We start from the raw sequence: 50276 nt of genomic DNA, 5'->3' as shown, positions 1-50276 counted from the left end.
GGTGCGCGCGAAGGGCCCCGGCGGGTTGGCGTCGGGGCACTACCTCCCACCCGCCCGCCCGCTGGGCTTCGCGATTCGTGCGCTGGATCCGCAGGTCGATGTGCGGATCCAGCGCACGAATCGCGAAACATCGACCTCACGGATCTCGCAGGTCACGCATCCGCCCGACCGCGCAGTTCCGAGAACGGAAGCGCGTGTCCGGCATGCCGACGGCTCCGAGTCGAGCATTGCCAACGATATGGTTGCACATCGAAGGGTGTGCACGTAAAGTCACTTAGTGACAGCGAGTCGCCGGCCGTCGGCGAGTCCACGCATGGCAGTGGGCGGGCCCGGCATCATCATGGTGCCGGGCCCCTCGTGACGGAGAATTCACGCGACCGAAAAGCCCTCGCGGCCGCAGCCCCCCGTGGCGACGCTCACGAGCCGAGGATTCGGGACTTCTGGGCCTGGAACTCGCTTTCGGTGAGTACGCCTTGGCTCTTGAGTTCGCCGAGTTCCCTGAGTTGGGCGAGTTTGCCGCTCATCTCGTCGTCCGACGACGGCTGGGCCGGCGCGGGGGCGGGCTGCTCCTTCGTGACGCAGACCGGATCAAGGATCCGGATGATGCCCCGGTCGACCGGATCGACCAGGGGGAGCCCTTCGCCGGTCGAGCATGCGTCGGGCCGCGTTTCCGCGAAGGTGCGCCGGGCGACGGCCTTCTCATCCGGACGGCGCACCCCGATCGCAGTGGGGACGGTGACGGCCTAACGTCGAGGAGGCCGGACCCGGCTCCGGCCGTCGGCCAGGGCCTCCCGCCCGCGCGTGCCCGATACGGATCCCACTTCGGTGGCAGGGCTCCGTGGTCGCGGCGGACCGCACAGCCGCACACACATCACCGTGCTCGCGCCGGTGGTGGGACGGAGACCGAGATGGCGCAGTCGTCGTGGAGCGAGTATCGGACGGGGCAGCGGTTCCCGGGGGTGATCGGGCGCACGACGGAGGAGTCCCGTCCGGCGTGGCCGCAACCGGTGCGGGCGGCGGCGGGCGCGCCGAACGTGTTGTTCATCGTGTTCGACGACACGGGGTTCGGGCAATTGGGCTGCTACGGCAGTCCGATCGAGACGCCGAATCTGGACGCGCTGGCCGCGGGCGGGCTGCTCTACAGCAACATGCACACCACCGCGCTGTGCTCGCCGTCGCGCTCGTGCATCATCACAGGCCGCAATCACCACGCCAACGGCATGGCGGCGATCACGGAATTGGCCACCGGGTATCCGGGCTACGACGGGCAGATCCCGTTCGAGAACGGATTCCTGTCGGAGATGCTGCTGCAGCAGGGCTACAACACGTACATGGTCGGCAAGTGGCATCTGATGCCCTCGGAGCAGGAGTCTGCGGCGGGCCCCTACGATCGTTGGCCGCTGGGGCGGGGCTTCGAGCGGTTCTACGGGTTCCTGGGAGGGGACACGAGCCAGTGGTATCCGGACCTGGTGTACGACAACCACCAGGTCGAGCCGCCGGCCACGCCGGAGGAGGGCTACCACCTGACGGAGGACCTCGTCGAGCGGGCGATGGCGTTCATCGCCGACGCGAAACAGGTCGCCCCGGACAAGCCGTTCTTTCTGAACCTGTGCCCGGGCGCCACCCACGCCCCGCACCATGTGCCGGCCGCGTGGGCGGACCGCTACCGGGGACGGTTCGACGACGGTTGGGACGCCTACCGCGAGCGGACCTTCGCCCGGCAGAAGGAACTCGGTGTGGTGCCCGCGGACGCGAAGCTGTCCCCGCACGATCCGGACGTGCCGGAGTGGGAGTCGTTGTCCCCGGACGCGCGGCGTCTGGCCGCGCGGATGATGGAGGTCTACGCCGGGTTCCTCTCCCACACCGATCACCACATCGGGCGGCTCGTGGACTTCCTGAAGGAGACCGGCGCGTTCGACAACACGCTGATCATGATGGTCTCCGACAACGGTGCGAGCGCCGAGGGCGGGGTCACCGGCACCACCAACGAGCTGCAGTTCTTCAACAACGCGCCCGAGACGCTGGAGGCGAGCCTGGCGCGGATCGAGGAGATCGGCAGTCCTGCCACGTTCAACCACTATCCGTGGGGTTGGACATGGGCGGGCAACACGCCGTTCCGGCGGTGGAAGCGGGAGACCTACCGAGGGGGTGTCAGCGACCCGTTCCTCGTCCACTGGCCCGACGGTATCCGGGCCCGCGGCGAGGTGCGCGACCAGTTCGCGCACATCATCGACATGGTGCCCACGGTCCTCGACGTGCTCGGGATCGAACCGCCCGCGACCATCCGAGGGGTCACCCAGTCACCGCTGCACGGGGTCAGCTTCGCGCACACCTTCGACGACGCCTCTGCGGCGAGCCGCCACCGCACCCAGTACTACGAGATGTTCGGGCATCGGGCGATCGACCACGACGGATGGCGGGCGGTCTGCCCCTGGCCCGGCCCCTCCTTCGCCGAGGCCGAGCGGCCGTTCGGTACTCCGATCACCATGGCGGACCTCGACGACCTCGACGCCCACCACTGGGAGCTGTACCACGTCGACGAGGACGTCGCCGAGACGCGGAACCTCGCCCGGGAGCACCGCGGCAAGCTGATCGAGATGATCGCCCTGTGGTACGTGGAGGCCGGCAGGTACAACGTGCTGCCGATCGACGGCAGCGCCCTGGAACGGTTGATGACCCGGCGCCCACAGATCACCGAGGACCGGACCAGCTACACGTTTCGTCCCGGTACCCAGACCCTGCCCGCCGCGGTCGCGCCCCGCGTCCTCAACCGCCCGCACAGCGTCGTCGCCGACGTCGAGATCCCGCCCGGCGGTGCCCAGGGCGTCCTGCTCTGCCAGGGCACCAACTCCGGCGGCTGGTCCCTCTACGTCAAGGACGGCCGGCTGCACTACGCCCACAACTACCTCCAGCGGGCCCTGCACCACGTGGTCTCCGGCGAGAACGTGCCCGAGGGGCGACACGCGCTGCGTTTCGAATTCGAGCCCACCGGCCTCCCGGACATGGCCCAGGGCAAGGGCGCACCCGGCCGGGCGCAGCTGTACATCGACGGCCGTCTGGTCGGCTGGAGCGACATGCCGGTGACCACCCCGATCGCGTTCAATCCGGGTGGCATGGCCTGCGGCCTCAACCCCGGTTCTGCCGTCACCCCCGACTACCGGGCGCCGTTCCGCTTCACCGGCACCCTGCACAGCGTCACCGTCGACTTGTCCGGCGACCTCATCGTCGACGCCGAGAGCGAGATGCGCATGCACATGGCCCGCCAGTAGGCGGGCCGCCCCCGTGGATCCGCCGGTCGTCGGCGGGCCCATGCGTGGCAGGGGGCGGGCCCGGCATCACCTGGTGCCGGGCCCCTTGCCCTTGCCACCCAGCCGGGCCCCTTGCCCTTGCCACCCAAAAGACCCCGCGACCGGAGAGGTCTCGCGGCCGAAGTCCCGTGACGGTGCTCACGAGCCGAGGATTCGGGACTTCTGGGCCTGGAACTCGCTTTCGGTGAGTACGCCTTGGCTCTTGAGTTCGCCGAGTTCCCTGAGTTGGGCGAGTTTGCCGCTCATCTCGTCGTCCGACGACGGCTGGGCCGGCGCGGGGGCGGGCTCGGCCGCGGCCGGTGGTGCGTCCTGCTCCGCCCAGCGGCCCGCCTGTCGCCGGGAGACCCGGTTGGAGACCGCGGTGGCGGTCCCGGCGACCACGGCGGTGCGGGCGATACCGCGCAATAGACCAGGCATGGTGTTTCTCCTTGACTCACGCAATTCGGTCGGGAGCGAACTCAGGCGTTGGACTCGGCAGCCTCCAGCGACGCCAGGACGTCCTCGACCGGGATGCGTCCGTTGGCGACGAGCCGGCCCCCGCCGCGCCGCAGGGCGGCGGCCAACGGGCCGGCCCACGCGTTCTCGTAGACCAGGACACCCGCGGAGCTGCCGGGTTCGAGGACCCCGCTCACCTCGTCGATCTCGTCCTCGCCGAGCAGACCCGAGGAGACGCCCTCGAAAACGGTGAGGTCGAGCTCGCTGTCGCCGGTCAGGTCGGTGAGTTCGACGCCGCGGATCGACCCGTCCTGTTCCTTCATGACGAAGACCAGATCCAGGATCCGGATGATGCCGCGGTCGACCAGATCGACCAGGAGGGGGAGCCCTTCGCCGGTCATCCGACTTCCGGGGAACTCCACCACCAGGTAGTCGATCGGTCCGGGCTCGTACGGTGCGTCGCTCATGTCAACTCCTGTACTCGGGCCACCGGCGGCGCATCCGCCGGCGTCTGCCCGTACCCGAGAGTGCTGCGTGTTCACGCCGGGTCGGGTCACGCGAGCAGCTTGCGCTTGGCCACTTCGAACTCTTCGGCGGAGATGTCGCCGTTGCTCTTGAGCTGCGCCAGCCTGGAGAGCTCCTCGACGCCGGTGGCCTGCCTGTTGGTGCCTGCGGCTTCACGGACGTACGCCTGGAAGGCCTCGTTCTGTTGCTTGGCCTGGGCGGCGTCACGCCTGCCCATGCCGCTGCCGCGGGCGATCACGTAGACGAACACACCCAGGAACGGCAGGGCGATCACGAAGACCATCCATCCGGTCTTGGCCCAGCCGCCGAGGCTGTCGTCACGCAGCAGATCCGTGATGATCCGGAACAGCAGGAAGAACCACAGGATCCACAGGAACAGCCACAACATGGTGAGGAAGGCGTTGAGGAGCGGATAGTCGTCCACGAGGATGGCTCCTGTCGTGCGTGGCGCCGACCGGCGGTCCATGGACGGGCTCGACAACACAGCCCTGGTGACACGCGGCCCGCGCGCTCTTGACCCCTTCTCCCAGTCGAACCCCGCCCACCCCGGCCCGCAACCGGTGGGGGAGGCACCGCTTCCCCCGCCCGAGCCGAACGGCCCCGATCACCGGACGCCCGTGCCCTGTCCGGTCTGCGAGAAGGCCTGGGACTTCCCTCGGTCCCGTGGCTGCTCTGACGCGGTCGACCGAGGGGGCAACCGTCGAGTGGGTGGGCGGTGCTGCCGAGTCACGCCCCCGGGGCGCGTGATCGTGGCGGTGTCGGAGCGGTGCGGCGCCGAAGTTCGACGGTGATGCGCATACGTGCCTCACCGGGCACCGCCTGCCGACTGCCCCTGCCGTCTGCCGGCAGACTCGGCGTCTGGTCCCGGGGTGTTCCGCTCCGGTGCCCTCCGCACGGATGCGGTCACGTGTGGCGTCCGGCGGCCGGGTGGCAACTGGCCGGTCGATTCGGTGAACCTGCTCAGTGCCTCGTGCGCCACCTGGGAAGCGATCCTTGCAACGGTCCGGTCGGCGACGATGATCGCACCGCGCTCCCGCGAGGATGGCCCGGACGCAGATCGGCTTCACCCGTCACCGCAGCCCGTCTCCTCGACCCCGTCGCCGGTCATCGCGGGTCCCCTCCTGCCGGTCCCGGCGGCGGACGAAGTCGCCCAGTTCGAGGTCACCTTCCATGAACCGCCCGAGCGCGAGGCCGACGACGCCCAGCCCCAGCACCAGCAGGAAAGCCCAGAAGCCACCGAAATACGCGGCGAAACCCAGCGCCATTCCGACCATCAAGCCCACCACAGCCCTGCTCATCACGCGCTCCTTCACTCAAGCGAGCTGCTCCGCCCCGGCCGGCGGATGCGCTGCCGCTCTTCCCCTTCGTCCTCCTCGTCGGGCAGCTTCACGTCGCTGACCAGGATGTTGACTTCCACGGCCGCGAGAACCGGGCGCACCGCCAGGCTCTGCGCCGGGGTTCTCAGTCATCGGGACATTCCTCTCTCACAGAAGCCCAATTTGCAACCTTTATTAAGAGTACAGACTATTTATGGTGTTTTGACGGGCATGTGGACTGTGAGGCGGAGTGCTCCAACGAGTGGCCCGAGCGTCCCTGCCCGGGCCCCTCGCGGACACTCCGGGCGCAACGCGGCACGGCGAGAACCGCAGCCATGGAAGAAAAGGGGGTGGGGGTCGGTGAGAACCGAGACGTGGACGCAGGCAGTACGGCACCAGCTCGACCTGGGCCGGCTGCTCCCGCTCGGCGGGCCCGACGACGGGACATGGATTACCGAGCAAGCGGCCGGCCGGGCCTTGGGGCGCGCTGCCACCGAGGTTCCCGGTGTTTGGCTGCAGTCGCTGCGCATCGGGCCGGCACCACTCGAGCCCGTCTCCGAGCCGGCCGTCCGTCCGCCGGTCAGCGCGCTACCGCCCGGCCCGCTCCGGATCGAGGCCGCGTTCGCAGCATCCCTCCGGCAGCCACTGCCTCACACCGCCGACCAGTTGAGGAACACACTGCTCAAGGCGGCCACCGAACGGCTCGGCCTGTCCACCGTGACAGCCGACTTGCGCGTCACCGATCTCCATGAGGGCCCGGAGACAGGCGGGAATTCTCAGACCGTACCGAGGGCCCCGCAGAAAGCCGCAGCGGCGCGGGGCTTGCCCCCTGCGACAAAAACAGGATCCATGCGGGGGCTCGCCGGAGAGCTGGCCGACGTCGCGGCGGCCGTTCCGGGCGTCGCCCACCTCACCACCCTGCTGGGAAGCCGCCCGGTCAAGGTGGAGCAACATGACGATCCACCCGGCCGGCACATCGAAGTTCGGCTCGCGGTCGCCCCCGGATACCTTCCGGTGGAAGTCGCCCGCGCCGTCCGGGCAGCGGTGGCCGGCTCGGCCACCGGTGGCACCCCGGGCCCGGTCACCACTGCCGTCCTCATCACGGAAACCGCGGCCCAGCCAGACGTCAACGGCGGCTTGACGCGCTGGGCCTGATGCCGATCGCGCTTCTCCAGCCTCACCCGCGGCGGCCCGAACACGCGGACACCAGCCTCGGTGTCGCCGTTGCCGTTTTCCAGGTGGGATCCGGCTCCTCCGAGCGAGGTTGTCCGGCTTGGAGTCCTGCTGGTGGGCGGCCGGAGGTTCGCGATCGAACTCGCGGTGGGCCGCCGAATCCGAAACCAGGGCGACACCGATGTCCTGCTGCTGCGGCGTGACCAGCTCGTGGTCCAGCAGGCTCTGTCGGGCCGGCCATGGTGGGCCGCCGATCCGCCCGGGCAGCCTGCGTCCGTGGGAGCCCGACGAGGTCCCGTCGCCGGAGGTTCACGACATCTGGCGCCGACCCGGGCCCGACGGTCCCTGGTACATCCGGAACATGATCGACGAGTCTCGGGGTCGGGAATGGGTATCACGGCGTGATCCCCGGGTGCACGGACCGATCAGTACGCTCGGCGTCGCGCGTTTGCGCACGGTGGCGGGGCATGATGGGGCGACGGCGGTGGCGGTATGCCCCGAGGGAAGCCCCAACTCCCCGTTCCGCAAGGCCCGTTCGCGGCAGGCGTGGCAGATGGGTCCGTCCGGCCGGTTCCCGGATTCGGCTGCCCGGCGGCCGCTGCGTGCGAGGTGCGTATGTGGGTCTGTGCCACCGCTGGTACTGCTCGCGGCTGTCACTCCCACGGGCCCGCCTTGCGTGTTGGGCAGCCCTTTGTGTATGACGCCTTGTATTCGTAATGCCACGCTTCGTTGTCGTATGGGCGGCACCAGCCGTACGCGGAGCCCTTGCGGTCGAGCCAGGTCTGCGCGGCGCGCGGCGCGATGTCGATCGCCAGGCCGTGTACGTGCAGCGACATCTCCGGGGGCAACACCCGCCGCATCGCCGCCTGGCGCGAACCCTTCGCCTTCAACTCCTCCTCCCACAGCTCTTGTTGGTGCGTCCACGAACGTTTGCCCGAGGTGAGGGAGAGGGTGATGCCCTCCTTCGCCATGTCCGCCTTGATGCGGTTGTACGCGGTGTACGCGGGTCGCGTCAGTGCGCTCGGGTCGGTCGGCGCGTCCACGTCGTTCTTCGGCGGTCCGGACGCAGAGGCCGAGGCGGAGGCCGAAGCGGATTCGGCGATCGGGGTGGCGGTATCGGCCTTCCCGCCGTCGCCGCCGAGCAGTTCGACCCCGATGGCGCCCGTCGCGCCGAGCGCCAGCAGACCGCCCAGTACCCACGCGACCCTCACCCCCCGCCGGCGGCCGGTCGGCTCGCGCGCCGGCGCCGCGGGAGGCGTGGCGGGCTGCGCCGGTATGGTGATCGTGTGGGCGTCGGGCGGCACGACGTACGGCTCCGGCTGCGGTGATGTGGTGTGGTCCATGCCTTCACTGAAGACGAAGGACCGTTGCGGGGGCGTATCCCGTTTTCGATACGGCCGCGATACGCGTAGTCCCCGGCATCCCCGAACCGGCACAGGCCGACTGTGCGACGGTATCGCCGATGGTCACCTCACCCGCCACCCGGCCGAGCCCGCCCCCGGGTCGGCCGACAGCGCGTCACCTGCCGGGCTCGACACCTTCGTCGGGAATCGGTGGCCGGTGAACGTGACCGCGATCCGCAGCCCCTGCATTCCCGGTGTGGCGGAGGACACGACGCAGGGCATCCTCGACATCTTCATCCTCCGGGAGCCGGCCACGACCGGAACAAGTGCATGGTGGTCGTTACCCACTCCCAGCGGCTCGCCGCATGGTCCGACCGTACTCTGACCCTGACCCTGACCCTGTGCAAGGGCAAGGTCGGCGCTGCTTCGCGCCGAGGCCGATGTACGAGGGCGAGCCGTCGGGGTACGGGTCCGCGTTGCTTCGGCAAGGCCTTGCCGGGCACGGATCACGTGGCACGATCCGGCGTGCGGGCTCGGGCGACGCGCGGATCGGTGGGATCGGTCGGCTCGGTGGGATCGCTCGGATCAGGGTCGCCGTGGTGGTCGGTACGTTGAGTACGGCCTCCATGTGTTGAGATCATTCGTCCATGAGCAGCGACCTGGAAGTGAGTGCTCTCGCGATCAATGTCACGATCCCGCAGGCGCTCCGCTGGACGGACACTCGTCGCGGTGAAGCGTTCACGCTGACCACACTCAACGTCCGGCTTCTCCCGGACGGTCACCTCGCCGTGAAGGCCTACGGCCGGCCGGTCGGCGGCGGTCGGGGCGCGTATGTCTCCTTCCCTGTCCCCGACAAGCCCGAACTGGCGGCCCTGGTCGCCGGCGCTGCCGGCCGTGCCGGGGAGTTGTGGGCCGCTCATCGGGGTCTCGGCTGAGCTCGGTTCGACTCGAAAGGCGGACGGACCCGCCCTCGGCCTCGGATCGCGGGACCGCACCGCGTCGAGGATGTGGACTCGGTCAAGCGTCGGTTAGGCTGTGCCCGCGTGTTCATATCGTGTGACGCGCAGTCAATTGCCGGTTATCCGTGGGGGATTCGCATGACAGAGCGCTCGATCGACGCGCAGGACGATGCCCGGGATCGGGCGAAGGACAACCCGCCGGGCGGGTTCGATATCGGCGTTCCCAGCGTGGCACGAATGTACGACTACTATCTCGGCGGCAAGGACAACTACCGAGCCGACCGCGAGGCCTCCGAGGAGTTGTCCAAAGCGGCGCCGGGCACGCGCGCGCTCGCGATCAACAACCGGCGTTTCCTCCAGCGCGCGGTCCGGGTGCTGGCGAGCGAGTACGGCGTGCGGCAGTTCCTCGACCACGGATCGGGCCTGCCCACCCAGGACAACGTGCACCAGATAGCGCAGCGCATCGATCCGGCGTCGCGCGTCGTCTACATCGATCACGACCCGATCGTGTTGGCGCACGGGCGCGCGATTCTCGCGGACAACGACCGAACGACCGTGATCACCGCGGACTTTCGGGACACCGACGCGATCATGAACAACGCCGACGTGACCAAGCTGATCGACTTCACCGAGCCGACGGCGGCGCTGTTCGTCTCGGTCCTGCACTGCCTGCCGGACAGCGACGAACCGGCGGCTCTGGTCGAACGCGTCATGGACCGGCTCGCCCCGGGCAGCTTCGTCGTCATCTCGCACCTGGTCTCGGCGGACTCCGAAGTACGCAAGCGGCTCAGCGACTTCATGCTCACCGCCACCCAGGGCAACTGGGGCCGCGTCCGCGAGGCGGCGGACGTCGAGACGTACTTCAGCGGCCTGGAACTGCTCGCCCCCGGCCTCGTCGAGGTCTCCACCTGGCGCCCGGACGCGACGCCCGGGCCGACCCAGGAGACCGCCGAATGGATCGAGTTCGGCGGCGTCGCCCGCAAGCTCTGATCGCGCCCGTACCGACACCGGTCGGCCGCCGCATGCCGGGCCGACCGGTCCCGCCCGGGCCGTTGCCTCCGAGGCGCCCGAGTCCGCGCTACGCGCGTTCCTCGATCGGGCCGCCCCCGGCGGTCCGCGTGAACACCCGGACTCCCGTCGGCGACGAGGACCAACGGCGGGCGGTCCGGGCAGGGTGGGATCAGGGAACGAGCACGACCGTCTTGCCGGGCAGCCGGCCGGCGCCGGCTTCCTCGTGCATGGCGGACAGCTCGGCCACCGGGCGGCGGGCGGCGACGTGGATCCGGAGCTTGCCGGCATCCACCTTGGCGACCAGCTCGGTCAGCTGGGCTCCGTCGCTGCGGACCCACAGGCTCGCGCTGCGCACCCCGCGCGCGGGGTCCTCGGGAATCGGGCCGGCGGTGCTGGCGGCGATCCCGCTGTCGGCGACGTAGTGGGTCAGTTGCGCGAGTTCCTCCGGGGAGACGCGCACGTGGTTGACCACGACCTGGAACGGACCGCCCACGGCGGCCGGGCCCGCGGCGAGGTCGAGGGGGCCGACGACCCGGTCGGCGCCGTAGCCGCGAAGGCGGTCGGCGTGCTGCGGCGCGTCCACCGCGGTCACGTGCGCTCCCGCGTCGACGGCGAGTTGCACCACGAGGCTGCCCACCGCGCCCCCGGCCCCGTTGACCAGGACCGTCCGACCGGGCTTCAACTCGGCGAGTTCGAACGCCGTCTGCCAGGCCGCCAGGCCGGTCAGCGGCAGCGCCGCGGCGTCGATCAGCTCGATGGTCCGGGGCGCCGGGGCCAGGGATTCGGCCGGGGCGAGCACGTACTCGGCGGCGGCGCCGGCGGTGTCGAGGGGCAGCATCGCCACGACCCGGTCGCCCACCTCCAGGCCCGTCACGTCCGCGCCGAGTTCGGCGACGGTGCCCGCCAGGTCGATCCCCGGCACGTACGGGAGAGCGATCGGGATCATCTCGGCCAGGACGCCGGCGCGGATGTGGTCGTCGACGGGGTTGAACGAGGTGGCCGCCACCCGCACCAGCACCTGGCCGGCACCGGGGACCGGACGGTCGACGTCCTCGTAGCGCAGGACCTCGGTGCCGCCGAACTCGTGGAAACGTATTGCCTTCATGGGATTTTCCTCCAGGGTGTGTCGGTGTCGTCGCCGACGGACGAGGCGATCGGGGGGAAGGTGAAGCACGTCGAGGTGCTCAGGTCAGCTGTACCGACCGGGTGGAGTTGCCCATCACCATGCGGTCGATGGCACTCACGGCGCTGCCGGGGTCGTCGGCGGCGCCGACGGTGAGCAGCAGCGGGACGAAGTGTTCGGCCGTCGGATGGGCGACCGCGGCGCCGGGTGCCTTGACGCGGTAGTCGGCGAGGGCGTCGGCGTCGCCCCGGGCGAGGGCGTCGACGGCCCATTCGTCGAAGGCCGTGGTGTCGGCGGCGAGTTCCGGCCGGCGGAAGACGGCGAAGCTGTGCGTCATGAAGCCCGACCCGAGCACGAGGACGCCTTCCTCGCGCAACGGCCGCAGGCGGGCCCCGAGCCCGAGCAGGGCGCCGGGATCGAGGCTGGGCATGGACAGCTGCACGACCGGGACGTCGGCCGCGGGATACATGGCCATGAGCGGGATGAAGGCGCCGTGGTCGAGGCCGCGGCCGGCGAACTCGTGCACCGGTGTCCGGCCCAGCAGGCCCGTGAGCCGCCGAGCCAGGTCGCCGGCGTCCGGAGTCGGGTAGGGGAGGGTCTTGTAGCGGGGGTGGAAGCCGCTGAAGTCATAGTGGAGCGGGGTGCCGGCCGCGGTTCCGGAGATCGCGACCGGTGCTCGTTCCCAGTGCGCCGAGACGACGACGACGGCCCGGGGCTTGGGCATCGACCGGGCCCAGTCGAAGAGGTCGGCGAGCCACTGCGGATCGTCCAGGGTGAACGGCGCGCCGTGGCTGACGAAGAGGCTGGGCAGGGGCCCGTCGGAGGGACTCCACACCCGTTGCTGGCGTGCTTGCGGCAGGACCCGGGCAAGGAGGTCGTCGTATGCCGCGGCCGGTGTGTGCGACGGGACGTGGGAGGTCAAGCCGTTCGGGGAGGTCAAGCCGTTCGGGAAGGCCGGGCCGTTCGGTGCGGCCAGGCTGCTCGTGGTGGGCATCGAAATCAGCTCCTTCACTTGCCTGGGCAAGTACGGTCACTTGCCCAGGCAAGTGAAAACCTAGCCCCTGAAGGCTTGCCCAGGCAAGTGATGTCGGTTTCCCGGGCAAGTATGATGGGGCTCATGGACACCCAGTCACCCTGGCTCGACGACGACCAGCAGGACCTGTGGCAGGCGCTGCTCACGGTCGTCATCGCCCTCCCGGCGGCCCTCGACCGACAACTGCAGCGAGACGCAGGCATCTCCAACTTCGAGTACGGGGTCCTGGCCCGGCTGTCCATGGCGGACGAGGCCACGATGCGGCTCAGCGACCTGGCCCGGGTCTGCGACAGCACCCAACCCCGCCTGTCGAAGGCGATGGACCGCTTCGAAGCCCGCGACTGGGTCACCCGCCGACCCGACCCCGGCGACGGTCGATACACCCTCGCCACCCTGACCGACGCCGGCCGGCAGAAGCTCGTGCAGAGCGCACCGGAGCACGTCGCACAGGTGAAGCGGCTCGTGTTCGACCCGCTCACCGCCGCGCAGCGCCGTCACCTCGGGATCGCACTCACCCGCATCGCCGCCACCGTGCGCCGCGAACTCGAAGGAGGCTGAGCGCCGTTCCGGGCAGCCGTTTCCGTCGGCTTCGCGATGGCGGTGACATGGCGCACGGCGCAGAGATCAGCGCCCGAGCAACGAAGACGCTCTCACCGTCGAAGGTGACGGCAGGGCCTTCGTGGGACGATCCCCCGGTGCACCGGCCCGCCATCCGATCACCCCGACTCTCCGGCCATCCCGCCGGACCGTGCCCCCGCAGAGGAACCGTCATGGCCCTGCACCGCCTGATCTCCGTCACCATCGGCGTCCCCGCCGTCGCGCGAACGGCCGAGTACTACACCGAGTTCGGTCTGTGCCCCGACACCGACGGCTGGTTCACCACCCGCGACGCGGGCCGCCAACTGCGGATCGTCCCCGCCGCCTCGCGCCGCCTGGTCGAAATACGCGTCGGAGTCGACACCCCCGACGACCTGGCCGCCGCCTCCGCGCGCCTGGAGCGCCTGGGCGCAGCCGGTGAAATGGCCGGCGCGACGCTGACCGCGTACGACCGGCCCACCGGTGTGCGCGCCGTCGTGGAGGTCGCACCCAGGCTCGGTCAGGACCCGGCGCCGCCCACCCCGTACAACGGCCCCGGGCGCGTGGAGCGTGCGGGCCGGGCGCCCGGCGTCCTGCGCACCGGCCCGGTACGGCCGCGCAAGCTCGGGCACGTGGTCCTCGGCAGCCCCGACCTCGACGTCTCCACCGCCTTCTTCACCGACGGGCTCGGATTCAAGACCAGCGACATCATCAAGGGCGCCGGCGCGTTCCTGCGCTGTTCGACCGACCACCACAACCTGCTCGTGCTCGCGGCCCCCGTCCCCTACCTGCACCACACCTCGTGGCAGGTCGACGACATCGACGAGGTCGGCCGAGGCGCCGCCGCGATGCTCGAGGACCACCCGGAACGCCACGTGTGGGGTCTGGGCCGCCATCACGCCGGCTCGAACTTCTTCTGGTACCTCAAGGACCCCGCGGGCAACTTCAGCGAGTACTACTCCGATCTCGACTGCATCCCCGAGGACAGCCTGTGGACGCCCGAGGTCCTCGAAGGTGCCAAGGGCCTGTTCAACTGGGGCCCGCCGCCCCCGCCGTCCTTCCTCGCCCCCGAGGATCTCGCCGCGCTGATGACCGGCGCCCACACCGAGTCGAGGTAGAACACGGCGCGGTGGACAGCGGGCGATCGGCGGGGCGCCAGGTCATGGACGCGGGGCCGCGGCTCGGGCTCGATCGGGTGGCCCCACCTCACCGTGGTGCGGTCGCCGTCGCCAGGAACATCGGCATGGCCAGGAAGAGGCGGTCGGCCTCGGCCCGCGCACGCTGCTCGGCGATCCAGCCGTCCGTCCGCTCGCGCGTGACGGCGCCGGTGGAGCAGGCTCCCTCGGCCAGTCCGGTGAGCAAGGGCAACAGGGTCGGCCCCGTGAAAACGCCCGTGTGCACCTCGACCGTCACGTCGCCGAACCAGGCGTCCAGCAGCAGGTTGCGGTACCGACGAGCAGCACGAGGGCTGGTGGTCATCTCGGCGCGGGCGTGCACGATGGTGCGGGTGAGGGCCGGATCGTCGGAGTCGATCACGAAGGTGTCCCAGTCCTGGCCGAACAGCACGATGCGCCCGCCGGGCGTGAGAACCCTGCGGGCCTCGGCCAGTGCCCGCTCCGGCTCGGTCAGTTCATGGAACACCTTGTCGGCGCGGTAGCCGTCCATCGAGGCGTCCGGCAGCGGGAGTTCGTACGCTCCTGCGATCCGGAAGTCCGCTTCGGGCCACCGGCCGCGGGCGACCGCGATCATGCGCTCGTTCGGGTCCACTCCGACGGCCCGCACGTCCCGCTCGGCCAGTTCCGCCACGGCTCGTCCGGCGCCGCAGCCCACGTCCACGACGGATTTTCCGGGTCCGGCGCCGAGCAAGTCGTAGGAGAGGGAGCGCAGTTCCTTTGCGCCCGGCAGGCGATCGGCGGCGTCGAGCCGGGCGATGAGGTGGTCCGTCGGCGGGGGTGTCTGTTCCGTTTCCCTGGTCATGAGCATCAGGTTGGGACTTAATGTCGGGATGAAGTCAAGCGAATCCAAGACGCTCGTCGGCGGTGAGCGTGGCCTGATGAGCATCGGCGCCCTTGCCGAACGCTTCGGTCTGGCCACACACGTCCTGCGTCACTGGGAGGCGATGGGGCTGCTGGCCCCCGCCCGCGACGCCGCCGGCCGCCGCCGCTACCGCACTGCCGACCTCACCCGTGTCGCCGTCATCCTGCGAGGCAAGGAGGCAGGGCTCTCCCTCGACACCATCCGCGCGCTGGTCGCCACCGCCGATGCCGGGCAGCGACGGAACATCCTGTGCGAAGAGGCCGATGCGCTCCGCTCTCGTATCGCGGCTGCGCAGGCATCACTCGAACTCGTCGAATGTGCCCTCGACTGCGCTCAGGAGGACTTCACCCGGTGCGCCCATTTCCGGCAGGTGGTGCGGGATCGGGTCGGCACGGAGGCGGTCGTGCACACTCCCCTCTGAGGCCCGTCCGACCTACGCCCGGTGCCAGGCGGACCAGTGGCCGCCGGTGCTACGCGTCTTGACCCATTGCTCGACGTCTTCCACGCGCGGTCCCGCCCTGCGTGTGTCGCGGATCAGGGCGCGGGGATGGAGTGGCCGGTCGCGGTGGCCGCGGTGTCGACGAGTTCGAGGAGGGTGCCGGTGAACTCGGGCAGCAGGCGCACCGCGACCACCCACGCGTCGGCGTGGTCGAGTCGGGTACGGACGCGGCGGATCAGCTCGCGGGCCGCGGGGGAGCGGAGGAAACCGGGCGTCCGTGCCGCGTGTTCCGTCGCGACATCCGCCGTCAGCGCGGTCTCGCGCGCGAGCGTGTCGCGGGCGAGAGCCGCGTGGGCCTCGGGGCCGGCGCTCGCCGGCAGGCGCCGGACGAGCTCCGGCGGCAGATGCGGTGCCCGGGCGAGGGCGTCCAGGAGCGGCTCGCGCAACCGCGCCGCGAGGTCCGGCACCCAAGCCGGATCACACAGCGTCAAGGCGACGGCCGCCCCGGCACTCCCATCGGACAGGTTCACGCGCACCATCGTCCGCCACGCCCCAGCCCGTGAGAATCGACGTGGACACGACGGCCGAGGCGCCCGGCGGAACCGACGCCCGGCCGATGAGTACCCGTCCTAGCCCTGGCCCAACACCAGTCGCTGGGCGGGGCGTACCGGTCGGCCGAAGTGGGCGCAGCGCTCCTCGAAACCCGGAGGGAGCCACGCGCCGCCCAGCAGCCGTGGGTGGGCCGGAAACGCCGCGAGGGCCGCCAGCGCGAACATCAGGGATGCCCACGGGGTGTTGACGCGCACGCACATGTAGCCCTTGCCGTACATGTCGTGGTAGCGGGCCTCGAAGACGCCGGGCTCGGGCAGGTCGATCTGGTCGAGACCGGTGAAGCCGAGGCTCAGCGGGTTGCGCGGATGCGCGAGGTACGCGGACATCTGCGTGATGGTCAGTTCGCCGCCGCCGTCGTGCACCCAGCGCGGGACGGTGTCCTGCTGCGCACGCTTGCGGCGCGCCGCGTTGCCCAAAGCGTTCAGGGCCAGCGCGCCCACCACGAACCCCGGCTTCCCGATCGCGGCCACGCCGGTGCTGCGGTAACTGCCGTTGCCCACCGCGCGCAGTCGGAAATGCTCCCCCGCTCCGGTCGCGAGTACGCGCTCACCCGGCTCGATCCGGGCCGTGCTCGCGACGAGCGGGCGGCGGTCCGCCTGGCCGGTGACGACATCGGCCACGATGTCGCAGGTGTGCCAGAGGTATTCGTCGTACTGCGTCCACCCGTCGGCCGAGTGGGAGTCCGTTCGATTCCGCACGCTTGTCCCCTTGCCCGGCGAGCCCCGTGCCACGCCGCAACTCCGAGTCTAAGACCGCGTCCCGCGTGGTGGTTCCTGGCAGCGTCGGTCCTGGCGGATCGGTGCGACGGCGAGGGTTAGGGGCCGGGCAGAGGTCGAATGTCGGCCTGTCCTCCACGACTTGGGCTCCGGTGGTGTCGGTGGTCGGGTGACATGGCTCGTGTCGGTGGTTGTTTCGGGCGCTCACGGCCCTCGGGTGCCGGCAACGCCCTTCACGGAAGCGCATACCCGATCCGGGCCAAGTCCTCGGCGAGTTCGCCCACGCTCGCCTCCGGGTTGAGCGACGAGACGAGGGCCTGTGACAGGGGGCGCAGGGCATAGACGTGGCGTACGACCTCGAGGTCGACGGCGACCTCGTAGTAGTCGGCGGCGAACCGCCGGTATGCCTCGGGCCGGCCGTCGGCCAGAACATCGAACAGCTGCTCGGCGCCGTCCGCGTCCCCTCCGTCTCGCGAGAAGACGATCTCGCGTTTCCCGCGTTCCCCGAACGCACGCCTGTGAACGCACCCCGTGTTCTCGCGATGGCCGTCGGAGTCCTCCGCACTTGCCGGGGGAGTGAAGGTCAGTGGCTCGTCGGATGTCTCGCGACGGGCTTGATGTAGCGGTGGCAGGGGACGAGGACGGAGCCCGTGACGCTGTCCGCCGGATAGTCGAACAAGCCTTCGTCGGTCCAGCCGTTGCGTGCGTAGAATCTGCGGGCCCGGGTGTTGCCGCCCACGACGGCCAACCAGGCCCGATCATGGCCGCCGGCGCCGACGAGGCGCTCGGCTTCCGCGAGCAGTAAGTCCCCCACCCCGATGCCGCGGCGCTCTTTCGACACGTAGATCTGTTCCACCTCGTCGTCGATCACCGTTACGAAACCCGCCACCGCTTGATCGGTGTCGACGACGACCGTGGCGTTGATACGTTCGAGCGCCCGTGTCCTGAACGACGTCGCGCCGCGTACGGCGACGAGAGTATCGGGAACGTGCCCCAGATGGCTTTCACGCCACCCTCGTTGCCAGATCTCCGCGATCGTTCCCACATCGTCCGGATTTGCGGGCCGAAGCATCAAGAACCCCCTGTCAAGCGTCATCGTTCGAACATCCGGCGAGTCCGGCGAGTCCGGCGAGCATCCGGCCGCCGGCGCCTTGCGGCCTCATTGAGGTCATGCCGATTTCGACCGCCTCCGTCAGACGCGGGTGACTTCTTCCAGGTGGCCGAGGGCTCGGCTGCCCGTCCCGGCTGTGCGGTCACCCTCGGGACAATCCTGGCAGCGGAGCACTCGCGGACCGAAACCCTTTCGGCCGTCGCCGAAACGCCTGTCGCAAAACCGCCTTGGCGCGGTCCGAGGCATCCGGAGAAGATGACCTTCACGCCACCTCAGAAGGACATCTCGTGCTGCGCATCACGTTCACGTCGGAAGACCTGGTCAGGACTCGGATCGCCGCGACGTGGGGCCCGCTCGGCGAGACGTTCTTCTCCCTGACGACCCTGCAACAGCCCCAGGGGGAAGCTCTGTTCGGTGCTTGGCGTCAGAGGGTCCAGGCCGAGTCGGCCGCTCGAACGCATCCGGCTTCGGCTCTCTTCCACGAGGCCTTCATGGATCTGTTCACCGTGACGGGAGCGTCAACCTCGATAGAGGAAGGCCTCGAGGCTGTGCGCGCGGCCCGAGCGGACCACCTGCACGCCGAACTCGCCGGAGCGGCCCACGCCCGCGTCCGCTACTCGCGTTGCACGGGACCGTGGGCGGGTACCGCATGGGGAGACATTGCGCACCACCGCGCGGACCGCGAGGAACTGGTGGCCTATCTCCAGGACTCTCACCGCGCTGCCGTAGCCCCTTATTGGCCGCGCATCCTGTCACGCTTACAGGCCGAGCAGGCCGGTCATGCCCGCACACTCGCGGAGCACGGAGTGGAAGCGATGCTCGCGGGGCTGCCGCCCGGATTCCGCTGGCAGGCCCCGACTCTGGAGATCGGCCGAGGAGCACTCACCGGTACCGTCGAACTGGCCGGCCGAGGTCTGTTGCTGGTTCCCTCCGCCTTCTGCCAGACCAGGCCCATCACCTACACCAGCCCCACGGACGATCAGGCGCCCGTCCTGCTGTTCATACCCGTCATCCGCAACGTCACCGACGCCGCCGGCCTGCTGACGACACCGGAAAGTGGACTGGACAAAGCGCTGTCCGCCCTCCTGGGCCGCACGCGCGCCCGCACCCTCGACGCCATCGGCGACGGCCCCTGCACCACCGGACAACTGGCCGAGCGAATCTGCGCATCCCCGCCCAGCGCCAGCGAGCACGCCACCATCCTCCGCCAGGCCGGCCTCGTCACCACCACCCGGCACGGCAACGCCGTACTACACACGCTCACTCCCCTCGGGAACGCGCTCCTCAACGGCCACCACTTCCAGGGGCCGATCCCGAAACCACCGCACGGACGTGCCACCGCATAGCCGGACGTCAAACTGAAGGCCCCACGTCCTCCGGACGCCTTGGGTTCCGGCCTTTACGCCGAGCGAGGGTGGCATCCCGCTCGCCCCCGCCGGCAATGGTTCCGCCGATTGCGGATCCGATGGAAGTCCGCGACCACATCCGCACGGCATCCGTCGGACGGCGAAGCGCTCCCGGCCCGCGAGGAGGTCGCGCCGCGTCGTGTCGTTAGCGCGGATCGTGAGGTGGCGCGGGGAAGGTGGGGAGACGGCCGGGGGGCTCGGTCGGTGGGTGGTCGGTGGCAGGTCTGCCGTACCAGTCCAGGCAGACGACCAGGGCGTCGTCGTCGGGGACGGGCCGTCCGCGGTGGCTGGTGAGTTCGCGCAGGACCGCGCGCGGCATCTCGGCGGGCGGCAACAGCCGGGTGGCGTTGATCGCCCGGGCCAACGCGCGGTCGCCGTAGGCTTCGCCGGCCGGTGAGGCGACCGCGTGGACGCCGTCGCTGACGAACACGAGACGGTCGCCGGGCCTGACGTAAAACTCCTGCGCCGTGTAGTCGGTCTCCTCGAACATGCCCAGGGGCAGTTGCGCGTCGAAGTCGACCGGTGCCACGGCCCCGTCGCGCAGGAGCAGCAGGCGCGGGGAGCCGGCGTCGACCACCTGGACCCGTCCGGTGGCCAGTTCGAAGTCCAGCAGCAGGACCGACAGGTAGGCGTCGCCGCGGTGCCGGGCGAAGACGGCCTGATCGGCCAGGGCGGCCTGGTCGGCGATGGGGATGCCGGCGCGCCGGGCGTTGCGCAGGGCGTTGATCGTGAGGTTGCTGAGCAGGGCGGCGTCGATGCCCTCGCCCATGCCGTTGGTCACCGTCAGGACGAGGTGGTCGGCGGTGGCGGACCAGTCGAAGTTGTCGCCGTGCACGGCGTAGGCGGGTTCGAGTTGGGCGCCGATGGCGTACTCGTCGCGGCTGCAGGCTCGTCCCGGCAGGAGTTGCCACTGCATCTCGGCCGCCAGGGTCAGGCGATCCTTGCGCCGGGCCCGGAGGTAGACGTCCGTGTCGCGCTCGGCGACGATCACCGCGTGGGCGAGCATCTCGGCGATGTCGGCGAGCTCGGCCACGATCGTCGGCGGGCAGGCGTCGGTGGGCAGGGCGACGGTGAGTACACCGAGGCGGTCGCCACGTACGGTCACCGGGAGGTGGACGACGGTGGCGTCTTCCTGAGCGTCGTGTACGGGCTCCTGCGCGCCGAAGGCTCGGCCCTGGGGGCTGTTGTCGACGGAGAGGGGTTCGGTGGCGTGCGGGAGCGCGGACACCGATTGCAGGACGGTCAGGCTGTAGTCGGCCATCAGCAGGTCGACGGATTCTGCCCGATAGTGCCTCGTCAGCACGCTTCGGATGGCGTCCGGCAGCCCATGCGGAGGTGCGGCGCGCAGCGCGCGCTCGGCTTCCTCGGATGCGTTCACGGTATGTCTTCAGCCGTTCTCTGCGGGGTGCGGCGGTGGCACCCTCGTGCGTGTCCGTGGAACGGCCCGGGCCGCCTGTCGGATCAACCGCTTTTTCAGCGTCTATTGTGGTCACGGCGCGGCCGTGGGGCCGGGGCCGTTTCGGGCGTCAGAGTAAGGCGGTGAGCGGGGTTAGCTCCTCTCGATACGACCATTCGGACGAGACCGCGCGCGTGGCGACCGCAGCGGCCGAGTTGCTCGAAATGCTGCTGGGGCGGGCGTCCACCGCACCCGTTTCCACCTCACAGCTGCGCGCGCTGTTTCTGCTCGAGCAGCACGAGGGGATCAACCTGCGCACGTTGGCCGACGGCCTGCGGTCGACGCCCTCCTCGACGAGTCGCCTGTGTGACCGCCTGCAGGCGGTGGGTTTCGTCGAGCGCCTGCCCAGCGCCAGCAGTCGTCGCGAACTGCAATTGCGGCTGAGCCGGCGGGGCTGCGCCTTCCTGGCGGATCTGCGGGCCCGCCGTGAGCGGGAGCTGGCGGTCGTCACCGCGCGCATGTCGGGCGAATCCCGGGCGATGCTGCTCAAGGGGCTCGAATCCCTGCAAAACGCCGCCATTCCGGTTCTGGACGAGATGCCGGACGCCTCGCTCGCCCCGCACGCGCAGACCGCTTGAGGGGACCGGACGCCACGTGCAGGCGGCACGGTGCGCCCGCTTCATCGTGTGCCGGGAGCGCCGAGCACGTCGACTACGTCCGGCGGATGCGTCGCGACCGGACGCCGGCCGATGCCGATGTCCCATGGCGACTCCTTTCGTCGGACGAGCGGCGACACCCGACCGCAGGCGAGCGGACCGAGCAACGCGACCAATGTCGTTGTCTTCGACGCCGGTTGCCCTGCCCCGCCGTCCGAAGCGAAGCGTATCGAATGATTGACCGATGACAAATGTTGCGGGTGGACATGTGTCACGGGCTCGGTCCGCGTGAGCCCGGGCGCGCTCCTCGGGGACGACCTCGTGACGCGACCCGGACAACGCGCGGGCGCGTGCGACGGGCGGGCGCCGCGCGGGTGGGCAGGGTCCGTCGCGCGGCCCGCCGCGTGGACGCGAGGCGCCGGCCGGCCGCCGTCGGGCGCCGGCCCTCAGGGAACGGGGGCGGATTCGGCGTCGCCGCCCGCGTCCGCTGCGGCCCGACCGCCGGCGTCGGTGTGCCCGGTGAGGTACCCGTCGACGCCGGTGATCTCGAGCAAGCGGGTCAGGTGGACGGGTTGCCGGTGCAGGTGCACGGTGACTCCGGCGGAATGTGTGCGGCGACCCACGCCGATCAGAGCGGACAGTCCGCCGGAGTCGATGGCGGTCAGGCCTTCCCAATCCAGGTGCACATGACGCAGGGCCGGCCCGTGCTGCTCCGCGTGTGCGTCCAGCGCCGAATTCACCGTGTGGGTGAACGCATCGATGGAGTCGTAGTCGAGGTCTCCCCGGATGGCCAGGTGCAGCGAGTGGGCGTCGTCGGCCTGGACGCGGACGGAGAGCTCGACCGGCACGTACGAGGTCATGCGGTGAGTCCCGGACCGGAGTGGGCGGGGGCCATGGGCAGGGTGTCGGCGGCGATGTCGAGAAAAGTGCGGGCGCGGGGGAAGTCGTGCAGTTGCCCGGCCAGGACGTCCAACCCCATGCGCAAGCCGGCGACGGGCACGTGACGGGCGGCGAGGATGTCCGCGGTCCACGTGACGAACGAGGTGAACAGCGCGACGTCGTCGACGTAGAGGGCCGTGGCGAGGAAGTCCACGATGTGGGCGAGGTCTTCGGCGGTTCGTTCGCGCTGGGCGGCGCTGTACGAAGGCATGGCGGGCAGACGCTCGTCCAGGCCGGCCAGACACTGCCGCACCAGGGTGGTGCGGCGGGTCTTGACGAGGGTGTACTCCTGGTCGCCGAGGTGGGGCAGGTCGTCGATCTGATGCCGCTGAACCGCCCGATGGCTGGTGAGACCCCGGGCCAAGAGGTCGGCGGCGCGTCGCGCGTCGGGGGCCCAGGCGTCGGCCCGCAGCAGACGGGCGTAGCGGCCGTCGACTCCGAAGGCGGCGCCGCCGACCATGACCGGGATACCGAGTGACTGCACGGCGGTCACCGCCTGGTGCGCCGTGGGCAGGTGGGTGGGCAACGAGGCCGACAGCAGCACGGCGGCCGGGTTGGTCTGGTGCACGTGTGCGATCAGGTGCGGGGTGGGGGTATGGGCGCCGAGGAAGTCCACCCGCCAGCCGCGCCGAGTGAGCACCTCGGCCAGCAGCCGGGCGGGCAGGGAGTGCCATTCGCCGTCGACGCAGGCCACCGTGATCCGCCCCCGACTCCGCGGGAGGGGCGGGGCGGGTCGGTGGTGGGCGAGGGCGGCGATGACCCGGTCGGTGATCGCGGTGGCCGCGTGTTCCTCGGCCACACTGATCCGGTCGGCGGCCCATTCCACCCCGATGCGGTGCTGCACGCCGGCCACGACGTCCAGCAACAACGACTCACGATCGGCTCCCGCATCGGCCGCCGCGGCGACCAGCCGCATCGCGGCCGGCTCGTCCCTGCCGATCACCGCCGCCCACAGTCGCTCCGAAAGCTCCGGGGCCGTGTCGTGGTTCGTGGCGTCGGTCATCACGGTTCCTCGCGTTGCAGGTGGGAGTCCCCGTGCCCGCCCACGACATCGAGCGCGTCGTGGCCGTCCGTCGGGCTGGTGATCGCCAGGGTGGCCATGTCGTCGTGACGGCCGCCGCCCAGCCACTGCGCCGCCAGCATCTGTACGCGTTCCACCACCGCCTCCGCCGGCATCCGCGCGCACTCGCGCAGGGCCTCTTGCAGTCTCGCCTCACCGTAGAGCTGGTTGCCCAGTGGCCCGCCGCGGGCCTCGGTGATGCCGTCCGTGTAGAGCAGGCACGTTTCCCCCGGCGCCAGAACCACATCCACGCTCCGCGCCCGGACCTCGGGCAGAGCCCCGATGAGGGTGCCGCCGGTGGCGGCTTCCTCCACCCGCCCGCCGGCCCGGACGATCAGCGGCGGGAGATGTCCGGCGCTCGTCAGCCGCAGCCGCACCTGCCCCGCACTGCGTCGAACGGAGGCCAGCACCAGGGTTGCGAACCGGGTGTGGTGGGAGTTGATCAGGGCGTCGTTGAGGAGGGCAAGGACCTGCTGGTGATCACCGGACAGCGGCAACAGCGCGTGCAGCACGCTGCGGATCTTGCCCGTCAGCACGGCGGCCTCCAGGCCTTTGCCCGCCACGTCCCCCAGCACGACGAACGTCTCCCCGGAGGGATCCACCCCGGGATGGACGTCGTAGAAGTCACCGCCGACACGCTCGTGGTCCTGTGCGGCCCGGTAGACACCGGCGTACTCCACGCCGTGCACCCGCTCCAGCCGCGGCGGCAACAATTCCCGCAGAAGTGTGGCCGTGATCGACGCCTGCTCCGCATACAGCCGCGCCGCCGACAGGGCGGTGCCCGCGCGTGCGGCGAAGAGCCGCGCGAAGACTTCCTCACCGTCCGTGAACGCCCGTTGTGTACTGGGACGCATCAGGATCAGCACTCCGGCGGGAACCCCGTGCCCGGGCAACGGGGTGACGATCACCGACCCGATCACACCGGCGAAGCCCGGTGGCACCACCCAGTCGGGGACCTCGCCCGGGTCGATCCACCGCGTCGGTACCGGCGGAAATCCTTGCAACGCCTCCGCCAGCCCGGGAAGCGTTCCCGTGTCGATTGACATCACTGCCTTCGTGACCTCGCCGCCGACCTGCGCATACGTCAGCGCATGACGGCGACCCTGGCCCGGGGCGATGATGACCGCCGCATCCGCGAGGTGATCCGCAGCCATCCGCGCGGTCACCTCCGCGCAGCGCTCCACGTTCAGCGACGACAACAACGCACTGGAGATCTCCGCCAGCAACGCGGCGCGCTCACGTTCACCGCGCAACGCCCGCTCGGCCAGACGCAGATCGGTATCCTCCACCAGCCACCACACCACATCCCCGCCCTCGCCCGGCGAAGGATGCGCTTCGAACGTACGGCCGGCGACCGCGCCCGAGACGGCCTCCCGAGGCGCCCCGACCGACGGCAGGCGATGGTGCGCCTCTGCGAGCCAGTGCGGCAGGCCGCCTGCCGCCAGACTCTCACCGGCCTCTGCGGCGTGCGCGAACAGGCAGTGCGCGACTTCATTCGTTTCGACGATGTCCCCGGCCCGGTCGGCGACGAGGACGGGATAGGGAGCGTTACTCCACGCGGTGCCGACGCGAACGCCACCATCGCGCGGAATGTCGGGGGTACCCGAAGAACGGATCACAAGCCGGGGAACGCATCGCGCGCACCCCACCACCTCTCTGTCGTTCGACAACAGTTGTCTTCCTGCAACCGTGTCGCATGCGCCGGCCGTATGCAACACCCGGCTCACAATCCGACAATTGACCCATTACGTCACATGAGGACCATTTCGTCGCGCGCGACGCCTCCACTCGACCGCCGCTTCCCGAGCGCGGCGGGACATGCCTGGGGCGGATGGCGCCACACCCGGACGGTCGACCGCCTTCTCGCCGGGGCGTCGCGAAGCGCGGTTTCCGGGCCGGCGGGGGACGGGTCCTGCGACCCCGGCGACCACGATGCCTCGGACGCGGTCGGCCCGGCCACCGAATTCGGTGGCCGGGCCGACCGCGTCCGAGGCATCGTGGTCGCCGGGGTCGCAGGACCCGTCCCCCGCCGGCCCGGAAACCGCGCTTCGCGACGCCCCGGCGAGAAGGCGGTCGACCGTCCGGGTGTGGCGCCATCCGCCCCAGGCATGTCCCGCCGCGCTCGGGAAGCGGCGGTCGAGTGGAGGCGTCGCGCGCGACGAAATGGTCCTCATGTGACGTAATGGGTCAATTGTCGGATTGTGAGCCGGGTGTTGCATACGGCCGGCGCATGCGACACGGTTGCAGGAAGACAACTGTTGTCGAACGACAGAGAGGTGGTGGGGTGCGCGCGATGCGTTCCCCGGCTTGTGATCCGTTCTTCGGGTACCCCCGACATTCCGCGCGATGGTGGCGTTCGCGTCGGCACCGCGTGGAGTAACGCTCCCTATCCCGTCCTCGTCGCCGACCGGGCCGGGGACATCGTCGAAACGAATGAAGTCGCGCACTGCCTGTTCGCGCACGCCGCAGAGGCCGGTGAGAGTCTGGCGGCAGGCGGCCTGCCGCACTGGCTCGCAGAGGCGCACCATCGCCTGCCGTCGGTCGGGGCGCCTCGGGAGGCCGTCTCGGGCGCGGTCGCCGGCCGTACGTTCGAAGCGCATCCTTCGCCGGGCGAGGGCGGGGATGTGGTGTGGTGGCTGGTGGAGGATACCGATCTGCGTCTGGCCGAGCGGGCGTTGCGCGGTGAACGTGAGCGCGCCGCGTTGCTGGCGGAGATCTCCAGTGCGTTGTTGTCGTCGCTGAACGTGGAGCGCTGCGCGGAGGTGACCGCGCGGATGGCTGCGGATCACCTCGCGGATGCGGCGGTCATCATCGCCCCGGGCCAGGGTCGCCGTCATGCGCTGACGTATGCGCAGGTCGGCGGCGAGGTCACGAAGGCAGTGATGTCAATCGACACGGGAACGCTTCCCGGGCTGGCGGAGGCGTTGCAAGGATTTCCGCCGGTACCGACGCGGTGGATCGACCCGGGCGAGGTCCCCGACTGGGTGGTGCCACCGGGCTTCGCCGGTGTGATCGGGTCGGTGATCGTCACCCCGTTGCCCGGGCACGGGGTTCCCGCCGGAGTGCTGATCCTGATGCGTCCCAGTACACAACGGGCGTTCACGGACGGTGAGGAAGTCTTCGCGCGGCTCTTCGCCGCACGCGCGGGCACCGCCCTGTCGGCGGCGCGGCTGTATGCGGAGCAGGCGTCGATCACGGCCACACTTCTGCGGGAATTGTTGCCGCCGCGGCTGGAGCGGGTGCACGGCGTGGAGTACGCCGGTGTCTACCGGGCCGCACAGGACCACGAGCGTGTCGGCGGTGACTTCTACGACGTCCATCCCGGGGTGGATCCCTCCGGGGAGACGTTCGTCGTGCTGGGGGACGTGGCGGGCAAAGGCCTGGAGGCCGCCGTGCTGACGGGCAAGATCCGCAGCGTGCTGCACGCGCTGTTGCCGCTGTCCGGTGATCACCAGCAGGTCCTTGCCCTCCTCAACGACGCCCTGATCAACTCCCACCACACCCGGTTCGCAACCCTGGTGCTGGCCTCCGTTCGACGCAGTGCGGGGCAGGTGCGGCTGCGGCTGACGAGCGCCGGACATCTCCCGCCGCTGATCGTCCGGGCCGGCGGGCGGGTGGAGGAAGCCGCCACCGGCGGCACCCTCATCGGGGCTCTGCCCGAGGTCCGGGCGCGGAGCGTGGATGTGGTTCTGGCGCCGGGGGAAACGTGCCTGCTCTACACGGACGGCATCACCGAGGCCCGCGGCGGGCCACTGGGCAACCAGCTCTACGGTGAGGCGAGACTGCAAGAGGCCCTGCGCGAGTGCGCGCGGATGCCGGCGGAGGCGGTGGTGGAACGCGTACAGATGCTGGCGGCGCAGTGGCTGGGCGGCGGCCGTCACGACGACATGGCCACCCTGGCGATCACCAGCCCGACGGACGGCCACGACGCGCTCGATGTCGTGGGCGGGCACGGGGACTCCCACCTGCAACGCGAGGAACCGTGATGACCGACGCCACGAACCACGACACGGCCCCGGAGCTTTCGGAGCGACTGTGGGCGGCGGTGATCGGCAGGGACGAGCCGGCCGCGATGCGGCTGGTCGCCGCGGCGGCCGATGCGGGAGCCGATCGTGAGTCGTTGTTGCTGGACGTCGTGGCCGGCGTGCAGCACCGCATCGGGGTGGAATGGGCCGCCGACCGGATCAGTGTGGCCGAGGAACACGCGGCCACCGCGATCACCGACCGGGTCATCGCCGCCCTCGCCCACCACCGACCCGCCCCGCCCCTCCCGCGGAGTCGGGGGCGGATCACGGTGGCCTGCGTCGACGGCGAATGGCACTCCCTGCCCGCCCGGCTGCTGGCCGAGGTGCTCACTCGGCGCGGCTGGCGGGTGGACTTCCTCGGCGCCCATACCCCCACCCCGCACCTGATCGCACACGTGCACCAGACCAACCCGGCCGCCGTGCTGCTGTCGGCCTCGTTGCCCACCCACCTGCCCACGGCGCACCAGGCGGTGACCGCCGTGCAGTCACTCGGTATCCCGGTCATGGTCGGCGGCGCCGCCTTCGGAGTCGACGGCCGCTACGCCCGTCTGCTGCGGGCCGACGCCTGGGCCCCCGACGCGCGACGCGCCGCCGACCTCTTGGCCCGGGGTCTCACCAGCCATCGGGCGGTTCAGCGGCATCAGATCGACGACCTGCCCCACCTCGGCGACCAGGAGTACACCCTCGTCAAGACCCGCCGCACCACCCTGGTGCGGCAGTGTCTGGCCGGCCTGGACGAGCGTCTGCCCGCCATGCCTTCGTACAGCGCCGCCCAGCGCGAACGAACCGCCGAAGACCTCGCCCACATCGTGGACTTCCTCGCCACGGCCCTCTACGTCGACGACGTCGCGCTGTTCACCTCGTTCGTCACGTGGACCGCGGACATCCTCGCCGCCCGTCACGTGCCCGTCGCCGGCTTGCGCATGGGGTTGGACGTCCTGGCCGGGCAACTGCACGACTTCCCCCGCGCCCGCACTTTTCTCGACATCGCCGCCGACACCCTGCCCATGGCCCCCGCCCACTCCGGTCCGGGACTCACCGCATGACCTCGTACGTGCCGGTCGAGCTCTCCGTCCGCGTCCAGGCCGACGACGCCCACTCGCTGCACCTGGCCATCCGGGGAGACCTCGACTACGACTCCATCGATGCGTTCACCCACACGGTGAATTCGGCGCTGGACGCACACGCGGAGCAGCACGGGCCGGCCCTGCGTCATGTGCACCTGGATTGGGAAGGCCTGACCGCCATCGACTCCGGCGGACTGTCCGCTCTGATCGGCGTGGGTCGCCGCACACATTCCGCCGGAGTCACCGTGCACCTGCACCGGCAACCCGTCCACCTGACCCGCTTGCTCGAGATCACCGGCGTCGACGGGTACCTCACCGGGCACACCGACGCCGGCGGTCGGGCCGCAGCGGACGCGGGCGGCGACGCCGAATCCGCCCCCGTTCCCTGAGGGCCGGCGCCCGACGGCGGCCGGCCGGCGCCTCGCGTCCACGCGGCGGGCCGCGCGACGGACCCTGCCCACCCGCGCGGCGCCCGCCCGTCGCACGCGCCCGCGCGTTGTCCGGGTCGCGTCACGAGGTCGTCCCCGAGGAGCGCGCCCGGGCTCACGCGGACCGAGCCCGTGACACATGTCCACCCGCAACATTTGTCATCGGTCAATCATTCGATACGCTTCGCTTCGGACGGCGGGGCAGGGCAACCGGCGTCGAAGACAACGACATTGGTCGCGTTGCTCGGTCCGCTCGCCTGCGGTCGGGTGTCGCCGCTCGTCCGACGAAAGGAGTCGCCATGGGACATCGGCATCGGCCGGCGTCCGGTCGCGACGCATCCGCCGGACGTAGTCGACGTGCTCGGCGCTCCCGGCACACGATGAAGCGGGCGCACCGTGCCGCCTGCACGTGGCGTCCGGTCCCCTCAAGCGGTCTGCGCGTGCGGGGCGAGCGAGGCGTCCGGCATCTCGTCCAGAACCGGAATGGCGGCGTTTTGCAGGGATTCGAGCCCCTTGAGCAGCATCGCCCGGGATTCGCCCGACATGCGCGCGGTGACGACCGCCAGCTCCCGCTCACGGCGGGCCCGCAGATCCGCCAGGAAGGCGCAGCCCCGCCGGCTCAGCCGCAATTGCAGTTCGCGACGACTGCTGGCGCTGGGCAGGCGCTCGACGAAACCCACCGCCTGCAGGCGGTCACACAGGCGACTCGTCGAGGAGGGCGTCGACCGCAGGCCGTCGGCCAACGTGCGCAGGTTGATCCCCTCGTGCTGCTCGAGCAGAAACAGCGCGCGCAGCTGTGAGGTGGAAACGGGTGCGGTGGACGCCCGCCCCAGCAGCATTTCGAGCAACTCGGCCGCTGCGGTCGCCACGCGCGCGGTCTCGTCCGAATGGTCGTATCGAGAGGAGCTAACCCCGCTCACCGCCTTACTCTGACGCCCGAAACGGCCCCGGCCCCACGGCCGCGCCGTGACCACAATAGACGCTGAAAAAGCGGTTGATCCGACAGGCGGCCCGGGCCGTTCCACGGACACGCACGAGGGTGCCACCGCCGCACCCCGCAGAGAACGGCTGAAGACATACCGTGAACGCATCCGAGGAAGCCGAGCGCGCGCTGCGCGCCGCACCTCCGCATGGGCTGCCGGACGCCATCCGAAGCGTGCTGACGAGGCACTATCGGGCAGAATCCGTCGACCTGCTGATGGCCGACTACAGCCTGACCGTCCTGCAATCGGTGTCCGCGCTCCCGCACGCCACCGAACCCCTCTCCGTCGACAACAGCCCCCAGGGCCGAGCCTTCGGCGCGCAGGAGCCCGTACACGACGCTCAGGAAGACGCCACCGTCGTCCACCTCCCGGTGACCGTACGTGGCGACCGCCTCGGTGTACTCACCGTCGCCCTGCCCACCGACGCCTGCCCGCCGACGATCGTGGCCGAGCTCGCCGACATCGCCGAGATGCTCGCCCACGCGGTGATCGTCGCCGAGCGCGACACGGACGTCTACCTCCGGGCCCGGCGCAAGGATCGCCTGACCCTGGCGGCCGAGATGCAGTGGCAACTCCTGCCGGGACGAGCCTGCAGCCGCGACGAGTACGCCATCGGCGCCCAACTCGAACCCGCCTACGCCGTGCACGGCGACAACTTCGACTGGTCCGCCACCGCCGACCACCTCGTCCTGACGGTGACCAACGGCATGGGCGAGGGCATCGACGCCGCCCTGCTCAGCAACCTCACGATCAACGCCCTGCGCAACGCCCGGCGCGCCGGCATCCCCATCGCCGACCAGGCCGCCCTGGCCGATCAGGCCGTCTTCGCCCGGCACCGCGGCGACGCCTACCTGTCGGTCCTGCTGCTGGACTTCGAACTGGCCACCGGACGGGTCCAGGTGGTCGACGCCGGCTCCCCGCGCCTGCTGCTCCTGCGCGACGGGGCCGTGGCACCGGTCGACTTCGACGCGCAACTGCCCCTGGGCATGTTCGAGGAGACCGACTACACGGCGCAGGAGTTTTACGTCAGGCCCGGCGACCGTCTCGTGTTCGTCAGCGACGGCGTCCACGCGGTCGCCTCACCGGCCGGCGAAGCCTACGGCGACCGCGCGTTGGCCCGGGCGATCAACGCCACCCGGCTGTTGCCGCCCGCCGAGATGCCGCGCGCGGTCCTGCGCGAACTCACCAGCCACCGCGGACGGCCCGTCCCCGACGACGACGCCCTGGTCGTCTGCCTGGACTGGTACGGCAGACCTGCCACCGACCACCCACCGACCGAGCCCCCCGGCCGTCTCCCCACCTTCCCCGCGCCACCTCACGATCCGCGCTAACGACACGACGCGGCGCGACCTCCTCGCGGGCCGGGAGCGCTTCGCCGTCCGACGGATGCCGTGCGGATGTGGTCGCGGACTTCCATCGGATCCGCAATCGGCGGAACCATTGCCGGCGGGGGCGAGCGGGATGCCACCCTCGCTCGGCGTAAAGGCCGGAACCCAAGGCGTCCGGAGGACGTGGGGCCTTCAGTTTGACGTCCGGCTATGCGGTGGCACGTCCGTGCGGTGGTTTCGGGATCGGCCCCTGGAAGTGGTGGCCGTTGAGGAGCGCGTTCCCGAGGGGAGTGAGCGTGTGTAGTACGGCGTTGCCGTGCCGGGTGGTGGTGACGAGGCCGGCCTGGCGGAGGATGGTGGCGTGCTCGCTGGCGCTGGGCGGGGATGCGCAGATTCGCTCGGCCAGTTGTCCGGTGGTGCAGGGGCCGTCGCCGATGGCGTCGAGGGTGCGGGCGCGCGTGCGGCCCAGGAGGGCGGACAGCGCTTTGTCCAGTCCACTTTCCGGTGTCGTCAGCAGGCCGGCGGCGTCGGTGACGTTGCGGATGACGGGTATGAACAGCAGGACGGGCGCCTGATCGTCCGTGGGGCTGGTGTAGGTGATGGGCCTGGTCTGGCAGAAGGCGGAGGGAACCAGCAACAGACCTCGGCCGGCCAGTTCGACGGTACCGGTGAGTGCTCCTCGGCCGATCTCCAGAGTCGGGGCCTGCCAGCGGAATCCGGGCGGCAGCCCCGCGAGCATCGCTTCCACTCCGTGCTCCGCGAGTGTGCGGGCATGACCGGCCTGCTCGGCCTGTAAGCGTGACAGGATGCGCGGCCAATAAGGGGCTACGGCAGCGCGGTGAGAGTCCTGGAGATAGGCCACCAGTTCCTCGCGGTCCGCGCGGTGGTGCGCAATGTCTCCCCATGCGGTACCCGCCCACGGTCCCGTGCAACGCGAGTAGCGGACGCGGGCGTGGGCCGCTCCGGCGAGTTCGGCGTGCAGGTGGTCCGCTCGGGCCGCGCGCACAGCCTCGAGGCCTTCCTCTATCGAGGTTGACGCTCCCGTCACGGTGAACAGATCCATGAAGGCCTCGTGGAAGAGAGCCGAAGCCGGATGCGTTCGAGCGGCCGACTCGGCCTGGACCCTCTGACGCCAAGCACCGAACAGAGCTTCCCCCTGGGGCTGTTGCAGGGTCGTCAGGGAGAAGAACGTCTCGCCGAGCGGGCCCCACGTCGCGGCGATCCGAGTCCTGACCAGGTCTTCCGACGTGAACGTGATGCGCAGCACGAGATGTCCTTCTGAGGTGGCGTGAAGGTCATCTTCTCCGGATGCCTCGGACCGCGCCAAGGCGGTTTTGCGACAGGCGTTTCGGCGACGGCCGAAAGGGTTTCGGTCCGCGAGTGCTCCGCTGCCAGGATTGTCCCGAGGGTGACCGCACAGCCGGGACGGGCAGCCGAGCCCTCGGCCACCTGGAAGAAGTCACCCGCGTCTGACGGAGGCGGTCGAAATCGGCATGACCTCAATGAGGCCGCAAGGCGCCGGCGGCCGGATGCTCGCCGGACTCGCCGGACTCGCCGGATGTTCGAACGATGACGCTTGACAGGGGGTTCTTGATGCTTCGGCCCGCAAATCCGGACGATGTGGGAACGATCGCGGAGATCTGGCAACGAGGGTGGCGTGAAAGCCATCTGGGGCACGTTCCCGATACTCTCGTCGCCGTACGCGGCGCGACGTCGTTCAGGACACGGGCGCTCGAACGTATCAACGCCACGGTCGTCGTCGACACCGATCAAGCGGTGGCGGGTTTCGTAACGGTGATCGACGACGAGGTGGAACAGATCTACGTGTCGAAAGAGCGCCGCGGCATCGGGGTGGGGGACTTACTGCTCGCGGAAGCCGAGCGCCTCGTCGGCGCCGGCGGCCATGATCGGGCCTGGTTGGCCGTCGTGGGCGGCAACACCCGGGCCCGCAGATTCTACGCACGCAACGGCTGGACCGACGAAGGCTTGTTCGACTATCCGGCGGACAGCGTCACGGGCTCCGTCCTCGTCCCCTGCCACCGCTACATCAAGCCCGTCGCGAGACATCCGACGAGCCACTGACCTTCACTCCCCCGGCAAGTGCGGAGGACTCCGACGGCCATCGCGAGAACACGGGGTGCGTTCACAGGCGTGCGTTCGGGGAACGCGGGAAACGCGAGATCGTCTTCTCGCGAGACGGAGGGGACGCGGACGGCGCCGAGCAGCTGTTCGATGTTCTGGCCGACGGCCGGCCCGAGGCATACCGGCGGTTCGCCGCCGACTACTACGAGGTCGCCGTCGACCTCGAGGTCGTACGCCACGTCTATGCCCTGCGCCCCCTGTCACAGGCCCTCGTCTCGTCGCTCAACCCGGAGGCGAGCGTGGGCGAACTCGCCGAGGACTTGGCCCGGATCGGGTATGCGCTTCCGTGAAGGGCGTTGCCGGCACCCGAGGGCCGTGAGCGCCCGAAACAACCACCGACACGAGCCATGTCACCCGACCACCGACACCACCGGAGCCCAAGTCGTGGAGGACAGGCCGACATTCGACCTCTGCCCGGCCCCTAACCCTCGCCGTCGCACCGATCCGCCAGGACCGACGCTGCCAGGAACCACCACGCGGGACGCGGTCTTAGACTCGGAGTTGCGGCGTGGCACGGGGCTCGCCGGGCAAGGGGACAAGCGTGCGGAATCGAACGGACTCCCACTCGGCCGACGGGTGGACGCAGTACGACGAATACCTCTGGCACACCTGCGACATCGTGGCCGATGTCGTCACCGGCCAGGCGGACCGCCGCCCGCTCGTCGCGAGCACGGCCCGGATCGAGCCGGGTGAGCGCGTACTCGCGACCGGAGCGGGGGAGCATTTCCGACTGCGCGCGGTGGGCAACGGCAGTTACCGCAGCACCGGCGTGGCCGCGATCGGGAAGCCGGGGTTCGTGGTGGGCGCGCTGGCCCTGAACGCTTTGGGCAACGCGGCGCGCCGCAAGCGTGCGCAGCAGGACACCGTCCCGCGCTGGGTGCACGACGGCGGCGGCGAACTGACCATCACGCAGATGTCCGCGTACCTCGCGCATCCGCGCAACCCGCTGAGCCTCGGCTTCACCGGTCTCGACCAGATCGACCTGCCCGAGCCCGGCGTCTTCGAGGCCCGCTACCACGACATGTACGGCAAGGGCTACATGTGCGTGCGCGTCAACACCCCGTGGGCATCCCTGATGTTCGCGCTGGCGGCCCTCGCGGCGTTTCCGGCCCACCCACGGCTGCTGGGCGGCGCGTGGCTCCCTCCGGGTTTCGAGGAGCGCTGCGCCCACTTCGGCCGACCGGTACGCCCCGCCCAGCGACTGGTGTTGGGCCAGGGCTAGGACGGGTACTCATCGGCCGGGCGTCGGTTCCGCCGGGCGCCTCGGCCGTCGTGTCCACGTCGATTCTCACGGGCTGGGGCGTGGCGGACGATGGTGCGCGTGAACCTGTCCGATGGGAGTGCCGGGGCGGCCGTCGCCTTGACGCTGTGTGATCCGGCTTGGGTGCCGGACCTCGCGGCGCGGTTGCGCGAGCCGCTCCTGGACGCCCTCGCCCGGGCACCGCATCTGCCGCCGGAGCTCGTCCGGCGCCTGCCGGCGAGCGCCGGCCCCGAGGCCCACGCGGCTCTCGCCCGCGACACGCTCGCGCGCGAGACCGCGCTGACGGCGGATGTCGCGACGGAACACGCGGCACGGACGCCCGGTTTCCTCCGCTCCCCCGCGGCCCGCGAGCTGATCCGCCGCGTCCGTACCCGACTCGACCACGCCGACGCGTGGGTGGTCGCGGTGCGCCTGCTGCCCGAGTTCACCGGCACCCTCCTCGAACTCGTCGACACCGCGGCCACCGCGACCGGCCACTCCATCCCCGCGCCCTGATCCGCGACACACGCAGGGCGGGACCGCGCGTGGAAGACGTCGAGCAATGGGTCAAGACGCGTAGCACCGGCGGCCACTGGTCCGCCTGGCACCGGGCGTAGGTCGGACGGGCCTCAGAGGGGAGTGTGCACGACCGCCTCCGTGCCGACCCGATCCCGCACCACCTGCCGGAAATGGGCGCACCGGGTGAAGTCCTCCTGAGCGCAGTCGAGGGCACATTCGACGAGTTCGAGTGATGCCTGCGCAGCCGCGATACGAGAGCGGAGCGCATCGGCCTCTTCGCACAGGATGTTCCGTCGCTGCCCGGCATCGGCGGTGGCGACCAGCGCGCGGATGGTGTCGAGGGAGAGCCCTGCCTCCTTGCCTCGCAGGATGACGGCGACACGGGTGAGGTCGGCAGTGCGGTAGCGGCGGCGGCCGGCGGCGTCGCGGGCGGGGGCCAGCAGCCCCATCGCCTCCCAGTGACGCAGGACGTGTGTGGCCAGACCGAAGCGTTCGGCAAGGGCGCCGATGCTCATCAGGCCACGCTCACCGCCGACGAGCGTCTTGGATTCGCTTGACTTCATCCCGACATTAAGTCCCAACCTGATGCTCATGACCAGGGAAACGGAACAGACACCCCCGCCGACGGACCACCTCATCGCCCGGCTCGACGCCGCCGATCGCCTGCCGGGCGCAAAGGAACTGCGCTCCCTCTCCTACGACTTGCTCGGCGCCGGACCCGGAAAATCCGTCGTGGACGTGGGCTGCGGCGCCGGACGAGCCGTGGCGGAACTGGCCGAGCGGGACGTGCGGGCCGTCGGAGTGGACCCGAACGAGCGCATGATCGCGGTCGCCCGCGGCCGGTGGCCCGAAGCGGACTTCCGGATCGCAGGAGCGTACGAACTCCCGCTGCCGGACGCCTCGATGGACGGCTACCGCGCCGACAAGGTGTTCCATGAACTGACCGAGCCGGAGCGGGCACTGGCCGAGGCCCGCAGGGTTCTCACGCCCGGCGGGCGCATCGTGCTGTTCGGCCAGGACTGGGACACCTTCGTGATCGACTCCGACGATCCGGCCCTCACCCGCACCATCGTGCACGCCCGCGCCGAGATGACCACCAGCCCTCGTGCTGCTCGTCGGTACCGCAACCTGCTGCTGGACGCCTGGTTCGGCGACGTGACGGTCGAGGTGCACACGGGCGTTTTCACGGGGCCGACCCTGTTGCCCTTGCTCACCGGACTGGCCGAGGGAGCCTGCTCCACCGGCGCCGTCACGCGCGAGCGGACGGACGGCTGGATCGCCGAGCAGCGTGCGCGGGCCGAGGCCGACCGCCTCTTCCTGGCCATGCCGATGTTCCTGGCGACGGCGACCGCACCACGGTGAGGTGGGGCCACCCGATCGAGCCCGAGCCGCGGCCCCGCGTCCATGACCTGGCGCCCCGCCGATCGCCCGCTGTCCACCGCGCCGTGTTCTACCTCGACTCGGTGTGGGCGCCGGTCATCAGCGCGGCGAGATCCTCGGGGGCGAGGAAGGACGGCGGGGGCGGCGGGCCCCAGTTGAACAGGCCCTTGGCACCTTCGAGGACCTCGGGCGTCCACAGGCTGTCCTCGGGGATGCAGTCGAGATCGGAGTAGTACTCGCTGAAGTTGCCCGCGGGGTCCTTGAGGTACCAGAAGAAGTTCGAGCCGGCGTGATGGCGGCCCAGACCCCACACGTGGCGTTCCGGGTGGTCCTCGAGCATCGCGGCGGCGCCTCGGCCGACCTCGTCGATGTCGTCGACCTGCCACGAGGTGTGGTGCAGGTAGGGGACGGGGGCCGCGAGCACGAGCAGGTTGTGGTGGTCGGTCGAACAGCGCAGGAACGCGCCGGCGCCCTTGATGATGTCGCTGGTCTTGAATCCGAGCCCGTCGGTGAAGAAGGCGGTGGAGACGTCGAGGTCGGGGCTGCCGAGGACCACGTGCCCGAGCTTGCGCGGCCGTACCGGGCCGGTGCGCAGGACGCCGGGCGCCCGGCCCGCACGCTCCACGCGCCCGGGGCCGTTGTACGGGGTGGGCGGCGCCGGGTCCTGACCGAGCCTGGGTGCGACCTCCACGACGGCGCGCACACCGGTGGGCCGGTCGTACGCGGTCAGCGTCGCGCCGGCCATTTCACCGGCTGCGCCCAGGCGCTCCAGGCGCGCGGAGGCGGCGGCCAGGTCGTCGGGGGTGTCGACTCCGACGCGTATTTCGACCAGGCGGCGCGAGGCGGCGGGGACGATCCGCAGTTGGCGGCCCGCGTCGCGGGTGGTGAACCAGCCGTCGGTGTCGGGGCACAGACCGAACTCGGTGTAGTACTCGGCCGTTCGCGCGACGGCGGGGACGCCGATGGTGACGGAGATCAGGCGGTGCAGGGCCATGACGGTTCCTCTGCGGGGGCACGGTCCGGCGGGATGGCCGGAGAGTCGGGGTGATCGGATGGCGGGCCGGTGCACCGGGGGATCGTCCCACGAAGGCCCTGCCGTCACCTTCGACGGTGAGAGCGTCTTCGTTGCTCGGGCGCTGATCTCTGCGCCGTGCGCCATGTCACCGCCATCGCGAAGCCGACGGAAACGGCTGCCCGGAACGGCGCTCAGCCTCCTTCGAGTTCGCGGCGCACGGTGGCGGCGATGCGGGTGAGTGCGATCCCGAGGTGACGGCGCTGCGCGGCGGTGAGCGGGTCGAACACGAGCCGCTTCACCTGTGCGACGTGCTCCGGTGCGCTCTGCACGAGCTTCTGCCGGCCGGCGTCGGTCAGGGTGGCGAGGGTGTATCGACCGTCGCCGGGGTCGGGTCGGCGGGTGACCCAGTCGCGGGCTTCGAAGCGGTCCATCGCCTTCGACAGGCGGGGTTGGGTGCTGTCGCAGACCCGGGCCAGGTCGCTGAGCCGCATCGTGGCCTCGTCCGCCATGGACAGCCGGGCCAGGACCCCGTACTCGAAGTTGGAGATGCCTGCGTCTCGCTGCAGTTGTCGGTCGAGGGCCGCCGGGAGGGCGATGACGACCGTGAGCAGCGCCTGCCACAGGTCCTGCTGGTCGTCGTCGAGCCAGGGTGACTGGGTGTCCATGAGCCCCATCATACTTGCCCGGGAAACCGACATCACTTGCCTGGGCAAGCCTTCAGGGGCTAGGTTTTCACTTGCCTGGGCAAGTGACCGTACTTGCCCAGGCAAGTGAAGGAGCTGATTTCGATGCCCACCACGAGCAGCCTGGCCGCACCGAACGGCCCGGCCTTCCCGAACGGCTTGACCTCCCCGAACGGCTTGACCTCCCACGTCCCGTCGCACACACCGGCCGCGGCATACGACGACCTCCTTGCCCGGGTCCTGCCGCAAGCACGCCAGCAACGGGTGTGGAGTCCCTCCGACGGGCCCCTGCCCAGCCTCTTCGTCAGCCACGGCGCGCCGTTCACCCTGGACGATCCGCAGTGGCTCGCCGACCTCTTCGACTGGGCCCGGTCGATGCCCAAGCCCCGGGCCGTCGTCGTCGTCTCGGCGCACTGGGAACGAGCACCGGTCGCGATCTCCGGAACCGCGGCCGGCACCCCGCTCCACTATGACTTCAGCGGCTTCCACCCCCGCTACAAGACCCTCCCCTACCCGACTCCGGACGCCGGCGACCTGGCTCGGCGGCTCACGGGCCTGCTGGGCCGGACACCGGTGCACGAGTTCGCCGGCCGCGGCCTCGACCACGGCGCCTTCATCCCGCTCATGGCCATGTATCCCGCGGCCGACGTCCCGGTCGTGCAGCTGTCCATGCCCAGCCTCGATCCCGGCGCCCTGCTCGGGCTCGGGGCCCGCCTGCGGCCGTTGCGCGAGGAAGGCGTCCTCGTGCTCGGGTCGGGCTTCATGACGCACAGCTTCGCCGTCTTCCGCCGGCCGGAACTCGCCGCCGACACCACGGCCTTCGACGAATGGGCCGTCGACGCCCTCGCCCGGGGCGACGCCGACGCCCTCGCCGACTACCGCGTCAAGGCACCCGGCGCCGCGGTCGCCCATCCGACGGCCGAACACTTCGTCCCGCTGCTGCTCACCGTCGGCGCCGCCGACGACCCCGGCAGCGCCGTGAGTGCCATCGACCGCATGGTGATGGGCAACTCCACCCGGTCGGTACAGCTGACCTGAGCACCTCGACGTGCTTCACCTTCCCCCCGATCGCCTCGTCCGTCGGCGACGACACCGACACACCCTGGAGGAAAATCCCATGAAGGCAATACGTTTCCACGAGTTCGGCGGCACCGAGGTCCTGCGCTACGAGGACGTCGACCGTCCGGTCCCCGGTGCCGGCCAGGTGCTGGTGCGGGTGGCGGCCACCTCGTTCAACCCCGTCGACGACCACATCCGCGCCGGCGTCCTGGCCGAGATGATCCCGATCGCTCTCCCGTACGTGCCGGGGATCGACCTGGCGGGCACCGTCGCCGAACTCGGCGCGGACGTGACGGGCCTGGAGGTGGGCGACCGGGTCGTGGCGATGCTGCCCCTCGACACCGCCGGCGCCGCCGCCGAGTACGTGCTCGCCCCGGCCGAATCCCTGGCCCCGGCGCCCCGGACCATCGAGCTGATCGACGCCGCGGCGCTGCCGCTGACCGGCCTGGCGGCCTGGCAGACGGCGTTCGAACTCGCCGAGTTGAAGCCCGGTCGGACGGTCCTGGTCAACGGGGCCGGGGGCGCGGTGGGCAGCCTCGTGGTGCAACTCGCCGTCGACGCGGGAGCGCACGTGACCGCGGTGGACGCGCCGCAGCACGCCGACCGCCTTCGCGGCTACGGCGCCGACCGGGTCGTCGGCCCCCTCGACCTCGCCGCGGGCCCGGCCGCCGTGGGCGGTCCGTTCCAGGTCGTGGTCAACCACGTGCGCGTCTCCCCGGAGGAACTCGCGCAACTGACCCACTACGTCGCCGACAGCGGGATCGCCGCCAGCACCGCCGGCCCGATTCCCGAGGACCCCGCGCGCGGGGTGCGCAGCGCGAGCCTGTGGGTCCGCAGCGACGGAGCCCAGCTGACCGAGCTGGTCGCCAAGGTGGATGCCGGCAAGCTCCGGATCCACGTCGCCGCCCGCCGCCCGGTGGCCGAGCTGTCCGCCATGCACGAGGAAGCCGGCGCCGGCCGGCTGCCCGGCAAGACGGTCGTGCTCGTTCCCTGATCCCACCCTGCCCGGACCGCCCGCCGTTGGTCCTCGTCGCCGACGGGAGTCCGGGTGTTCACGCGGACCGCCGGGGGCGGCCCGATCGAGGAACGCGCGTAGCGCGGACTCGGGCGCCTCGGAGGCAACGGCCCGGGCGGGACCGGTCGGCCCGGCATGCGGCGGCCGACCGGTGTCGGTACGGGCGCGATCAGAGCTTGCGGGCGACGCCGCCGAACTCGATCCATTCGGCGGTCTCCTGGGTCGGCCCGGGCGTCGCGTCCGGGCGCCAGGTGGAGACCTCGACGAGGCCGGGGGCGAGCAGTTCCAGGCCGCTGAAGTACGTCTCGACGTCCGCCGCCTCGCGGACGCGGCCCCAGTTGCCCTGGGTGGCGGTGAGCATGAAGTCGCTGAGCCGCTTGCGTACTTCGGAGTCCGCCGAGACCAGGTGCGAGATGACGACGAAGCTGCCCGGGGCGAGCCGGTCCATGACGCGTTCGACCAGAGCCGCCGGTTCGTCGCTGTCCGGCAGGCAGTGCAGGACCGAGACGAACAGCGCCGCCGTCGGCTCGGTGAAGTCGATCAGCTTGGTCACGTCGGCGTTGTTCATGATCGCGTCGGTGTCCCGAAAGTCCGCGGTGATCACGGTCGTTCGGTCGTTGTCCGCGAGAATCGCGCGCCCGTGCGCCAACACGATCGGGTCGTGATCGATGTAGACGACGCGCGACGCCGGATCGATGCGCTGCGCTATCTGGTGCACGTTGTCCTGGGTGGGCAGGCCCGATCCGTGGTCGAGGAACTGCCGCACGCCGTACTCGCTCGCCAGCACCCGGACCGCGCGCTGGAGGAAACGCCGGTTGTTGATCGCGAGCGCGCGCGTGCCCGGCGCCGCTTTGGACAACTCCTCGGAGGCCTCGCGGTCGGCTCGGTAGTTGTCCTTGCCGCCGAGATAGTAGTCGTACATTCGTGCCACGCTGGGAACGCCGATATCGAACCCGCCCGGCGGGTTGTCCTTCGCCCGATCCCGGGCATCGTCCTGCGCGTCGATCGAGCGCTCTGTCATGCGAATCCCCCACGGATAACCGGCAATTGACTGCGCGTCACACGATATGAACACGCGGGCACAGCCTAACCGACGCTTGACCGAGTCCACATCCTCGACGCGGTGCGGTCCCGCGATCCGAGGCCGAGGGCGGGTCCGTCCGCCTTTCGAGTCGAACCGAGCTCAGCCGAGACCCCGATGAGCGGCCCACAACTCCCCGGCACGGCCGGCAGCGCCGGCGACCAGGGCCGCCAGTTCGGGCTTGTCGGGGACAGGGAAGGAGACATACGCGCCCCGACCGCCGCCGACCGGCCGGCCGTAGGCCTTCACGGCGAGGTGACCGTCCGGGAGAAGCCGGACGTTGAGTGTGGTCAGCGTGAACGCTTCACCGCGACGAGTGTCCGTCCAGCGGAGCGCCTGCGGGATCGTGACATTGATCGCGAGAGCACTCACTTCCAGGTCGCTGCTCATGGACGAATGATCTCAACACATGGAGGCCGTACTCAACGTACCGACCACCACGGCGACCCTGATCCGAGCGATCCCACCGAGCCGACCGATCCCACCGATCCGCGCGTCGCCCGAGCCCGCACGCCGGATCGTGCCACGTGATCCGTGCCCGGCAAGGCCTTGCCGAAGCAACGCGGACCCGTACCCCGACGGCTCGCCCTCGTACATCGGCCTCGGCGCGAAGCAGCGCCGACCTTGCCCTTGCACAGGGTCAGGGTCAGGGTCAGAGTACGGTCGGACCATGCGGCGAGCCGCTGGGAGTGGGTAACGACCACCATGCACTTGTTCCGGTCGTGGCCGGCTCCCGGAGGATGAAGATGTCGAGGATGCCCTGCGTCGTGTCCTCCGCCACACCGGGAATGCAGGGGCTGCGGATCGCGGTCACGTTCACCGGCCACCGATTCCCGACGAAGGTGTCGAGCCCGGCAGGTGACGCGCTGTCGGCCGACCCGGGGGCGGGCTCGGCCGGGTGGCGGGTGAGGTGACCATCGGCGATACCGTCGCACAGTCGGCCTGTGCCGGTTCGGGGATGCCGGGGACTACGCGTATCGCGGCCGTATCGAAAACGGGATACGCCCCCGCAACGGTCCTTCGTCTTCAGTGAAGGCATGGACCACACCACATCACCGCAGCCGGAGCCGTACGTCGTGCCGCCCGACGCCCACACGATCACCATACCGGCGCAGCCCGCCACGCCTCCCGCGGCGCCGGCGCGCGAGCCGACCGGCCGCCGGCGGGGGGTGAGGGTCGCGTGGGTACTGGGCGGTCTGCTGGCGCTCGGCGCGACGGGCGCCATCGGGGTCGAACTGCTCGGCGGCGACGGCGGGAAGGCCGATACCGCCACCCCGATCGCCGAATCCGCTTCGGCCTCCGCCTCGGCCTCTGCGTCCGGACCGCCGAAGAACGACGTGGACGCGCCGACCGACCCGAGCGCACTGACGCGACCCGCGTACACCGCGTACAACCGCATCAAGGCGGACATGGCGAAGGAGGGCATCACCCTCTCCCTCACCTCGGGCAAACGTTCGTGGACGCACCAACAAGAGCTGTGGGAGGAGGAGTTGAAGGCGAAGGGTTCGCGCCAGGCGGCGATGCGGCGGGTGTTGCCCCCGGAGATGTCGCTGCACGTACACGGCCTGGCGATCGACATCGCGCCGCGCGCCGCGCAGACCTGGCTCGACCGCAAGGGCTCCGCGTACGGCTGGTGCCGCCCATACGACAACGAAGCGTGGCATTACGAATACAAGGCGTCATACACAAAGGGCTGCCCAACACGCAAGGCGGGCCCGTGGGAGTGACAGCCGCGAGCAGTACCAGCGGTGGCACAGACCCACATACGCACCTCGCACGCAGCGGCCGCCGGGCAGCCGAATCCGGGAACCGGCCGGACGGACCCATCTGCCACGCCTGCCGCGAACGGGCCTTGCGGAACGGGGAGTTGGGGCTTCCCTCGGGGCATACCGCCACCGCCGTCGCCCCATCATGCCCCGCCACCGTGCGCAAACGCGCGACGCCGAGCGTACTGATCGGTCCGTGCACCCGGGGATCACGCCGTGATACCCATTCCCGACCCCGAGACTCGTCGATCATGTTCCGGATGTACCAGGGACCGTCGGGCCCGGGTCGGCGCCAGATGTCGTGAACCTCCGGCGACGGGACCTCGTCGGGCTCCCACGGACGCAGGCTGCCCGGGCGGATCGGCGGCCCACCATGGCCGGCCCGACAGAGCCTGCTGGACCACGAGCTGGTCACGCCGCAGCAGCAGGACATCGGTGTCGCCCTGGTTTCGGATTCGGCGGCCCACCGCGAGTTCGATCGCGAACCTCCGGCCGCCCACCAGCAGGACTCCAAGCCGGACAACCTCGCTCGGAGGAGCCGGATCCCACCTGGAAAACGGCAACGGCGACACCGAGGCTGGTGTCCGCGTGTTCGGGCCGCCGCGGGTGAGGCTGGAGAAGCGCGATCGGCATCAGGCCCAGCGCGTCAAGCCGCCGTTGACGTCTGGCTGGGCCGCGGTTTCCGTGATGAGGACGGCAGTGGTGACCGGGCCCGGGGTGCCACCGGTGGCCGAGCCGGCCACCGCTGCCCGGACGGCGCGGGCGACTTCCACCGGAAGGTATCCGGGGGCGACCGCGAGCCGAACTTCGATGTGCCGGCCGGGTGGATCGTCATGTTGCTCCACCTTGACCGGGCGGCTTCCCAGCAGGGTGGTGAGGTGGGCGACGCCCGGAACGGCCGCCGCGACGTCGGCCAGCTCTCCGGCGAGCCCCCGCATGGATCCTGTTTTTGTCGCAGGGGGCAAGCCCCGCGCCGCTGCGGCTTTCTGCGGGGCCCTCGGTACGGTCTGAGAATTCCCGCCTGTCTCCGGGCCCTCATGGAGATCGGTGACGCGCAAGTCGGCTGTCACGGTGGACAGGCCGAGCCGTTCGGTGGCCGCCTTGAGCAGTGTGTTCCTCAACTGGTCGGCGGTGTGAGGCAGTGGCTGCCGGAGGGATGCTGCGAACGCGGCCTCGATCCGGAGCGGGCCGGGCGGTAGCGCGCTGACCGGCGGACGGACGGCCGGCTCGGAGACGGGCTCGAGTGGTGCCGGCCCGATGCGCAGCGACTGCAGCCAAACACCGGGAACCTCGGTGGCAGCGCGCCCCAAGGCCCGGCCGGCCGCTTGCTCGGTAATCCATGTCCCGTCGTCGGGCCCGCCGAGCGGGAGCAGCCGGCCCAGGTCGAGCTGGTGCCGTACTGCCTGCGTCCACGTCTCGGTTCTCACCGACCCCCACCCCCTTTTCTTCCATGGCTGCGGTTCTCGCCGTGCCGCGTTGCGCCCGGAGTGTCCGCGAGGGGCCCGGGCAGGGACGCTCGGGCCACTCGTTGGAGCACTCCGCCTCACAGTCCACATGCCCGTCAAAACACCATAAATAGTCTGTACTCTTAATAAAGGTTGCAAATTGGGCTTCTGTGAGAGAGGAATGTCCCGATGACTGAGAACCCCGGCGCAGAGCCTGGCGGTGCGCCCGGTTCTCGCGGCCGTGGAAGTCAACATCCTGGTCAGCGACGTGAAGCTGCCCGACGAGGAGGACGAAGGGGAAGAGCGGCAGCGCATCCGCCGGCCGGGGCGGAGCAGCTCGCTTGAGTGAAGGAGCGCGTGATGAGCAGGGCTGTGGTGGGCTTGATGGTCGGAATGGCGCTGGGTTTCGCCGCGTATTTCGGTGGCTTCTGGGCTTTCCTGCTGGTGCTGGGGCTGGGCGTCGTCGGCCTCGCGCTCGGGCGGTTCATGGAAGGTGACCTCGAACTGGGCGACTTCGTCCGCCGCCGGGACCGGCAGGAGGGGACCCGCGATGACCGGCGACGGGGTCGAGGAGACGGGCTGCGGTGACGGGTGAAGCCGATCTGCGTCCGGGCCATCCTCGCGGGAGCGCGGTGCGATCATCGTCGCCGACCGGACCGTTGCAAGGATCGCTTCCCAGGTGGCGCACGAGGCACTGAGCAGGTTCACCGAATCGACCGGCCAGTTGCCACCCGGCCGCCGGACGCCACACGTGACCGCATCCGTGCGGAGGGCACCGGAGCGGAACACCCCGGGACCAGACGCCGAGTCTGCCGGCAGACGGCAGGGGCAGTCGGCAGGCGGTGCCCGGTGAGGCACGTATGCGCATCACCGTCGAACTTCGGCGCCGCACCGCTCCGACACCGCCACGATCACGCGCCCCGGGGGCGTGACTCGGCAGCACCGCCCACCCACTCGACGGTTGCCCCCTCGGTCGACCGCGTCAGAGCAGCCACGGGACCGAGGGAAGTCCCAGGCCTTCTCGCAGACCGGACAGGGCACGGGCGTCCGGTGATCGGGGCCGTTCGGCTCGGGCGGGGGAAGCGGTGCCTCCCCCACCGGTTGCGGGCCGGGGTGGGCGGGGTTCGACTGGGAGAAGGGGTCAAGAGCGCGCGGGCCGCGTGTCACCAGGGCTGTGTTGTCGAGCCCGTCCATGGACCGCCGGTCGGCGCCACGCACGACAGGAGCCATCCTCGTGGACGACTATCCGCTCCTCAACGCCTTCCTCACCATGTTGTGGCTGTTCCTGTGGATCCTGTGGTTCTTCCTGCTGTTCCGGATCATCACGGATCTGCTGCGTGACGACAGCCTCGGCGGCTGGGCCAAGACCGGATGGATGGTCTTCGTGATCGCCCTGCCGTTCCTGGGTGTGTTCGTCTACGTGATCGCCCGCGGCAGCGGCATGGGCAGGCGTGACGCCGCCCAGGCCAAGCAACAGAACGAGGCCTTCCAGGCGTACGTCCGTGAAGCCGCAGGCACCAACAGGCAGGCCACCGGCGTCGAGGAGCTCTCCAGGCTGGCGCAGCTCAAGAGCAACGGCGACATCTCCGCCGAAGAGTTCGAAGTGGCCAAGCGCAAGCTGCTCGCGTGACCCGACCCGGCGTGAACACGCAGCACTCTCGGGTACGGGCAGACGCCGGCGGATGCGCCGCCGGTGGCCCGAGTACAGGAGTTGACATGAGCGACGCACCGTACGAGCCCGGACCGATCGACTACCTGGTGGTGGAGTTCCCCGGAAGTCGGATGACCGGCGAAGGGCTCCCCCTCCTGGTCGATCTGGTCGACCGCGGCATCATCCGGATCCTGGATCTGGTCTTCGTCATGAAGGAACAGGACGGGTCGATCCGCGGCGTCGAACTCACCGACCTGACCGGCGACAGCGAGCTCGACCTCACCGTTTTCGAGGGCGTCTCCTCGGGTCTGCTCGGCGAGGACGAGATCGACGAGGTGAGCGGGGTCCTCGAACCCGGCAGCTCCGCGGGTGTCCTGGTCTACGAGAACGCGTGGGCCGGCCCGTTGGCCGCCGCCCTGCGGCGCGGCGGGGGCCGGCTCGTCGCCAACGGACGCATCCCGGTCGAGGACGTCCTGGCGTCGCTGGAGGCTGCCGAGTCCAACGCCTGAGTTCGCTCCCGACCGAATTGCGTGAGTCAAGGAGAAACACCATGCCTGGTCTATTGCGCGGTATCGCCCGCACCGCCGTGGTCGCCGGGACCGCCACCGCGGTCTCCAACCGGGTCTCCCGGCGACAGGCGGGCCGCTGGGCGGAGCAGGACGCACCACCGGCCGCGGCCGAGCCCGCCCCCGCGCCGGCCCAGCCGTCGTCGGACGACGAGATGAGCGGCAAACTCGCCCAACTCAGGGAACTCGGCGAACTCAAGAGCCAAGGCGTACTCACCGAAAGCGAGTTCCAGGCCCAGAAGTCCCGAATCCTCGGCTCGTGAGCACCGTCACGGGACTTCGGCCGCGAGACCTCTCCGGTCGCGGGGTCTTTTGGGTGGCAAGGGCAAGGGGCCCGGCTGGGTGGCAAGGGCAAGGGGCCCGGCACCAGGTGATGCCGGGCCCGCCCCCTGCCACGCATGGGCCCGCCGACGACCGGCGGATCCACGGGGGCGGCCCGCCTACTGGCGGGCCATGTGCATGCGCATCTCGCTCTCGGCGTCGACGATGAGGTCGCCGGACAAGTCGACGGTGACGCTGTGCAGGGTGCCGGTGAAGCGGAACGGCGCCCGGTAGTCGGGGGTGACGGCAGAACCGGGGTTGAGGCCGCAGGCCATGCCACCCGGATTGAACGCGATCGGGGTGGTCACCGGCATGTCGCTCCAGCCGACCAGACGGCCGTCGATGTACAGCTGCGCCCGGCCGGGTGCGCCCTTGCCCTGGGCCATGTCCGGGAGGCCGGTGGGCTCGAATTCGAAACGCAGCGCGTGTCGCCCCTCGGGCACGTTCTCGCCGGAGACCACGTGGTGCAGGGCCCGCTGGAGGTAGTTGTGGGCGTAGTGCAGCCGGCCGTCCTTGACGTAGAGGGACCAGCCGCCGGAGTTGGTGCCCTGGCAGAGCAGGACGCCCTGGGCACCGCCGGGCGGGATCTCGACGTCGGCGACGACGCTGTGCGGGCGGTTGAGGACGCGGGGCGCGACCGCGGCGGGCAGGGTCTGGGTACCGGGACGAAACGTGTAGCTGGTCCGGTCCTCGGTGATCTGTGGGCGCCGGGTCATCAACCGTTCCAGGGCGCTGCCGTCGATCGGCAGCACGTTGTACCTGCCGGCCTCCACGTACCACAGGGCGATCATCTCGATCAGCTTGCCGCGGTGCTCCCGGGCGAGGTTCCGCGTCTCGGCGACGTCCTCGTCGACGTGGTACAGCTCCCAGTGGTGGGCGTCGAGGTCGTCGAGGTCCGCCATGGTGATCGGAGTACCGAACGGCCGCTCGGCCTCGGCGAAGGAGGGGCCGGGCCAGGGGCAGACCGCCCGCCATCCGTCGTGGTCGATCGCCCGATGCCCGAACATCTCGTAGTACTGGGTGCGGTGGCGGCTCGCCGCAGAGGCGTCGTCGAAGGTGTGCGCGAAGCTGACCCCGTGCAGCGGTGACTGGGTGACCCCTCGGATGGTCGCGGGCGGTTCGATCCCGAGCACGTCGAGGACCGTGGGCACCATGTCGATGATGTGCGCGAACTGGTCGCGCACCTCGCCGCGGGCCCGGATACCGTCGGGCCAGTGGACGAGGAACGGGTCGCTGACACCCCCTCGGTAGGTCTCCCGCTTCCACCGCCGGAACGGCGTGTTGCCCGCCCATGTCCAACCCCACGGATAGTGGTTGAACGTGGCAGGACTGCCGATCTCCTCGATCCGCGCCAGGCTCGCCTCCAGCGTCTCGGGCGCGTTGTTGAAGAACTGCAGCTCGTTGGTGGTGCCGGTGACCCCGCCCTCGGCGCTCGCACCGTTGTCGGAGACCATCATGATCAGCGTGTTGTCGAACGCGCCGGTCTCCTTCAGGAAGTCCACGAGCCGCCCGATGTGGTGATCGGTGTGGGAGAGGAACCCGGCGTAGACCTCCATCATCCGCGCGGCCAGACGCCGCGCGTCCGGGGACAACGACTCCCACTCCGGCACGTCCGGATCGTGCGGGGACAGCTTCGCGTCCGCGGGCACCACACCGAGTTCCTTCTGCCGGGCGAAGGTCCGCTCGCGGTAGGCGTCCCAACCGTCGTCGAACCGTCCCCGGTAGCGGTCCGCCCACGCGGCCGGCACATGGTGCGGGGCGTGGGTGGCGCCCGGGCACAGGTTCAGAAAGAACGGCTTGTCCGGGGCGACCTGTTTCGCGTCGGCGATGAACGCCATCGCCCGCTCGACGAGGTCCTCCGTCAGGTGGTAGCCCTCCTCCGGCGTGGCCGGCGGCTCGACCTGGTGGTTGTCGTACACCAGGTCCGGATACCACTGGCTCGTGTCCCCTCCCAGGAACCCGTAGAACCGCTCGAAGCCCCGCCCCAGCGGCCAACGATCGTAGGGGCCCGCCGCAGACTCCTGCTCCGAGGGCATCAGATGCCACTTGCCGACCATGTACGTGTTGTAGCCCTGCTGCAGCAGCATCTCCGACAGGAATCCGTTCTCGAACGGGATCTGCCCGTCGTAGCCCGGATACCCGGTGGCCAATTCCGTGATCGCCGCCATGCCGTTGGCGTGGTGATTGCGGCCTGTGATGATGCACGAGCGCGACGGCGAGCACAGCGCGGTGGTGTGCATGTTGCTGTAGAGCAGCCCGCCCGCGGCCAGCGCGTCCAGATTCGGCGTCTCGATCGGACTGCCGTAGCAGCCCAATTGCCCGAACCCCGTGTCGTCGAACACGATGAACAACACGTTCGGCGCGCCCGCCGCCGCCCGCACCGGTTGCGGCCACGCCGGACGGGACTCCTCCGTCGTGCGCCCGATCACCCCCGGGAACCGCTGCCCCGTCCGATACTCGCTCCACGACGACTGCGCCATCTCGGTCTCCGTCCCACCACCGGCGCGAGCACGGTGATGTGTGTGCGGCTGTGCGGTCCGCCGCGACCACGGAGCCCTGCCACCGAAGTGGGATCCGTATCGGGCACGCGCGGGCGGGAGGCCCTGGCCGACGGCCGGAGCCGGGTCCGGCCTCCTCGACGTTAGGCCGTCACCGTCCCCACTGCGATCGGGGTGCGCCGTCCGGATGAGAAGGCCGTCGCCCGGCGCACCTTCGCGGAAACGCGGCCCGACGCATGCTCGACCGGCGAAGGGCTCCCCCTGGTCGATCCGGTCGACCGGGGCATCATCCGGATCCTTGATCCGGTCTGCGTCACGAAGGAGCAGCCCGCCCCCGCGCCGGCCCAGCCGTCGTCGGACGACGAGATGAGCGGCAAACTCGCCCAACTCAGGGAACTCGGCGAACTCAAGAGCCAAGGCGTACTCACCGAAAGCGAGTTCCAGGCCCAGAAGTCCCGAATCCTCGGCTCGTGAGCGTCGCCACGGGGGGCTGCGGCCGCGAGGGCTTTTCGGTCGCGTGAATTCTCCGTCACGAGGGGCCCGGCACCATGATGATGCCGGGCCCGCCCACTGCCATGCGTGGACTCGCCGACGGCCGGCGACTCGCTGTCACTAAGTGACTTTACGTGCACACCCTTCGATGTGCAACCATATCGTTGGCAATGCTCGACTCGGAGCCGTCGGCATGCCGGACACGCGCTTCCGTTCTCGGAACTGCGCGGTCGGGCGGATGCGTGACCTGCGAGATCCGTGAGGTCGATGTTTCGCGATTCGTGCGCTGGATCCGCACATCGACCTGCGGATCCAGCGCACGAATCGCGAAGCCCAGCGGGCGGGCGGGTGGGAGGTAGTGCCCCGACGCCAACCCGCCGGGGCCCTTCGCGCGCACC

52 protein-coding genes are annotated in these 50276 nt (G+C 70.4%); 26 read left to right on the top strand and 26 right to left on the bottom strand.

The annotated features are described in order from the left end of the window. A partial coding sequence (locus tag ACFZBU_RS47175; RefSeq protein ID WP_391589982.1) for a hypothetical protein occupies positions 1–268 on the top strand: 268 nt, incomplete at its 5' end. Positions 269–416: 148 nt separating this feature from the next. On the opposite strand, the gene ACFZBU_RS47170 is transcribed toward ACFZBU_RS47175, so the two are convergent. Then, positions 417–716, bottom strand: a complete 300-nt coding sequence (locus ACFZBU_RS47170) for an SHOCT domain-containing protein (protein WP_391589983.1) — start codon at positions 714–716, stop codon at positions 417–419. Between the two features lie 192 nt (positions 717–908). Here ACFZBU_RS47170 and ACFZBU_RS47165 point away from each other — a divergent pair, with 192 nt between their 5' ends. Further along, complete coding sequence (locus ACFZBU_RS47165; RefSeq protein ID WP_391589984.1) at positions 909–3269, top strand: arylsulfatase; 2361 nt, start codon at positions 909–911, stop codon at positions 3267–3269. 177 nt (positions 3270–3446) lie between these two features. Here ACFZBU_RS47165 and ACFZBU_RS47160 read toward each other — a convergent pair whose 3' ends face one another. The 4 genes from ACFZBU_RS47160 to ACFZBU_RS47145 form a co-directional block, all read right to left on the bottom strand. Further along, positions 3447–3725 carry an SHOCT domain-containing protein gene (locus tag ACFZBU_RS47160; RefSeq protein ID WP_391589985.1) on the bottom strand — a complete coding sequence of 93 codons (279 nt, stop codon included), beginning with the start codon at positions 3723–3725 and terminating at the stop codon, positions 3447–3449. A gap of 41 nt (positions 3726–3766) precedes the next feature. Then, positions 3767–4210, bottom strand: coding sequence for a DUF6325 family protein (locus ACFZBU_RS47155; protein ID WP_391589986.1), 444 nt, complete (start codon positions 4208–4210; stop codon positions 3767–3769). 86 nt (positions 4211–4296) lie between these two features. Continuing rightward, on the bottom strand, positions 4297–4692 hold the full coding sequence (locus ACFZBU_RS47150) for an SHOCT domain-containing protein (protein WP_391589987.1): 396 nt from the start codon (positions 4690–4692) through the stop codon (positions 4297–4299). A gap of 646 nt (positions 4693–5338) precedes the next feature. After that, positions 5339–5566: a hypothetical protein gene (locus ACFZBU_RS47145; RefSeq protein ID WP_391589988.1), complete on the bottom strand. Its 228-nt coding sequence runs from the start codon at positions 5564–5566 to the stop codon at positions 5339–5341. A gap of 378 nt (positions 5567–5944) precedes the next feature. Between ACFZBU_RS47145 and ACFZBU_RS47140 the strand changes: the two genes are divergently transcribed. After that, entirely contained in the window at positions 5945–6739 is a 795-nt protein-coding gene (locus ACFZBU_RS47140; RefSeq protein ID WP_391589989.1) for a hypothetical protein, read from the top strand. 671 nt (positions 6740–7410) lie between these two features. Here the strand turns inward: ACFZBU_RS47140 and ACFZBU_RS47135 are convergent. Further along, positions 7411–8100 carry a D-alanyl-D-alanine carboxypeptidase family protein gene (locus tag ACFZBU_RS47135; RefSeq protein WP_391589990.1) on the bottom strand — a complete coding sequence of 230 codons (690 nt, stop codon included), beginning with the start codon at positions 8098–8100 and terminating at the stop codon, positions 7411–7413. A gap of 647 nt (positions 8101–8747) precedes the next feature. Here ACFZBU_RS47135 and ACFZBU_RS47130 point away from each other — a divergent pair. Together ACFZBU_RS47130 and ACFZBU_RS47125 are read left to right on the top strand one after the other, a co-directional pair. Beyond that, complete coding sequence (locus ACFZBU_RS47130; protein ID WP_391589991.1) at positions 8748–9035, top strand: hypothetical protein; 288 nt, start codon at positions 8748–8750, stop codon at positions 9033–9035. 162 nt (positions 9036–9197) lie between these two features. Continuing rightward, positions 9198–10049, top strand: a complete 852-nt coding sequence (locus tag ACFZBU_RS47125; RefSeq protein ID WP_391589992.1) for an SAM-dependent methyltransferase — start codon at positions 9198–9200, stop codon at positions 10047–10049. Between the two features lie 190 nt (positions 10050–10239). Here ACFZBU_RS47125 and ACFZBU_RS47120 read toward each other — a convergent pair whose 3' ends face one another. Then, positions 10240–11175, bottom strand: coding sequence for an NADP-dependent oxidoreductase (locus ACFZBU_RS47120; RefSeq protein ID WP_391589993.1), 936 nt, complete (start codon positions 11173–11175; stop codon positions 10240–10242). Between the two features lie 79 nt (positions 11176–11254). Beyond that, positions 11255–12187, bottom strand: a complete 933-nt coding sequence (locus tag ACFZBU_RS47115) for a DODA-type extradiol aromatic ring-opening family dioxygenase (RefSeq protein ID WP_391589994.1) — start codon at positions 12185–12187, stop codon at positions 11255–11257. A gap of 123 nt (positions 12188–12310) precedes the next feature. Between ACFZBU_RS47115 and ACFZBU_RS47110 the strand changes: the two genes are divergently transcribed. Together ACFZBU_RS47110 and ACFZBU_RS47105 are read left to right on the top strand one after the other, a co-directional pair. Further along, positions 12311–12784, top strand: a complete 474-nt coding sequence (locus ACFZBU_RS47110; RefSeq protein WP_391589995.1) for a MarR family winged helix-turn-helix transcriptional regulator — start codon at positions 12311–12313, stop codon at positions 12782–12784. A 212-nt stretch (positions 12785–12996) separates the two neighbouring features. Further along, on the top strand, positions 12997–13920 hold the full coding sequence (locus ACFZBU_RS47105; RefSeq protein ID WP_391589996.1) for a VOC family protein: 924 nt from the start codon (positions 12997–12999) through the stop codon (positions 13918–13920). Positions 13921–14008: 88 nt separating this feature from the next. Here the strand turns inward: ACFZBU_RS47105 and ACFZBU_RS47100 are convergent, their stop codons facing one another. Beyond that, a complete protein-coding gene (locus ACFZBU_RS47100) occupies positions 14009–14779 on the bottom strand; it encodes a methyltransferase domain-containing protein (protein WP_391589997.1) in 771 nt (256 codons plus the stop codon). A 28-nt stretch (positions 14780–14807) separates the two neighbouring features. Between ACFZBU_RS47100 and ACFZBU_RS47095 the strand changes: the two genes are divergently transcribed. Beyond that, positions 14808–15260 carry a MerR family transcriptional regulator gene (locus tag ACFZBU_RS47095; RefSeq protein ID WP_391589998.1) on the top strand — a complete coding sequence of 151 codons (453 nt, stop codon included), beginning with the start codon at positions 14808–14810 and terminating at the stop codon, positions 15258–15260. 113 nt (positions 15261–15373) lie between these two features. Here ACFZBU_RS47095 and ACFZBU_RS47090 read toward each other — a convergent pair whose 3' ends face one another. From ACFZBU_RS47090 to ACFZBU_RS47080, 3 genes are all read right to left on the bottom strand, one after another. Then, positions 15374–15808 (bottom strand): hypothetical protein, encoded by a 435-nt coding sequence (locus ACFZBU_RS47090; protein WP_391589999.1) that lies wholly within the window; start codon positions 15806–15808, stop codon positions 15374–15376. 99 nt (positions 15809–15907) lie between these two features. Next, positions 15908–16588 carry a hypothetical protein gene (locus ACFZBU_RS47085; RefSeq protein WP_391590000.1) on the bottom strand — a complete coding sequence of 227 codons (681 nt, stop codon included), beginning with the start codon at positions 16586–16588 and terminating at the stop codon, positions 15908–15910. A gap of 601 nt (positions 16589–17189) precedes the next feature. Further along, positions 17190–17702: a GNAT family N-acetyltransferase gene (locus ACFZBU_RS47080; RefSeq protein WP_391590001.1), complete on the bottom strand. Its 513-nt coding sequence runs from the start codon at positions 17700–17702 to the stop codon at positions 17190–17192. A 302-nt stretch (positions 17703–18004) separates the two neighbouring features. Between ACFZBU_RS47080 and ACFZBU_RS47075 the strand changes: the two genes are divergently transcribed. Beyond that, a complete protein-coding gene (locus ACFZBU_RS47075; RefSeq protein ID WP_391590002.1) occupies positions 18005–19063 on the top strand; it encodes an ArsR family transcriptional regulator in 1059 nt (352 codons plus the stop codon). A 205-nt stretch (positions 19064–19268) separates the two neighbouring features. On the opposite strand, the gene ACFZBU_RS47070 is transcribed toward ACFZBU_RS47075, so the two are convergent. After that, entirely contained in the window at positions 19269–20501 is a 1233-nt protein-coding gene (locus tag ACFZBU_RS47070) for a PP2C family protein-serine/threonine phosphatase (protein WP_391590003.1), read from the bottom strand. Positions 20502–20713: 212 nt separating this feature from the next. On the opposite strand from ACFZBU_RS47070, the gene ACFZBU_RS47065 reads away from it, so the two are divergent. After that, positions 20714–21157, top strand: coding sequence for a MarR family winged helix-turn-helix transcriptional regulator (locus ACFZBU_RS47065; protein WP_391590004.1), 444 nt, complete (start codon positions 20714–20716; stop codon positions 21155–21157). Positions 21158–21621: 464 nt separating this feature from the next. Here ACFZBU_RS47065 and ACFZBU_RS47060 read toward each other — a convergent pair whose 3' ends face one another. Genes ACFZBU_RS47060 through ACFZBU_RS47050 form a run of 3 tightly spaced genes read right to left on the bottom strand, consistent with a single transcriptional unit; the run spans position 21622 to position 24766 of the window. Then, the gene (locus ACFZBU_RS47060; protein ID WP_391590005.1) at positions 21622–22035 is read right to left on the bottom strand and encodes an STAS domain-containing protein; all 414 of its coding nucleotides are present in this window, start codon (positions 22033–22035) and stop codon (positions 21622–21624) included. Beyond that, positions 22032–23117, bottom strand: coding sequence for a B12-binding domain-containing protein (locus ACFZBU_RS47055; RefSeq protein WP_391590006.1), 1086 nt, complete (start codon positions 23115–23117; stop codon positions 22032–22034). The genes ACFZBU_RS47060 and ACFZBU_RS47055 overlap by 4 nt, the downstream gene beginning before the upstream one ends. Continuing rightward, entirely contained in the window at positions 23117–24766 is a 1650-nt protein-coding gene (locus tag ACFZBU_RS47050) for a PP2C family protein-serine/threonine phosphatase (protein ID WP_391590007.1), read from the bottom strand. The genes ACFZBU_RS47055 and ACFZBU_RS47050 overlap by 1 nt, the downstream gene beginning before the upstream one ends. A 744-nt stretch (positions 24767–25510) precedes the next feature. Here ACFZBU_RS47050 and ACFZBU_RS47045 point away from each other — a divergent pair. Genes ACFZBU_RS47045 through ACFZBU_RS47035 form a run of 3 tightly spaced genes read left to right on the top strand, consistent with a single transcriptional unit; the run spans position 25511 to position 28655 of the window. Beyond that, on the top strand, positions 25511–27160 hold the full coding sequence (locus ACFZBU_RS47045) for a PP2C family protein-serine/threonine phosphatase (protein ID WP_391590007.1): 1650 nt from the start codon (positions 25511–25513) through the stop codon (positions 27158–27160). Next, a complete protein-coding gene (locus tag ACFZBU_RS47040) occupies positions 27160–28245 on the top strand; it encodes a B12-binding domain-containing protein (protein WP_391590006.1) in 1086 nt (361 codons plus the stop codon). The genes ACFZBU_RS47045 and ACFZBU_RS47040 overlap by 1 nt, the downstream gene beginning before the upstream one ends. Then, a complete protein-coding gene (locus ACFZBU_RS47035; RefSeq protein WP_391590005.1) occupies positions 28242–28655 on the top strand; it encodes an STAS domain-containing protein in 414 nt (137 codons plus the stop codon). The genes ACFZBU_RS47040 and ACFZBU_RS47035 overlap by 4 nt, the downstream gene beginning before the upstream one ends. A 464-nt stretch (positions 28656–29119) precedes the next feature. On the opposite strand, the gene ACFZBU_RS47030 is transcribed toward ACFZBU_RS47035, so the two are convergent. Further along, a complete protein-coding gene (locus ACFZBU_RS47030) occupies positions 29120–29563 on the bottom strand; it encodes a MarR family winged helix-turn-helix transcriptional regulator (protein WP_391590004.1) in 444 nt (147 codons plus the stop codon). Positions 29564–29775: 212 nt separating this feature from the next. Between ACFZBU_RS47030 and ACFZBU_RS47025 the strand changes: the two genes are divergently transcribed. Beyond that, entirely contained in the window at positions 29776–31008 is a 1233-nt protein-coding gene (locus ACFZBU_RS47025; protein WP_391590003.1) for a PP2C family protein-serine/threonine phosphatase, read from the top strand. A 205-nt stretch (positions 31009–31213) separates the two neighbouring features. Here ACFZBU_RS47025 and ACFZBU_RS47020 read toward each other — a convergent pair whose 3' ends face one another. Next, on the bottom strand, positions 31214–32272 hold the full coding sequence (locus ACFZBU_RS47020) for an ArsR family transcriptional regulator (protein ID WP_391590002.1): 1059 nt from the start codon (positions 32270–32272) through the stop codon (positions 31214–31216). Positions 32273–32574: 302 nt separating this feature from the next. Between ACFZBU_RS47020 and ACFZBU_RS47015 the strand changes: the two genes are divergently transcribed. From ACFZBU_RS47015 to ACFZBU_RS47005, 3 genes are all read left to right on the top strand, one after another. After that, positions 32575–33087, top strand: coding sequence for a GNAT family N-acetyltransferase (locus ACFZBU_RS47015; protein WP_391590001.1), 513 nt, complete (start codon positions 32575–32577; stop codon positions 33085–33087). 601 nt (positions 33088–33688) lie between these two features. Next, entirely contained in the window at positions 33689–34369 is a 681-nt protein-coding gene (locus tag ACFZBU_RS47010) for a hypothetical protein (RefSeq protein WP_391590000.1), read from the top strand. Between the two features lie 99 nt (positions 34370–34468). Then, positions 34469–34903 carry a hypothetical protein gene (locus tag ACFZBU_RS47005; protein WP_391589999.1) on the top strand — a complete coding sequence of 145 codons (435 nt, stop codon included), beginning with the start codon at positions 34469–34471 and terminating at the stop codon, positions 34901–34903. Positions 34904–35016: 113 nt separating this feature from the next. Here the strand turns inward: ACFZBU_RS47005 and ACFZBU_RS47000 are convergent, their stop codons facing one another. Continuing rightward, on the bottom strand, positions 35017–35469 hold the full coding sequence (locus tag ACFZBU_RS47000; protein WP_391589998.1) for a MerR family transcriptional regulator: 453 nt from the start codon (positions 35467–35469) through the stop codon (positions 35017–35019). 28 nt (positions 35470–35497) lie between these two features. On the opposite strand from ACFZBU_RS47000, the gene ACFZBU_RS46995 reads away from it, so the two are divergent. Next, positions 35498–36268, top strand: a complete 771-nt coding sequence (locus tag ACFZBU_RS46995; RefSeq protein WP_391589997.1) for a methyltransferase domain-containing protein — start codon at positions 35498–35500, stop codon at positions 36266–36268. Between the two features lie 88 nt (positions 36269–36356). On the opposite strand, the gene ACFZBU_RS46990 is transcribed toward ACFZBU_RS46995, so the two are convergent. Continuing rightward, positions 36357–37280, bottom strand: a complete 924-nt coding sequence (locus ACFZBU_RS46990; RefSeq protein WP_391589996.1) for a VOC family protein — start codon at positions 37278–37280, stop codon at positions 36357–36359. Positions 37281–37492: 212 nt separating this feature from the next. Beyond that, complete coding sequence (locus tag ACFZBU_RS46985) at positions 37493–37966, bottom strand: MarR family winged helix-turn-helix transcriptional regulator (protein WP_391589995.1); 474 nt, start codon at positions 37964–37966, stop codon at positions 37493–37495. A 123-nt stretch (positions 37967–38089) separates the two neighbouring features. Here ACFZBU_RS46985 and ACFZBU_RS46980 point away from each other — a divergent pair, with 123 nt between their 5' ends. Together ACFZBU_RS46980 and ACFZBU_RS46975 are read left to right on the top strand one after the other, a co-directional pair. After that, positions 38090–39022 carry a DODA-type extradiol aromatic ring-opening family dioxygenase gene (locus tag ACFZBU_RS46980; RefSeq protein WP_391589994.1) on the top strand — a complete coding sequence of 311 codons (933 nt, stop codon included), beginning with the start codon at positions 38090–38092 and terminating at the stop codon, positions 39020–39022. Between the two features lie 79 nt (positions 39023–39101). Continuing rightward, positions 39102–40037, top strand: a complete 936-nt coding sequence (locus ACFZBU_RS46975; protein ID WP_391589993.1) for an NADP-dependent oxidoreductase — start codon at positions 39102–39104, stop codon at positions 40035–40037. Positions 40038–40227: 190 nt separating this feature from the next. On the opposite strand, the gene ACFZBU_RS46970 is transcribed toward ACFZBU_RS46975, so the two are convergent. Together ACFZBU_RS46970 and ACFZBU_RS46965 are read right to left on the bottom strand one after the other, a co-directional pair. Continuing rightward, the gene (locus tag ACFZBU_RS46970; RefSeq protein WP_391589992.1) at positions 40228–41079 is read right to left on the bottom strand and encodes an SAM-dependent methyltransferase; all 852 of its coding nucleotides are present in this window, start codon (positions 41077–41079) and stop codon (positions 40228–40230) included. A 162-nt stretch (positions 41080–41241) separates the two neighbouring features. Further along, positions 41242–41529 carry a hypothetical protein gene (locus ACFZBU_RS46965; protein WP_391589991.1) on the bottom strand — a complete coding sequence of 96 codons (288 nt, stop codon included), beginning with the start codon at positions 41527–41529 and terminating at the stop codon, positions 41242–41244. Positions 41530–42176: 647 nt separating this feature from the next. Between ACFZBU_RS46965 and ACFZBU_RS46960 the strand changes: the two genes are divergently transcribed. Further along, positions 42177–42866 (top strand): D-alanyl-D-alanine carboxypeptidase family protein, encoded by a 690-nt coding sequence (locus ACFZBU_RS46960; RefSeq protein ID WP_391589990.1) that lies wholly within the window; start codon positions 42177–42179, stop codon positions 42864–42866. Positions 42867–43537: 671 nt separating this feature from the next. Here ACFZBU_RS46960 and ACFZBU_RS46955 read toward each other — a convergent pair. After that, entirely contained in the window at positions 43538–44332 is a 795-nt protein-coding gene (locus ACFZBU_RS46955) for a hypothetical protein (RefSeq protein ID WP_391589989.1), read from the bottom strand. 378 nt (positions 44333–44710) lie between these two features. Between ACFZBU_RS46955 and ACFZBU_RS46950 the strand changes: the two genes are divergently transcribed. The 4 genes from ACFZBU_RS46950 to ACFZBU_RS46935 all read left to right on the top strand — a co-directional run bounded on the left by ACFZBU_RS46950 (position 44711) and on the right by ACFZBU_RS46935 (position 46830). Further along, positions 44711–44938 carry a hypothetical protein gene (locus ACFZBU_RS46950; protein ID WP_391589988.1) on the top strand — a complete coding sequence of 76 codons (228 nt, stop codon included), beginning with the start codon at positions 44711–44713 and terminating at the stop codon, positions 44936–44938. Between the two features lie 646 nt (positions 44939–45584). Beyond that, positions 45585–45980 carry an SHOCT domain-containing protein gene (locus ACFZBU_RS46945; protein ID WP_391589987.1) on the top strand — a complete coding sequence of 132 codons (396 nt, stop codon included), beginning with the start codon at positions 45585–45587 and terminating at the stop codon, positions 45978–45980. Between the two features lie 86 nt (positions 45981–46066). After that, a complete protein-coding gene (locus tag ACFZBU_RS46940; RefSeq protein ID WP_391589986.1) occupies positions 46067–46510 on the top strand; it encodes a DUF6325 family protein in 444 nt (147 codons plus the stop codon). A gap of 41 nt (positions 46511–46551) precedes the next feature. After that, positions 46552–46830, top strand: a complete 279-nt coding sequence (locus tag ACFZBU_RS46935) for an SHOCT domain-containing protein (RefSeq protein ID WP_391589985.1) — start codon at positions 46552–46554, stop codon at positions 46828–46830. 177 nt (positions 46831–47007) lie between these two features. Here ACFZBU_RS46935 and ACFZBU_RS46930 read toward each other — a convergent pair whose 3' ends face one another. Next, positions 47008–49368, bottom strand: coding sequence for an arylsulfatase (locus tag ACFZBU_RS46930; protein WP_391589984.1), 2361 nt, complete (start codon positions 49366–49368; stop codon positions 47008–47010). Positions 49369–49560: 192 nt separating this feature from the next. On the opposite strand from ACFZBU_RS46930, the gene ACFZBU_RS46925 reads away from it, so the two are divergent. Beyond that, positions 49561–49860, top strand: coding sequence for an SHOCT domain-containing protein (locus ACFZBU_RS46925; RefSeq protein WP_391589983.1), 300 nt, complete (start codon positions 49561–49563; stop codon positions 49858–49860). Between the two features lie 148 nt (positions 49861–50008). On the opposite strand, the gene ACFZBU_RS46920 is transcribed toward ACFZBU_RS46925, so the two are convergent. Beyond that, positions 50009–50276 (bottom strand): hypothetical protein (locus tag ACFZBU_RS46920; RefSeq protein WP_391589982.1); only part of this gene is annotated, 268 nt, incomplete at its 5' end.

Source organism: Embleya sp. NPDC008237 (assembly GCF_042956465.1).
Classification (GTDB): Bacteria; Actinomycetota; Actinomycetes; order Streptomycetales; family Streptomycetaceae; genus Embleya.
Note: the sequence above shows the minus strand (reverse complement) of the source record. Positions and strands in the feature narration are given on the sequence as shown.

What these genes read in the sequence shown, in the direction of transcription:
- ACFZBU_RS47145 (WP_391589988.1), bottom strand. Translation starts at nt 5,566, where the DNA reads ATGAGCAGGGCTGTGGTGGGCTTGATGGTCGGAATGGCGCTGGGTTTC.
- ACFZBU_RS47055 (WP_391590006.1), bottom strand. Translation starts at nt 23,117, where the DNA reads ATGACCGACGCCACGAACCACGACACGGCCCCGGAGCTTTCGGAGCGA.
- ACFZBU_RS47015 (WP_391590001.1), top strand. Translation starts at nt 32,575, where the DNA reads ATGACGCTTGACAGGGGGTTCTTGATGCTTCGGCCCGCAAATCCGGAC.
- ACFZBU_RS47095 (WP_391589998.1), top strand. Translation starts at nt 14,808, where the DNA reads ATGAAGTCAAGCGAATCCAAGACGCTCGTCGGCGGTGAGCGTGGCCTG.
- ACFZBU_RS46985 (WP_391589995.1), bottom strand. Translation starts at nt 37,966, where the DNA reads ATGGACACCCAGTCACCCTGGCTCGACGACGACCAGCAGGACCTGTGG.
- ACFZBU_RS46935 (WP_391589985.1), top strand. Translation starts at nt 46,552, where the DNA reads ATGCCTGGTCTATTGCGCGGTATCGCCCGCACCGCCGTGGTCGCCGGG.
- ACFZBU_RS47110 (WP_391589995.1), top strand. Translation starts at nt 12,311, where the DNA reads ATGGACACCCAGTCACCCTGGCTCGACGACGACCAGCAGGACCTGTGG.
- ACFZBU_RS46965 (WP_391589991.1), bottom strand. Translation starts at nt 41,529, where the DNA reads ATGAGCAGCGACCTGGAAGTGAGTGCTCTCGCGATCAATGTCACGATC.
- ACFZBU_RS47035 (WP_391590005.1), top strand. Translation starts at nt 28,242, where the DNA reads ATGACCTCGTACGTGCCGGTCGAGCTCTCCGTCCGCGTCCAGGCCGAC.
- ACFZBU_RS47060 (WP_391590005.1), bottom strand. Translation starts at nt 22,035, where the DNA reads ATGACCTCGTACGTGCCGGTCGAGCTCTCCGTCCGCGTCCAGGCCGAC.
- ACFZBU_RS47160 (WP_391589985.1), bottom strand. Translation starts at nt 3,725, where the DNA reads ATGCCTGGTCTATTGCGCGGTATCGCCCGCACCGCCGTGGTCGCCGGG.
- ACFZBU_RS47000 (WP_391589998.1), bottom strand. Translation starts at nt 35,469, where the DNA reads ATGAAGTCAAGCGAATCCAAGACGCTCGTCGGCGGTGAGCGTGGCCTG.
- ACFZBU_RS47165 (WP_391589984.1), top strand. Translation starts at nt 909, where the DNA reads ATGGCGCAGTCGTCGTGGAGCGAGTATCGGACGGGGCAGCGGTTCCCG.
- ACFZBU_RS46950 (WP_391589988.1), top strand. Translation starts at nt 44,711, where the DNA reads ATGAGCAGGGCTGTGGTGGGCTTGATGGTCGGAATGGCGCTGGGTTTC.
- ACFZBU_RS46970 (WP_391589992.1), bottom strand. Translation starts at nt 41,079, where the DNA reads ATGACAGAGCGCTCGATCGACGCGCAGGACGATGCCCGGGATCGGGCG.
- ACFZBU_RS47100 (WP_391589997.1), bottom strand. Translation starts at nt 14,779, where the DNA reads ATGACCAGGGAAACGGAACAGACACCCCCGCCGACGGACCACCTCATC.
- ACFZBU_RS47155 (WP_391589986.1), bottom strand. Translation starts at nt 4,210, where the DNA reads ATGAGCGACGCACCGTACGAGCCCGGACCGATCGACTACCTGGTGGTG.
- ACFZBU_RS47115 (WP_391589994.1), bottom strand. Translation starts at nt 12,187, where the DNA reads ATGCCCACCACGAGCAGCCTGGCCGCACCGAACGGCCCGGCCTTCCCG.
- ACFZBU_RS47080 (WP_391590001.1), bottom strand. Translation starts at nt 17,702, where the DNA reads ATGACGCTTGACAGGGGGTTCTTGATGCTTCGGCCCGCAAATCCGGAC.
- ACFZBU_RS46960 (WP_391589990.1), top strand. Translation starts at nt 42,177, where the DNA reads ATGGACCACACCACATCACCGCAGCCGGAGCCGTACGTCGTGCCGCCC.
- ACFZBU_RS46995 (WP_391589997.1), top strand. Translation starts at nt 35,498, where the DNA reads ATGACCAGGGAAACGGAACAGACACCCCCGCCGACGGACCACCTCATC.
- ACFZBU_RS46940 (WP_391589986.1), top strand. Translation starts at nt 46,067, where the DNA reads ATGAGCGACGCACCGTACGAGCCCGGACCGATCGACTACCTGGTGGTG.
- ACFZBU_RS46990 (WP_391589996.1), bottom strand. Translation starts at nt 37,280, where the DNA reads ATGGCCCTGCACCGCCTGATCTCCGTCACCATCGGCGTCCCCGCCGTC.
- ACFZBU_RS47135 (WP_391589990.1), bottom strand. Translation starts at nt 8,100, where the DNA reads ATGGACCACACCACATCACCGCAGCCGGAGCCGTACGTCGTGCCGCCC.
- ACFZBU_RS47105 (WP_391589996.1), top strand. Translation starts at nt 12,997, where the DNA reads ATGGCCCTGCACCGCCTGATCTCCGTCACCATCGGCGTCCCCGCCGTC.
- ACFZBU_RS46975 (WP_391589993.1), top strand. Translation starts at nt 39,102, where the DNA reads ATGAAGGCAATACGTTTCCACGAGTTCGGCGGCACCGAGGTCCTGCGC.
- ACFZBU_RS47120 (WP_391589993.1), bottom strand. Translation starts at nt 11,175, where the DNA reads ATGAAGGCAATACGTTTCCACGAGTTCGGCGGCACCGAGGTCCTGCGC.
- ACFZBU_RS47125 (WP_391589992.1), top strand. Translation starts at nt 9,198, where the DNA reads ATGACAGAGCGCTCGATCGACGCGCAGGACGATGCCCGGGATCGGGCG.
- ACFZBU_RS46980 (WP_391589994.1), top strand. Translation starts at nt 38,090, where the DNA reads ATGCCCACCACGAGCAGCCTGGCCGCACCGAACGGCCCGGCCTTCCCG.
- ACFZBU_RS47130 (WP_391589991.1), top strand. Translation starts at nt 8,748, where the DNA reads ATGAGCAGCGACCTGGAAGTGAGTGCTCTCGCGATCAATGTCACGATC.
- ACFZBU_RS46930 (WP_391589984.1), bottom strand. Translation starts at nt 49,368, where the DNA reads ATGGCGCAGTCGTCGTGGAGCGAGTATCGGACGGGGCAGCGGTTCCCG.
- ACFZBU_RS47040 (WP_391590006.1), top strand. Translation starts at nt 27,160, where the DNA reads ATGACCGACGCCACGAACCACGACACGGCCCCGGAGCTTTCGGAGCGA.